This is a genomic window from Nocardioides cynanchi (assembly GCF_008761635.1).
GTDB lineage: Bacteria > Actinomycetota > Actinomycetes > Propionibacteriales > Nocardioidaceae > Nocardioides > Nocardioides cynanchi.
Genome location: NZ_CP044344.1, coordinates 3214371 through 3268520 on the forward strand (window position 1 = coordinate 3214371; position 54150 = coordinate 3268520).

62 protein-coding genes and 1 pseudogene (2 of these 63 running past the window's edge) are annotated in these 54150 nt (G+C 71.7%); 31 read left to right on the forward strand and 32 right to left on the reverse strand.

Translation table 11 applies throughout. The features are described 5' to 3' along the window. Positions 1-139: the beginning of a molybdopterin-dependent oxidoreductase gene (locus tag E3N83_RS15500; RefSeq protein WP_151084078.1), read on the reverse strand. The gene continues 590 nt to the left of window position 1, outside the view; the window shows 139 of its 729 coding nt (coding positions 1-139); its start codon is at positions 137-139; its stop codon lies beyond the left edge, outside the window. A 44-nt stretch (positions 140-183) separates the two neighbouring features. Between E3N83_RS15500 and E3N83_RS15505 the strand changes: the two genes are divergently transcribed. From E3N83_RS15505 to E3N83_RS15520, 4 genes are all read left to right on the forward strand, one after another. After that, positions 184-387 carry a hypothetical protein gene (locus E3N83_RS15505; RefSeq protein WP_151084079.1) on the forward strand — a complete coding sequence of 68 codons (204 nt, stop codon included), beginning with the start codon at positions 184-186 and terminating at the stop codon, positions 385-387. Between the two features lie 2 nt (positions 388-389). Beyond that, positions 390-1778, forward strand: coding sequence for a serine hydrolase domain-containing protein (locus tag E3N83_RS15510; protein ID WP_151084080.1), 1389 nt, complete (start codon positions 390-392; stop codon positions 1776-1778). Between the two features lie 160 nt (positions 1779-1938). Continuing rightward, on the forward strand, positions 1939-2604 hold the full coding sequence (locus E3N83_RS15515) for an ABC transporter substrate-binding protein (protein ID WP_151084081.1): 666 nt from the start codon (positions 1939-1941) through the stop codon (positions 2602-2604). A 153-nt stretch (positions 2605-2757) separates the two neighbouring features. Further along, positions 2758-3240 (forward strand): SRPBCC family protein, encoded by a 483-nt coding sequence (locus tag E3N83_RS15520; RefSeq protein ID WP_151084082.1) that lies wholly within the window; start codon positions 2758-2760, stop codon positions 3238-3240. Here the strand turns inward: E3N83_RS15520 and E3N83_RS15525 are convergent. Further along, positions 3222-4610 (reverse strand): NAD(P)-binding protein, encoded by a 1389-nt coding sequence (locus E3N83_RS15525; protein WP_151084083.1) that lies wholly within the window; start codon positions 4608-4610, stop codon positions 3222-3224. The two genes, E3N83_RS15520 and E3N83_RS15525, sit on opposite strands and share 19 nt — an antisense overlap. Before the next feature lie 176 nt (positions 4611-4786). On the opposite strand from E3N83_RS15525, the gene E3N83_RS15530 reads away from it, so the two are divergent. Beyond that, positions 4787-5062, forward strand: coding sequence for a hypothetical protein (locus E3N83_RS15530; RefSeq protein WP_151084084.1), 276 nt, complete (start codon positions 4787-4789; stop codon positions 5060-5062). A 12-nt stretch (positions 5063-5074) separates the two neighbouring features. Next, positions 5075-5545 (forward strand): hypothetical protein, encoded by a 471-nt coding sequence (locus E3N83_RS15535; protein WP_151084085.1) that lies wholly within the window; start codon positions 5075-5077, stop codon positions 5543-5545. On the opposite strand, the gene E3N83_RS15540 is transcribed toward E3N83_RS15535, so the two are convergent. Continuing rightward, the gene (locus E3N83_RS15540) at positions 5542-6585 is read right to left on the reverse strand and encodes a hypothetical protein (protein WP_202879241.1); all 1044 of its coding nucleotides are present in this window, start codon (positions 6583-6585) and stop codon (positions 5542-5544) included. The genes E3N83_RS15535 and E3N83_RS15540 overlap by 4 nt on opposite strands. A 39-nt stretch (positions 6586-6624) precedes the next feature. Here E3N83_RS15540 and E3N83_RS20365 point away from each other — a divergent pair. From E3N83_RS20365 to E3N83_RS15555, 3 genes and pseudogenes are all read left to right on the forward strand, one after another. Beyond that, positions 6625-6948 (forward strand): annotated as a pseudogene (locus E3N83_RS20365) (Gfo/Idh/MocA family protein); the annotation flags it as partial. A gap of 634 nt (positions 6949-7582) precedes the next feature. Then, positions 7583-8599 carry a YihY/virulence factor BrkB family protein gene (locus E3N83_RS15550; protein WP_151084086.1) on the forward strand — a complete coding sequence of 339 codons (1017 nt, stop codon included), beginning with the start codon at positions 7583-7585 and terminating at the stop codon, positions 8597-8599. Between the two features lie 132 nt (positions 8600-8731). Next, positions 8732-9859: a TIGR04053 family radical SAM/SPASM domain-containing protein gene (locus E3N83_RS15555; protein WP_151084087.1), complete on the forward strand. Its 1128-nt coding sequence runs from the start codon at positions 8732-8734 to the stop codon at positions 9857-9859. Positions 9860-9869: 10 nt separating this feature from the next. On the opposite strand, the gene E3N83_RS15560 is transcribed toward E3N83_RS15555, so the two are convergent. Further along, positions 9870-10337, reverse strand: coding sequence for a group II truncated hemoglobin (locus E3N83_RS15560; protein WP_151084088.1), 468 nt, complete (start codon positions 10335-10337; stop codon positions 9870-9872). Between the two features lie 47 nt (positions 10338-10384). On the opposite strand from E3N83_RS15560, the gene E3N83_RS15565 reads away from it, so the two are divergent. Beyond that, on the forward strand, positions 10385-10789 hold the full coding sequence (locus E3N83_RS15565; protein WP_151084089.1) for a DUF1003 domain-containing protein: 405 nt from the start codon (positions 10385-10387) through the stop codon (positions 10787-10789). Between the two features lie 19 nt (positions 10790-10808). On the opposite strand, the gene E3N83_RS15570 is transcribed toward E3N83_RS15565, so the two are convergent. Both E3N83_RS15570 and E3N83_RS15575 read right to left on the reverse strand, forming a co-directional pair. Beyond that, positions 10809-11405, reverse strand: a complete 597-nt coding sequence (locus tag E3N83_RS15570) for a GNAT family N-acetyltransferase (RefSeq protein ID WP_151084090.1) — start codon at positions 11403-11405, stop codon at positions 10809-10811. Positions 11406-11946: 541 nt separating this feature from the next. Next, entirely contained in the window at positions 11947-12762 is an 816-nt protein-coding gene (locus E3N83_RS15575; RefSeq protein WP_151084091.1) for an alpha/beta fold hydrolase, read from the reverse strand. On the opposite strand from E3N83_RS15575, the gene E3N83_RS20370 reads away from it, so the two are divergent. From E3N83_RS20370 to E3N83_RS15590, 3 genes are read left to right on the forward strand one after another with little or no spacing between them, the layout of a single operon-like run. Next, a complete protein-coding gene (locus tag E3N83_RS20370; protein WP_420371830.1) occupies positions 12661-13182 on the forward strand; it encodes a 2-dehydropantoate 2-reductase N-terminal domain-containing protein in 522 nt (173 codons plus the stop codon). The genes E3N83_RS15575 and E3N83_RS20370 overlap by 102 nt on opposite strands. A gap of 10 nt (positions 13183-13192) precedes the next feature. Then, positions 13193-13396, forward strand: coding sequence for a hypothetical protein (locus E3N83_RS15585; RefSeq protein WP_151084092.1), 204 nt, complete (start codon positions 13193-13195; stop codon positions 13394-13396). 41 nt (positions 13397-13437) lie between these two features. Then, a complete protein-coding gene (locus tag E3N83_RS15590; protein ID WP_151084093.1) occupies positions 13438-14739 on the forward strand; it encodes an FUSC family protein in 1302 nt (433 codons plus the stop codon). A gap of 64 nt (positions 14740-14803) precedes the next feature. Here E3N83_RS15590 and E3N83_RS15595 read toward each other — a convergent pair whose 3' ends face one another. The 3 genes from E3N83_RS15595 to E3N83_RS15605 all read right to left on the reverse strand — a co-directional run bounded on the left by E3N83_RS15595 (position 14804) and on the right by E3N83_RS15605 (position 16494). Continuing rightward, complete coding sequence (locus E3N83_RS15595; RefSeq protein ID WP_151084094.1) at positions 14804-15007, reverse strand: cold-shock protein; 204 nt, start codon at positions 15005-15007, stop codon at positions 14804-14806. Between the two features lie 232 nt (positions 15008-15239). Next, positions 15240-15587, reverse strand: coding sequence for a YciI family protein (locus E3N83_RS15600; protein WP_238342937.1), 348 nt, complete (start codon positions 15585-15587; stop codon positions 15240-15242). 151 nt (positions 15588-15738) lie between these two features. Next, positions 15739-16494: a YqjF family protein gene (locus tag E3N83_RS15605; protein ID WP_238342938.1), complete on the reverse strand. Its 756-nt coding sequence runs from the start codon at positions 16492-16494 to the stop codon at positions 15739-15741. Positions 16495-16573: 79 nt separating this feature from the next. Between E3N83_RS15605 and E3N83_RS15610 the strand changes: the two genes are divergently transcribed. Then, the gene (locus tag E3N83_RS15610) at positions 16574-17104 is read left to right on the forward strand and encodes a mismatch-specific DNA-glycosylase (RefSeq protein ID WP_191907827.1); all 531 of its coding nucleotides are present in this window, start codon (positions 16574-16576) and stop codon (positions 17102-17104) included. On the opposite strand, the gene E3N83_RS15615 is transcribed toward E3N83_RS15610, so the two are convergent. The 6 genes from E3N83_RS15615 to E3N83_RS15640 all read right to left on the reverse strand — a co-directional run bounded on the left by E3N83_RS15615 (position 17071) and on the right by E3N83_RS15640 (position 24297). Beyond that, positions 17071-18585 carry a serine/threonine-protein kinase gene (locus E3N83_RS15615; RefSeq protein WP_151084097.1) on the reverse strand — a complete coding sequence of 505 codons (1515 nt, stop codon included), beginning with the start codon at positions 18583-18585 and terminating at the stop codon, positions 17071-17073. The two genes, E3N83_RS15610 and E3N83_RS15615, sit on opposite strands and share 34 nt — an antisense overlap. 64 nt (positions 18586-18649) lie before the next feature. After that, positions 18650-19750 carry a DNA glycosylase AlkZ-like family protein gene (locus tag E3N83_RS15620; RefSeq protein WP_151084098.1) on the reverse strand — a complete coding sequence of 367 codons (1101 nt, stop codon included), beginning with the start codon at positions 19748-19750 and terminating at the stop codon, positions 18650-18652. Then, a complete protein-coding gene (locus E3N83_RS15625; protein WP_151084099.1) occupies positions 19747-20724 on the reverse strand; it encodes a hypothetical protein in 978 nt (325 codons plus the stop codon). The genes E3N83_RS15620 and E3N83_RS15625 overlap by 4 nt, the downstream gene beginning before the upstream one ends. 68 nt (positions 20725-20792) lie before the next feature. Continuing rightward, positions 20793-21638 (reverse strand): nuclease-related domain-containing protein, encoded by an 846-nt coding sequence (locus tag E3N83_RS15630; protein ID WP_202879242.1) that lies wholly within the window; start codon positions 21636-21638, stop codon positions 20793-20795. A 71-nt stretch (positions 21639-21709) separates the two neighbouring features. Continuing rightward, entirely contained in the window at positions 21710-23227 is a 1518-nt protein-coding gene (locus tag E3N83_RS15635) for an endonuclease/exonuclease/phosphatase family protein (RefSeq protein WP_151084100.1), read from the reverse strand. A 98-nt stretch (positions 23228-23325) separates the two neighbouring features. Next, positions 23326-24297, reverse strand: coding sequence for a magnesium transporter CorA family protein (locus tag E3N83_RS15640; protein WP_151084101.1), 972 nt, complete (start codon positions 24295-24297; stop codon positions 23326-23328). Positions 24298-24459: 162 nt separating this feature from the next. Here E3N83_RS15640 and E3N83_RS15645 point away from each other — a divergent pair, with 162 nt between their 5' ends. Further along, positions 24460-26010 (forward strand): APC family permease, encoded by a 1551-nt coding sequence (locus E3N83_RS15645; RefSeq protein WP_151084102.1) that lies wholly within the window; start codon positions 24460-24462, stop codon positions 26008-26010. Between the two features lie 9 nt (positions 26011-26019). Here E3N83_RS15645 and E3N83_RS15650 read toward each other — a convergent pair whose 3' ends face one another. Both E3N83_RS15650 and E3N83_RS15655 read right to left on the reverse strand, forming a co-directional pair. Further along, positions 26020-26835, reverse strand: a complete 816-nt coding sequence (locus tag E3N83_RS15650) for an IclR family transcriptional regulator domain-containing protein (RefSeq protein ID WP_151084103.1) — start codon at positions 26833-26835, stop codon at positions 26020-26022. A gap of 11 nt (positions 26836-26846) precedes the next feature. Next, positions 26847-28310 carry an amidohydrolase family protein gene (locus E3N83_RS15655; protein WP_151084104.1) on the reverse strand — a complete coding sequence of 488 codons (1464 nt, stop codon included), beginning with the start codon at positions 28308-28310 and terminating at the stop codon, positions 26847-26849. Between the two features lie 223 nt (positions 28311-28533). On the opposite strand from E3N83_RS15655, the gene E3N83_RS15660 reads away from it, so the two are divergent. Genes E3N83_RS15660 through E3N83_RS15695 form a run of 8 tightly spaced genes read left to right on the forward strand, consistent with a single transcriptional unit; the run spans position 28534 to position 35374 of the window. Beyond that, positions 28534-29748, forward strand: coding sequence for a CaiB/BaiF CoA transferase family protein (locus tag E3N83_RS15660; RefSeq protein WP_151084105.1), 1215 nt, complete (start codon positions 28534-28536; stop codon positions 29746-29748). Then, complete coding sequence (locus E3N83_RS15665) at positions 29741-30535, forward strand: citryl-CoA lyase (RefSeq protein WP_151084106.1); 795 nt, start codon at positions 29741-29743, stop codon at positions 30533-30535. Before E3N83_RS15660 ends, E3N83_RS15665 begins: the two co-directional genes overlap by 8 nt. A gap of 17 nt (positions 30536-30552) precedes the next feature. Continuing rightward, positions 30553-31446: a DODA-type extradiol aromatic ring-opening family dioxygenase gene (locus tag E3N83_RS15670; RefSeq protein ID WP_151084107.1), complete on the forward strand. Its 894-nt coding sequence runs from the start codon at positions 30553-30555 to the stop codon at positions 31444-31446. Beyond that, positions 31446-31805: a hypothetical protein gene (locus E3N83_RS15675; RefSeq protein ID WP_151084108.1), complete on the forward strand. Its 360-nt coding sequence runs from the start codon at positions 31446-31448 to the stop codon at positions 31803-31805. Before E3N83_RS15670 ends, E3N83_RS15675 begins: the two co-directional genes overlap by 1 nt. Before the next feature lie 7 nt (positions 31806-31812). Next, the gene (locus E3N83_RS15680; RefSeq protein WP_151084109.1) at positions 31813-32778 is read left to right on the forward strand and encodes a quinone oxidoreductase family protein; all 966 of its coding nucleotides are present in this window, start codon (positions 31813-31815) and stop codon (positions 32776-32778) included. A 43-nt stretch (positions 32779-32821) separates the two neighbouring features. Then, positions 32822-33724, forward strand: coding sequence for an ATP-binding protein (locus E3N83_RS15685; protein WP_151084110.1), 903 nt, complete (start codon positions 32822-32824; stop codon positions 33722-33724). A 26-nt stretch (positions 33725-33750) separates the two neighbouring features. Then, on the forward strand, positions 33751-34152 hold the full coding sequence (locus E3N83_RS15690) for a nuclear transport factor 2 family protein (RefSeq protein ID WP_151084111.1): 402 nt from the start codon (positions 33751-33753) through the stop codon (positions 34150-34152). Continuing rightward, entirely contained in the window at positions 34145-35374 is a 1230-nt protein-coding gene (locus E3N83_RS15695; protein WP_151084112.1) for an aminopeptidase, read from the forward strand. The genes E3N83_RS15690 and E3N83_RS15695 overlap by 8 nt, the downstream gene beginning before the upstream one ends. Here the strand turns inward: E3N83_RS15695 and E3N83_RS15700 are convergent. From E3N83_RS15700 to E3N83_RS15725, 6 genes are all read right to left on the reverse strand, one after another. After that, the gene (locus tag E3N83_RS15700; protein ID WP_151084113.1) at positions 35371-35673 is read right to left on the reverse strand and encodes a lipopolysaccharide assembly protein LapA domain-containing protein; all 303 of its coding nucleotides are present in this window, start codon (positions 35671-35673) and stop codon (positions 35371-35373) included. The two genes, E3N83_RS15695 and E3N83_RS15700, sit on opposite strands and share 4 nt — an antisense overlap. A gap of 91 nt (positions 35674-35764) precedes the next feature. Beyond that, positions 35765-36556 (reverse strand): DinB family protein, encoded by a 792-nt coding sequence (locus tag E3N83_RS15705; protein ID WP_151084114.1) that lies wholly within the window; start codon positions 36554-36556, stop codon positions 35765-35767. Between the two features lie 10 nt (positions 36557-36566). Further along, positions 36567-38216, reverse strand: a complete 1650-nt coding sequence (locus E3N83_RS15710) for a phytoene desaturase family protein (RefSeq protein ID WP_151084115.1) — start codon at positions 38214-38216, stop codon at positions 36567-36569. A 1-nt stretch (position 38217) separates the two neighbouring features. Next, complete coding sequence (locus tag E3N83_RS15715; protein ID WP_191907828.1) at positions 38218-39171, reverse strand: SDR family NAD(P)-dependent oxidoreductase; 954 nt, start codon at positions 39169-39171, stop codon at positions 38218-38220. After that, complete coding sequence (locus tag E3N83_RS15720) at positions 39168-40349, reverse strand: zinc-dependent alcohol dehydrogenase (RefSeq protein ID WP_151084117.1); 1182 nt, start codon at positions 40347-40349, stop codon at positions 39168-39170. The genes E3N83_RS15715 and E3N83_RS15720 overlap by 4 nt, the downstream gene beginning before the upstream one ends. A 31-nt stretch (positions 40350-40380) precedes the next feature. After that, entirely contained in the window at positions 40381-40833 is a 453-nt protein-coding gene (locus E3N83_RS15725; RefSeq protein ID WP_151084118.1) for an SRPBCC family protein, read from the reverse strand. Positions 40834-40921: 88 nt separating this feature from the next. Here E3N83_RS15725 and E3N83_RS15730 point away from each other — a divergent pair, with 88 nt between their 5' ends. Then, the gene (locus tag E3N83_RS15730; RefSeq protein WP_151084119.1) at positions 40922-41209 is read left to right on the forward strand and encodes a DUF1905 domain-containing protein; all 288 of its coding nucleotides are present in this window, start codon (positions 40922-40924) and stop codon (positions 41207-41209) included. Positions 41210-41231: 22 nt separating this feature from the next. Here E3N83_RS15730 and E3N83_RS15735 read toward each other — a convergent pair whose 3' ends face one another. After that, the gene (locus tag E3N83_RS15735) at positions 41232-42536 is read right to left on the reverse strand and encodes a TolB family protein (RefSeq protein ID WP_151084120.1); all 1305 of its coding nucleotides are present in this window, start codon (positions 42534-42536) and stop codon (positions 41232-41234) included. A gap of 103 nt (positions 42537-42639) precedes the next feature. Here E3N83_RS15735 and E3N83_RS15740 point away from each other — a divergent pair, with 103 nt between their 5' ends. The 3 genes from E3N83_RS15740 to E3N83_RS15750 are packed head-to-tail and all read left to right on the forward strand — an operon-like array spanning position 42640 to position 44140. Continuing rightward, positions 42640-43020: a hypothetical protein gene (locus E3N83_RS15740; protein WP_151084121.1), complete on the forward strand. Its 381-nt coding sequence runs from the start codon at positions 42640-42642 to the stop codon at positions 43018-43020. A 12-nt stretch (positions 43021-43032) separates the two neighbouring features. Beyond that, positions 43033-43494, forward strand: coding sequence for a GNAT family N-acetyltransferase (locus E3N83_RS15745; RefSeq protein ID WP_202879243.1), 462 nt, complete (start codon positions 43033-43035; stop codon positions 43492-43494). A gap of 19 nt (positions 43495-43513) precedes the next feature. Beyond that, positions 43514-44140: a CG0192-related protein gene (locus tag E3N83_RS15750; protein WP_151084122.1), complete on the forward strand. Its 627-nt coding sequence runs from the start codon at positions 43514-43516 to the stop codon at positions 44138-44140. A 9-nt stretch (positions 44141-44149) separates the two neighbouring features. Here the strand turns inward: E3N83_RS15750 and pgm are convergent, their stop codons facing one another. Continuing rightward, positions 44150-45790: a phosphoglucomutase (alpha-D-glucose-1,6-bisphosphate-dependent) gene (gene pgm / locus E3N83_RS15755; protein WP_151084123.1), complete on the reverse strand. Its 1641-nt coding sequence runs from the start codon at positions 45788-45790 to the stop codon at positions 44150-44152. A 145-nt stretch (positions 45791-45935) separates the two neighbouring features. On the opposite strand from pgm, the gene E3N83_RS15760 reads away from it, so the two are divergent. Together E3N83_RS15760 and E3N83_RS15765 are read left to right on the forward strand one after the other, a co-directional pair. Beyond that, a complete protein-coding gene (locus tag E3N83_RS15760) occupies positions 45936-46964 on the forward strand; it encodes an alpha/beta hydrolase (RefSeq protein ID WP_151084124.1) in 1029 nt (342 codons plus the stop codon). Then, positions 46964-47710: an esterase family protein gene (locus E3N83_RS15765; RefSeq protein WP_151084125.1), complete on the forward strand. Its 747-nt coding sequence runs from the start codon at positions 46964-46966 to the stop codon at positions 47708-47710. Before E3N83_RS15760 ends, E3N83_RS15765 begins: the two co-directional genes overlap by 1 nt. Before the next feature lies 1 nt (position 47711). Here E3N83_RS15765 and E3N83_RS15770 read toward each other — a convergent pair whose 3' ends face one another. Beyond that, on the reverse strand, positions 47712-48155 hold the full coding sequence (locus tag E3N83_RS15770) for a MarR family winged helix-turn-helix transcriptional regulator (protein ID WP_151084126.1): 444 nt from the start codon (positions 48153-48155) through the stop codon (positions 47712-47714). An 85-nt stretch (positions 48156-48240) separates the two neighbouring features. On the opposite strand from E3N83_RS15770, the gene E3N83_RS15775 reads away from it, so the two are divergent. Continuing rightward, complete coding sequence (locus E3N83_RS15775; protein WP_151084127.1) at positions 48241-48582, forward strand: rhodanese-like domain-containing protein; 342 nt, start codon at positions 48241-48243, stop codon at positions 48580-48582. A gap of 33 nt (positions 48583-48615) precedes the next feature. Beyond that, entirely contained in the window at positions 48616-49842 is a 1227-nt protein-coding gene (locus E3N83_RS15780; RefSeq protein ID WP_151084128.1) for an ATP-grasp domain-containing protein, read from the forward strand. Here E3N83_RS15780 and E3N83_RS15785 read toward each other — a convergent pair. The 6 genes in view from E3N83_RS15785 to E3N83_RS19855 are tightly spaced (at most 46 nt apart) and all read right to left on the reverse strand, a layout consistent with a single transcriptional unit that may run on beyond the window. Beyond that, positions 49833-50750, reverse strand: a complete 918-nt coding sequence (locus E3N83_RS15785) for an oxidoreductase (protein WP_151084129.1) — start codon at positions 50748-50750, stop codon at positions 49833-49835. The genes E3N83_RS15780 and E3N83_RS15785 overlap by 10 nt on opposite strands. Continuing rightward, positions 50747-51562: a maleylpyruvate isomerase family mycothiol-dependent enzyme gene (locus E3N83_RS15790; protein WP_151084130.1), complete on the reverse strand. Its 816-nt coding sequence runs from the start codon at positions 51560-51562 to the stop codon at positions 50747-50749. The genes E3N83_RS15785 and E3N83_RS15790 overlap by 4 nt, the downstream gene beginning before the upstream one ends. 46 nt (positions 51563-51608) lie before the next feature. Next, positions 51609-52832, reverse strand: a complete 1224-nt coding sequence (locus E3N83_RS15795; RefSeq protein WP_151084131.1) for a hypothetical protein — start codon at positions 52830-52832, stop codon at positions 51609-51611. A gap of 40 nt (positions 52833-52872) precedes the next feature. Further along, entirely contained in the window at positions 52873-53328 is a 456-nt protein-coding gene (locus tag E3N83_RS15800) for an MOSC domain-containing protein (RefSeq protein WP_202879244.1), read from the reverse strand. A 30-nt stretch (positions 53329-53358) separates the two neighbouring features. Beyond that, the gene (locus E3N83_RS15805; RefSeq protein WP_151084132.1) at positions 53359-53862 is read right to left on the reverse strand and encodes a 2'-5' RNA ligase family protein; all 504 of its coding nucleotides are present in this window, start codon (positions 53860-53862) and stop codon (positions 53359-53361) included. After that, positions 53862-54150, reverse strand: partial view of an FAD-binding domain-containing protein gene (locus E3N83_RS19855; RefSeq protein ID WP_202879245.1) — the 3' portion only. The gene runs 392 nt beyond the window's last position; only the last 289 of its 681 coding nucleotides appear in the window; its start codon lies beyond the right edge, outside the window; its stop codon occupies positions 53862-53864. Before E3N83_RS19855 ends, E3N83_RS15805 begins: the two co-directional genes overlap by 1 nt.

The window sequence follows — 54150 nt, forward strand, 5'->3', positions numbered from 1 at the left end:
CCGGAGCCAGGGCCGAGGAGAGCGCGCTCTGGGCGCGGGTGCCGGTGACGATGCCGAGAGCGCCGAGGCCGAGCAGCCCCAGGGCGAGCCGCCGGCCGACCGGGGCCCCACCGTCCGCACCGTCTGCTGGCCGGCTCATGCAGCCACGGTAGCCGTCGGTCTCAACCGGGTAGGTTGGCGCGCATGAGCCGCACCATGAAGCTGGTCGTCGGAGTCCTGCTGATCCTGGTGGGCGTGGTCTGGACCCTCCAGGGCCTCGACGTGATGGGCGGGTCCGGGATGAGCGGACACGCGGTCTGGGCTGTGATCGGCCCGGTCGTCGCGCTGGTCGGCGTCGTCCTGGTCGCGCGCAGCCGGCGCACTCCTCCGGCAGGCGCGGAGCGCTGAGCGTGAGCCGGCTCGACGACGCCATCGGCTGGGTGGAGCAGCAGCTGCCCGCCCTGCTCGAGGAGTACGACGTACCGGCCGCGGCCGTGGCGATCCTGGCCGAGGGCGAGGTCGCGGACTTCGCCGCCGGAGTGCTGAGCCGGTCCACCGGGGTCGAGGCGACGGCCGACTCGGTCTTCCAGATCGGCTCGATCACCAAGCTGTGGACCAGCACCCTGGTGATGCAGCTGGTCGACGAGGGCCTGGTCGACCTGGACGCTCCGGTCCGCGACTACCTGCCCGACTTCCGGATCGCCGACGAGAGTGCGGCGGCCACGATCACGGTGCGTCAGCTGCTCACCCACACCTCCGGCTTCGAGGGCGACATCTTCACCGACACCGGCCGCGGCGACGACGCGGTCGAGAAGTACCTCGCCACCCTGCACGACGTGCCCCAGCTCTTCCCGCCCGGCGACCTCTGGTCCTACAACAACGCCGGCTTCGTGGTGCTGGGCCGACTGGTCGAGGTGCTCCGCGGCACGACGTACGACGCTTGCCTGCGCGAGCGGATCGTGGCCCCGCTGGGCCTCACCCAGGTCGCGCCGAGCCCCTACGAGGCGATCCTGCACCGGGCCGCCGTGGGTCACCTCGAGGCCGAGCCCGGCACCGGTTACGTGGCCGCGCCGGTCTGGGCGCTGGTGCGCTCCAACGCCCCGGCGGGCTCGATGCTGGCGATGACCGCGCGCGACCTGGTCGGCTTCGCGCGGATGCACCTCGCCGACGGCCAGTCTCCGGACGGTGCCCGCGTGCTCGCCGCAGGCACGGCTGCCCGGATGCGCGAGCAGCAGGTCGAGCTGCCCGACCTCGGCAACCTGGCCGCCTCGTGGGGTCTCGGGTTCGAGCGGTGGGAGACCTCCGACGGCCTGGTGGTCGGCCACGACGGCGGCACCATCGGTCAGGTCGCCTTCCTGCGGATCGTGCCGGAGGCCGATGTCGCGGTCGCGCTGCTCACCAACGGAGGGAACTCGGTCTCGCTCTACCGCGACGTGATGGGGCATCTGCTGGCCGAGCTGGCCGGCGTCCGCCTGCCGGCCCTCCCCGCCCCTCCCGCTGAGCCCGAGCCCGTGGACGCCGGTCGTTGGCTGGGCACCTACTCCTGCGACGTCGGCGACATCGTGGTCACCCAGGACGACGACGGCCGGGTCTGGGCGACCGAGACCCCGAAGGGGGTTGCCCTGGAGATGGGCGACGTCGAACGACGGTACGAGCTGGTCCTGCTCCGCGACGACACCCTGATCCGGCGTGAGCCGGAGCTCGGCATGTACCGCGTCTACGCCTTCCTCGGCGACGACGGCTCAGACCATGCGCTCTACGCCCACGTGGGCAGGGCGATCCGCCGCGCCACGGACTGATCCGCTCGGCCCAGGCGACCTGACGGCAAAGGCCAGGTGACGTACGGCACCTGCGCGTGACCCAACCGGTTCGGGCCCTGGACCGAATGACCAGTGTTCAGGCGCCGTTCCGGCGCCCCACCCCAGTCTCGCCAATCGCCAGAGGATGAGTGACTTCGTCATGCCCACCACCACCTTCACCAGTTCCAGTGCCAAGCGCCGCATCGCCGGGCTCGCCGGCATCGTCATGCTCGCGGTACCGCTCGCTGCCTGCGGCAGCAGCAGCCCGTCGGGTGCGCCGCAGCCGATCGCCCGCGTCGACTCGCTGACCGGCAACACCACCGCGATCGCCCTGGACAAGGGCTTCACCGACGCCCTGACCTCGCTCAGCGTGGCTCCCGGCGTGGTCGGCACGGCCAAGCTCGAGAGCGGTTCGGTGGTCTTCCCGATCACCGGCGGCAGCGTCCGCGTCTTCAAGAAGGGCGAGGTCGTCCCCTACGTGATCGGCGAGATCCAGCACGAGGGATCCGGGCTGTCGCTGACCGCTGACGGCACCGTCGTGAAGCTGACCAACTTCAACGTCGACCCGGGCGCGCAGCGGGTGTACGGCGACGTGACCGTGAACGGGAAGGTTGCAGCGACCAGCGCCTACCTCTTCACCCTGGACGGAGCGACCCTGAAGCCGCTCACGACCTCGGGCAACACGGCCACCCTGACCGGCACCAAGGTGGAGATCTCTCCGGTCGCCGCCCCGCTGCTGGACACGACGTTCGGCACGACCGCGGTCAAGCCCGGCCTGCTCGTCGGCATCGCGACCATCACGGTCAACACCACGCCCGGCAAGTAGCGCTCGCAGCCAACGCATCGTCACGAGGCCCGCCGGCAACCCGCCGGCGGGCCTCGTTGTGCGCCCATCTGCAACTCGAAAGTTGCAATAGGTGGAGAGGTTGTGCAACTCTTGAGTTGCAGGTATTCCTCACCACCGAAAGCAGGCACGACCATGGACGAGCACAGCTTCACCACCACCCTCTCCGTCGCGGCGAGCCCCGCCGAGACCTTCGCCGCGATCAACGACGTCCGCGGATGGTGGTCGCGCGACGTCGACGGGATCACCGACGAGGTGGGCGCGGAGTTCGACTACCGCGGCAACCAGGACGGCGTGAACCTCCATCGCGCCCTGATCCGGGTCACCGACCTGGTGCCGGGCGAGCGGGTGGTCTGGCACGTCGTGGACAACTGGATGGCCTTCATCGACGACCAGCGCGAGTGGACCGACACCCGGATCGTCTTCGAGATCACGCCGACGGCGGAGGGGTCGGAGATCCGGTTCAGCCACCTCGGGCTGGTGCCGTCGTACGAGTGCCACGACGTGTGCGTGGACGCGTGGACATTCTTCGTCCAGGTCAGTCTGCGTGACCTGATCGGCACCGGCCGCGGCGAGCCGATGGAGCGGCTGGCGTCGGCTCAGCCAACGGCGTCCTGACCGTCGATCCCGGTCAGCGCGGCGAGCCGGGCGACTCCGGCCGGGGCGTGGGTCCGCAGCCGCGTCAGCGCGGCGACCACCTCGGGAGAGTCGCTGAGTGCCGGCGGGACGCGTGCCGGGTTGATCGCGACGCTGTCGGCCCAGGCCTTGATGTCCGGCTCCGCTCCGAACGAGGAGGTGGCTCGGGTGCCCCTGACGTTCATCTTCGCCCAGTCCGCGAGGGTGTTGCCGAAGCGGGACGGCGGGCACAGCCGGTTCTTCTCCGCGTCGTCGGTGCGCGTCGCCTCGACGTACCCGGTCACGGCCGCGCCGAAGCAGGGGAAGCCTGCGCGGACCGGTTGCACAGTGATCGACTCGGGGGTCCAGACCGGGAGCAGCGGCGGGTTGCGGAGCCCGGAGGCAGCGCAGTGGACGACGACCGCGTCGGCGGCGAGGTCGACCGTGCCCCGGTCGAGGGTGAGCCGGCCCGGATCGACACGACGCACGTGTCCGAGGCGGACGACGCGCTCGATGCTCCGGAGCCTCTCCAGCTCCCACTGGCCGAGCGTGGGCGCTCTGGCCATCGTCGGGGTCACGGTCGGGTCGATCCGGATCATGACCCCGGCGCCCTCGAGGCGGAGGAAAACGTCGTCGAGGGTCGACCCCTCCGCCGCGGCCTGCATCATGTCCGCGGCCATGCCGAGGAACACCGCAGGGTCGGGCTGCACCACCGCTCGGTTGAGCATCCACGGGTCGCGCGGCCGCACCCAGCAGATCCGGTCGGGGTCGACGCCGCGCGTCAGCAGCCAGACGTTGGCGTCGGTCGCGGTCTTGCCCGAGCCGACGACGACGTACTCCTGGGGCGCCTCCTCGAGCCTCGGCAGCTCGTTGACGGGGATCACCCGGGCACCGCCGCCCACGTCGAACGGCGGCGGGGTGTGCGCCGGGATGTCGGGGGAGAGATAGCGGGCATCGACGATCCGGCAGTGCTCCGGCACCTCGAAGCGCTGCCCCGAGATCCTCGAGACGACCTGGCGGTCACCGGCGTACTCGGTGCCGGGGAAGAACTCGACCCGGCCGGTCCCGACCATCCGGTCGGTCAGCACCTGCCCGTAGTACGCACAGATCTCCGAGACGGTCGCCCGTTCGGACAGGCCCGCCTCCGGACCGCGCTGCTGGATCCGCCCACCACCCAGGACCGTCGACGCGACCCCGTAGAAGGACGACGCCTGGTGCAGCTGGACGAACGGATAGGCGTCGAGCCAGTGCCCCCCGACGCTGTGCCTCCGGTCGACCAGGGCGACGTGCACGTCGGCGTGGTCGATCAGGGCGTCGGTGAAGGCCATCCCTGCTGCGCCGGCTCCCACCACGAGGTAGTCGGCTTCGATCATGCGGGTCACCTCGACAGCCAACCATGCCCGGGTACGACGCGCACGAGATGACCTCGGCCGGGACGGGTCGGGACCATGAGCCCTGTCCGGCTCCCGCGTGCGGAGCGACGATGGAGACGAACCCGGGCAGTCGGCCTGGTGCCTGCCTGCCCGGTCGAACCCGAGGAGGTCGCACGATGAGCACGATGCTGGACAAGCCCGAGGTCACCGAGGCACGGATCGTCGGCCGCCAGGGCCTGATGATGCGGCCGCAGCTGTGGGGTGCCGTCGCGATCGCAGTCATGTGGGTCGCGGTGCTTTTCGTGAGCGTGTACGGCGGGGACGTCACCAGCGTGAGCACCGGCGCACAGTCGACGACCATCCCGTCGGCCGTCTTCGTCTCCTTCTTCGCCTTCCTCGCCACGGTGTCGGTCGCCAAACGCGCCTTCCGCGCCGGGGACCAGGCGAGCTGAGCGGACATCCCGATGTCTGCGCCCTCGCGGCGGCGCACCGTGACCCACCGCCCCGGTGGTGCCGGGCCTCGGGGCCACACCGCGATCCTGGTCGTGGCGGTGCTGAACGCCGTGGCGGCCGCCGGTGGGGCGTGGGGCCTGGCATCCGGTGCGATCGGCATCGGCCCGCGGCTGGAGGCCCGGCTGCCGTGGCACAGCCCGACGCTCGGCGGCATCGCGCTGCTGCTGCTGGTGGCGGTCCCGAACGCGGTGCTGGCCGGGCTCGCCTGGGGCGGCGACCGTCGTACCGGGCCGGTTTCCGTGGCGACCGGAGCCCTGCTGGTCGGGTGGATCGTCGTGGAGCTGGCGTTCCTGCGCGAGCTCAGCTTCTTCCACCCGCTCTACGTCTCGGTCGGGCTGCTGCTGGTCTGGCTGGGGCGGCGCGCATCTCCTCCCGCACGACTGTCGGGGTGGGACAGCGAGCAGACGGGTCCGGCTGGCTAGAGCTCCGCGCGCAGGAGGGCGGCGGCGCCGGCCATCGCCCGCATCTTGCCCTCGGCGCTGGCGCGGGGGAGATACTTCATCCCGCAGTCGGTGGCGATGGTGATCCGCTCCGGCGTGGTGAACGGAAAGGCGCGGCGGACCCGGGCGGCGACGGTCTCCACGGTCTCGACCTCGTCGTCGGAGAGGTCGATCACGCCCAGGATGACGGTCTTGTCCGCCAGGTCGGCGAGCACTCCCAGGTCGAGGTTGGACTGGGCGGTCTCGATCGAGATCTGGTCGGCCGAGCAGCCGGCCAGCTCGGGCAGGAACGAGTAGCCCTCGGGGCGCTCGTGGATGATCGCGGCGTAGCCGAAGCAGAGGTGCACGGCGGTGGTGCCGGTGACACCGTCGAGGGCCGCCTGGAGCGCGGCCAGGCCGTAGTCGCGCGCGGCGTCGGGCCGTGCCTGCAGGTAGGGCTCGTCGATCTGCACGATGTCCGCGCCGGCGGCGTGCAGGTCCTTGATCTCGGCGTTGACCGCGGCGGCGTAGGCCATCGCGGCCGACTCGAGGTCGGGGTAGTGGTCGTTCTGCGCCTGCTGCGACATCGTGAACGGCCCGGGCACGGTCATCTTGATCGGGTGGTCGGTGTGGGCCCGCAGGAACCTCACGTCGTCGACCTCGATCGGTCGTGGGCGCACGATCGGGCCGGCGATCCGCGGCACCGGGTTGGGGTGGCCGCTGCGGTCCAGCGCCTCCCCGGGGTTGTCGATGTCGACCCCCTCGAGCGCGGTGGCGAAGTGGTTGGAGTAGGACTCGCGCCGCATCTCGCCGTCGGTGATGATGTCGATCCCTGCCTCCTCCTGGGCGCGGATCGCCAGCAGGGTGGCGTCGTCCTGTGCCTGCTGGAGGTGCTCGGGAGCCACTCGCCACAGCTCGCGTGCCCGGACCCGCGGCGGGAAGCGTCCGGCCAGCTTGGCGCGGTCGATCAGCCAGTCCGGCTGGGCGTAGCTGCCCACCAGCGAGGTCGGCAGCAGGGGCGGGCGGGACGTCGTCGTGGTCACCCGTCGGACCCTACTTCCCCGGGCGCGGGACACTGAGGCATGACCGGAACGACGCGGGTGCTGGTGGTGGGGCTGGGCACGATCGCCCGCACCCACCTCGGCGCGTTGTCGCGACGGCCGGACGTCCGGGTCGTGGCCGGCGTGGACCCGGCCCTGCCGACGCTGGACCTCCCGGTGTACGCGAGCCTCGACGCAGGTCTGGAGGCCGAGCCGGATCCCGACCTGGTGGTGATCGCGACGCCGACCGAGACCCACGTCCGGCTGGTCCGCGAGGTGGCGGACCGGACCGACGCGCTGGTGCTCTCCGAGAAGCCCTTGGCCACCGGCCCGGCCGAGCTCGACACCCTCGCCGACATCGCCGACCGGGTCCGCGTCGCCCACCACTTCGCGTTCTCCCCGGAGGTGGAGTGGGCCCTGCGGCACGTCCGCGCCGCCGGCTGGCGGGACCCGGTCGGCGTCGTCAGCACCTTCCACGACGCCTACGCCGGCCTGCCTGCCGTCCGGCTGGCGAGCCACGTCTCGTCGTGGGTCGACTCGGGCCCCAACCAGCTCAGCCTTCTCGCGCCGTTCCTCGGACCGTGCCAGGTGGTGACGCACGACGACCGGACCGACCGCGCCGTGACCGTCCTCGACCACGGCTCCGGCCACACCCTGCTGACCTCGAACTGGCTGGCCGCGGACACCTCCAAGCAGACCGTGATCGAGTACGCCGACGGCCAGGTGCGGATGGACCACACCTCGATGACCGCCAGCGTGCTGCGCGACGGGATGGTGGTCGAGCACGTCGGGTACGCCGGCTCGGACGCTCGCAAGGAGGCGCACTACCGCGGGCTGTACGACGTGCTCCTCACCGCCCCGGGCGACGAGCGTCTCGGCGTCCCGCTGGCCGCCGACATCGCCCGGCTGCTGGAGGCGGCGGCCTCCGCGCCGCCGGGCGCGACCCGCTGGTCCTCGATCCCTGACGCAACAGGGTGCCGGGGTGTGCGACCGTGTGCCGGTGCCCACGCCGATCGGTCCCGTCGACCGGTTCCAGCGCCGCCACCGGATCCTGGGCCTCCCGATCGCCGTGGTCTACAAGTTCTTCGACGACCAGGGCGGCTATCTGGCGGTGGTGCTGACGCACTACGCACTGGTCGCGATCCTGCCGCTGCTGCTGATCGCGTCGTCGGTGCTCGGCTTCGTGCTCGAGGGCCATCCCGACCTGCAGCAGCAGATCCTGACCTCGGCACTCGCCCAGTTCCCGATCGTCGGCGACCAGCTGGGACGCCCGGGCGGGCTGCGGGGCAGCACGTCGGCGATCGTGATCGGCAGCCTGGCCGCGACGTACGGCGCCGTGGGGCTCGGCCAGGCCGCGCACAACGCGGTCAGCACGGTCTGGGCGATCCCCCGCAACAGCCGGCTGAACCCGATCATCAGCCGGCTCCGGAGCCTGGTCTGGCTGGTCCTGGCCGGGCTCGCCCTGGTCTTCATCGCGGTGGTGAGCAGCCTGTCGGGCCAGGTGCAGCTCTTCGGCGTCGACCTCGGAGGCGACCTGCGCTGGGTCATCCTGGGCGCGACGGTCCTGGTCACAGCAGCAGTGCTGGCGCTGATGATGCGGCTGTCGACACCCGAGCGGGAGCGGCTGCGCGACGTGGTCCCCGGCGCGCTGGTGATCGCGCTGCTCTGGCAGGGTCTCCAGGTGCTCGGGGGTGCCTACGTCTCGCACGTCATCGCCAACGCCAGTCAGATGAACAAGGTGTTCGCGGTCGTGCTCGGTCTGGTCGCCCTGCTCTACATCGCCAGCGTGATGGCGATGCTGGGCCTCGAGGTGAACGTCGTGATCGCCAAGCGCCTCTACCCCCGGGCCCTGCTCACGCCGTTCACCGACGCGGTCGAGCTCACCGACGCGGACCGCAGGGTCTACCGCGAGTACGCCCAGGCCCAGCGCCACAAGGGCTTCGAGCGGGTCCAGGTCACCTTCGACGACCCGCCCCAGCAGACCTCCGAGGATCCGAGCACCGACCCGGTCGACTGAGGCTCAGCGCGCGTAGCGCCGGCAGCACCTCGCAGGCACAACGGCCGGGTGAGGGGGGTCTTTCGGTCATGGCCCGGGCGGAGGCGCGCCCCTTCACTGGAGGTACGACGTGTGAGAGGAGGGGCGCGGTCGATGACCACGACGCCCGCTGGACCGACCCTGCCCCGCTCGGTGGACTACACCCAGCGGCCGATGCTGGTGTTCTGGGAGGTGACCCGCGCCTGCCTGCTGGCATGCCGGCACTGTCGGGCGTCGGCCGCCCGGGACCCGCTGCCGGGCGAGCTGACCGGCGCCGAGGGTCGGGCCCTGATCGAGCAGGTCGCCGCGTTCGGCCGACCGCACCCGATCCTCGTGCTCACCGGTGGCGACTGCCTGCTGCGGGAGGACGTCTTCGACATGGTGGCCTACGCCGACCGGCTCGGCATCCCGGTCGCGATGTCGCCGTCGGTGACCCCGATGCTGACCCCGGAGGCGATCACCCGGATGGTCGACGCCGGCGTGAAGGCCGTCTCGCTCAGCCTGGACGGTGCGACCGCGGCCACGCACGACGGGGTGCGCGGCATCCCCGGCCACTTCGACCAGACGGTCCCGGCGATCCAGGCGCTGGTCGCGGCCGGGCTCAAGGTGCAGATCAACACCACCGTGATGCAGGCCAACCTCGACGAGCTAGCCGACATCGCTGCCCTGATGGCCGAGACCGGCGTGGCGATCTGGGAGGTCTTCTTCCTGGTGCACGTCGGCCGTGGCACGGCCACAGGAGCGATCACCGCCACCGAGCACGAGTACGTGTGCCACTTCCTGTTCGACGCCTCGCACTACGGCTTCACCGTGCGCACGGTCGAGGCGCCGTTCTTCCGACGGGTGGTGGTGCAGCGCCGCGCGGGCGAGCCGGCGCCGGGCACCACGTCGTACCTCCGGATGCGCGGGCGGCTGGTCGAGCGTCTCGGCCCGCCGCAGGGCCGGTCGTCGGCGCACACGGTGTCCACGCGCGACGGCAAGGGGATCGTGTTCGTCAGCCACGACGGCGAGGTCTACCCGGCCGGCTTCCTGCCGCTGCCGCTGGGCTCGGTCCGCGACCGGCCCCTGGCCGAGATCTACCGCGAGAGCCCGGTGCTGCGCAGCATCCGGGCGGCGGAGTTCGGCGGCCGCTGCGGGCGGTGCGAGTACGCCGACCTGTGCGGCGGCTCACGAGCGAGGGCGTACGCCGACACCGGCGACCCGCTCGCCGAGGACTCCGCCTGCGTCTACCAGCCCGTCTGACCGGCCCCGGTCACGACCACTCGTCGGGTCCCGGGACGAGCCCGTCCCACGACCAGCGCCGCAGCGTCAGCCCGTCGGGGACGTCGTCGGGTGAGACCGGGTAGCGAGACATGACGGTGCGGGTCGCCCACGCGAAGTAGTCGTGCAACGCCCGGCCGAGCGCCTGGTCGGCATCGAGCCCGAGGTCGCCGAGCGCCTCGTCCCAGCACCGGATGGCGCGGTTGTCCATGTCGGTGTGCTCCCCGTCGCCCGAGTGCAGGCGGACGACGTCGCTCTCGGCGCCGTAGGTGTCGGTGTAGGTCGGTGGGCCGCCGAGCGCCTCCCCGAGGTAGGCCGCCAGCCGGGGCGTGTGGTCGTCCTTGAACCCGTGGCTGAACGCGTGCGAGACCACCTCGTCGGCCAGCACCCGACGGTGCCACGCCTCGGCCAACCGGAGCATTCCCTCGTGGCCGCCGGCTGCGTCGTACAAGCTCTGCATGGCAACAGACTGGCAGGCAGGGGTCGTGGATGCCCCATATTGGGCCCATGTCCACCACCACCGACTCCACCCCGCGCGTCCACCCGGTGACCGCGCGGATGCTCTCCCAACGCGCCGGGAGCGTCCAGCTCAAGATCGCCGACGCGATCACGTCCTTTGCGGGCTCGATGGTCTTCGTGTACCTCCACGCGGCCGTCTTCGCGCTCTGGATGCTCGCGTTCGAGCACAGCCCGTGGCCGACGCTCACCCTGATCGTGTCGCTGGAGGCGATCTTCCTGTCGACGTTCGTGCTGATCGGGCAGAACCGTCAGGCCGCCTTCCAGCAGGCCAAGGCCGACCACGACTTCGTGGAGTCCGAGCTCGAGCTGAAGACCAACACCGAGCTGACCCGGCAGATCCACACGTTGACCACCGAGCTGCACCGCCGGGTGGTCACGGAGGGCCGGGCCTGAGCCGGCGTCGTCGGTGGGCTCAGCCGCCGACGGGTCGCCACATCAGGGTGACCACCGATTGGTCGAGGACAGCCTCGAACCGGCCGATCGCGGCGTAACCGTGCCGGGCGTAGCGGGCGTCGTTGCGGGGGTTGGTCGACTCGAGGTACGTCGGGACGCCGGCGTCGTCCCACCGCGTCAGGTCGGCGGCGAGGTGGGCCATGCCGTACCCGTGGCCGGCGCGGTCCGGCCGGGTCGCGAGCAGGCTCAGGTAGGCGTGCGGTCGGTCGACGGGGCGGGCGCGGCCGAAGCGCTCCCACAGCTCGAGCATCGCCCCGGCCTTGTCCGGCGGCAGGAGCTGCTCGACCAGGTGTCCGGCCTCGGCCTCCTGCTCCTCCGACAGCTCGCTCTCGCCGGGCGGGATCCACACCGAGACCGTCCCGGCGCCCTCGCCGGCGTACACCGTGTCGAAGCGCAGGGCGCCCTCGACGTAGATCCGCCAGAACGGTCGGGTGTCGACCTCGGGTGTCTCCGCGACCCCGAGCGCGACGCTCCACACCGGGTCGCCGCGGAACGCCTGCGCGATCGTGTCCGTGGCGGCCGCGACCTCGGCGGCCGTGACCGGGTGCGGGTCCATGCCGAGATGCTAACCGGCTTCCTCGGTGGTCCAGCGGAGTCGAGACCGCACCCGTCTCGGTGGGTCGAGCCGAGTCGAGACCGCACCCGTCTCGGTGGGTCGAGCGGAGTCGAGACCGCACCCGTCTCGGTGGTCGAGCGGAGTCGAGACCGCACCCGTCTCGGTGGTCGAGCGGAGTCGAGACCGCACCCGTCTCGGTGGGTCGAGCGGAGTCGAGACCGCACCCGTCTCGGTGGTCGAGCGGAGTCGAGACCGCACCCGTCTCGGTGGGTCGAGCGGAGTCGAGACCGCACCCGTCTCGGTGGTCGAGCGGAGTCGAGACCACGTCCCTCTCGCCCTCGATGCCGCGGTCTTCGACTCCCGGCTCTTCGCGCGTCGTGGCCCGGTCGACACCGCCCGGTCCGCCTCCCTGGATCTGGCCGCCTCGACTTGTTCGCGGACTGGGGCAAGGCTGCCAACGCGTCACACCGCCGGGTGTCGGCGCGGTCTCGCCCGGGTCTCTCCGCCTCGAGCCGGCACGGGCACCTGGTCACGTCATGCCTCAGCTGTCGATGGCGGCGGTGCCCGACAAGATCGCAGCGATGGCTTCAGCCAGGCCGTGGGGATTCTGCAGGCCCATCGCGTGCCCGGTGTCGGGGACGCGGAGGTAGGTCACCCCGAGCTCGCGCAGCCCAGCCTCGAACTCCGGGTCGGGCTCGCTGAGCTCGCCCTCGAGGTACCACAGCCGGGCTGAGAGGCCAGCAAGCAGCGACCGAGCCGACGGGTCGTGCCCGTCTCGCATGGACACGTCCGAGCGGTAGACCGCCCTCGGCTCGAGAAGCTGCGTGAGGCCGAGGTGTACGGCAGGGACTCCCGCGGGGTCGCTCTCCGCGCTGCTCCGCTGCGCTGCGACCAGCTCCATGAAACCGCTGGCGACGAACTCCTCCTCGCTCTGCCCCTCGAACACCTCCTCACCGTGCGGGTCGACCGTTCCCTCGACCATCACCAGTGTCTCCACGACATCCGGTCGCGCAGCCGCTACCCGGATCGCTATCTCGCCGCCCATGCTGTGCCCGACCAGGGTGCATCGCTCGATCCCGAGTCCGTCGATGAGCTCCACCACAGTTCTGGCGTGGTCGACCAGCGTGTAGGAGAAGCCATCGGGTTTGTCGCTGTAGCCGTGCCCGAGCAGGTCGACGAGCAGAGACCGTCGCTCACGCAGGGGTGGCTGCACGGCAGCCGGCAGCAGCTCTCCCGTCGACGAGCACTGCCAGCCATGGATCCACACCACTGGTGGTCCGCTGCCGGGCAGGTCGAGGAGCCGAAGGAACCACCCGTCCGAGACCCGAAAGGCCTTCAGCCCACCGTGATCAGGCATGCGTCTCTCCGATCGCTACCCGAGAGCCCATCCCAGGTCCACGACGCTACCCCCGTGCAACCCCTCCCGGAACAGACAGCTGTCCTCGTGGTCGGGGTCGTCCGCGGCCGGCTGGGCGTAGCATCGTCGCGGTCGGATCCGAGCGGCCCGGGAGGTCGCCTGCGTCATGCCGTTCTGGGGGCGGGGGGCGTCGGCGGGCTGCTCGCCGCGGCGCTGTCTCGCTCTGGGTGCGAGGTCGTCGCGCTGATGCGCGAGTCGAGCCCGTCGGGTTATCCAGGCGCCGCCCGGACATCTCTACCTCGGTCGTCGACCGCCGGGAGAGGCCGGCCGTCCGCACCGTGGACGACGCACCCGAGGATCTCGGTACCGATGGGTGACAAGGGGTCGCCCCGCGGCGCTGGTCGCGGCAGACGTGGTTAGCCTTGCGGTGATGAACGCACCGGTCCCAGGGAACCGCTACGGCAGCCCGAACGTCGCCATGAAGATCCTGTGGTCGCTCGTGGCGCTGGCCATGATCGTCCTCGGTGCGATCTGGACCTTCGCAGCCTCGGGCGCCGCCCAGTCGTTCGGCCCCGTCGTGGCGGGGCTCGGTGTTGCCCTCGGCTACGTCGTACTGATCCAGAAACGGCACTGACCGAGCGCGACGTACACAGGTCGCGCGTTGGACAATGAGGCGTGGTCCAGTGGCGCGGCTCGGTCTCCCGGGAGCTGGCGCGCCTGCGTCGAGACGGGCGGGCCTCGCTGCTGTGGTCGTTGCGGATCACCGTCGCCGCCACGGCCAGCTACCTCGTGGCCTCGCTGGTCTTCCCCAGCAGCCAGCCGCTGCTCGCACCGCTGACTGCGATGCTGGTGGTGCAGGTGACCCCGATCTCGCTGCTCGCCAGTGGCCTCGACCGCGTGATCGCGGTGGTGGCGGGGGTGGCGCTGGCGATCGGGTTCGCGGCCGTCGTGGCGCTGGAGTGGTGGAGTCTCGGCCTCCTCATCCTGATCTCGATCACCGTCGGCCAGTTCCTTCGGCTGCGGTCCAACCTCGTCGAGGTGGCGATCAGCGCGATGCTCGTGCTGGGGGTGGGAGCGATCGGCGCGGAGGCGGCGGCGTGGCAGCGGATCGCCGAGACCTTGGTGGGGGCGGCGGTGGGCATCATCGCCACGCTCGTCTTTCCGCCCAAGGTCGCCAGCTCCGATGCCGGCCGGGCGATCGACGGACTGGCCGACTCCGTCAGCGAGCTCCTGCTCCGGGCTGCCGCGGAGCTCGACGCCATGACCGAGCACGACCCGCATCGCCTCTCCGGCCTGTCCCGTGAATGGCTCGGTGACGCCCGACGCATCACCCACGACATCCCCGTCGTGGGTGCGGCCCTGCTCCGAGCGGAGGAAGGGCGGCGCCTCAACGTGCGTGCGGTGGGGACGCCGCATGTCGAGCCCGGTCTGCGGCAGGGCCTGGAGGCCCTCGAGCACACGGCGGTGGCGATCCGCGGTCTGATGCGGTCGGTGTCGGAGGCCTCCGACGGTGACTGGCTGGACCAGGACGTCGCGAGCACCGTGCTGGGCGACCTGGCCGAGACCTTCCGCAGGCTCGCGGCCGGCGCCGACGCCTTCGGCGAGCTGGTCCGCCACGAGGGCGACGTCCAGATCAGCCTGAGCCGGGGTGACATCGAGCGGCTCCGGGCCGCCCAGGACGGCATGCTGGCATCGCGAGTCCGCCTCGACGCCCCACTCGAAGAGTCCTGGCCCGCCGACGTGGTCGAGCTCTACGCCGCGACGCGCGCCACCGTACGACGTCTGCAGCACGAGCTGGGACTCGAGGAGCGGGTACGGCGCCAGCTCCGGCTCCTACCCGAACGGCGACCGCCCACCCGTCCCGGCGGTGGTCGACGCTCCGCCAGCGCAGCACCCGAGCCGACGAACGCCGACGACGAGACCCAGGTGCTGCCGTCGCTCGCTGAGGAGCCGCCCGAGACGCCACGGCGCCGCTGATCGGACCACCCGACGCACGAGGGGCCCCGACCGCGGTTGCGGTCGGGGCCCCTCGTGAGCGAAATCAGGAGACGCGGACGTTCTCGGCCTGCGGGCCCTTGGGGCCGGCGGTGACGTCGAACTCGACCTTCTGGTTCTCGTCGAGCGACTTGTAGCCGCCGGACTGGATGGCGGAGTAGTGGACGAACACGTCCTCACCGCCGCCGTCCTGCGCGATGAAACCGAAGCCCTTTTCGGCGTTGAACCACTTGACCGTGCCTGAAGCCATGATCTTGTCCCTTGTTCGTGCCGAGGGCGGTGTGCCCCCTGGCGGCTGAAGACACCCATCTGTGCTGATGTCCAGCGAACCGAAAACCAGGGTAGGAGTTACAGGCCGCAACATCGGTGCGCGGCCAGGACGGCTTACAGAGCCATCCCTTCAACTCCACCCACGATAGGGCATGGGGCGCGAACTCATGGTGTCGGCGAGCTCGCCCCCTCGGTCGGCTTCGTGCGAACGGCTACTCGCCGGGTGCGTCCGGACCCGTGGAGATCTGGCGCATGGTCGAGATCACGGTGACCTCGGGCCAGTGGTCGGCGTGGAGCTGGGCGAAGGTCTCTTGGTCGGCGACGGCGTCCTCGACGGTGGGGTACTCCATGATCGCCCAGCCGCCGACGACCTCCTTGGCCTCGGCGTACGGGCCGTCGACGCGGGTGACGCTGCCGTCGCGGACCACGAAGTTCACGGCGTCCTCGGTCCCGTAGAGACCGCCGCCGTCGAGGAACGTGCCCTTGGCGGCGCGCTCACCGATGTAGGCGTCCATCGCGTCGAACAGTGCCTGCGGCGGCGTTCCGACGCCCTCTTCCATCCTGACGAATCCCATGAAACGCGGCATCTCGATCACTCCTGGTGGTTGTCCGGTTGGTGCTTCTCGCTCGTACGTCGAACGGCGGGCGCGTCTTTCGACACGACCGGGCAGATTCTTCTACGACGCCCTGCCACGCAGGCTGCCAGCCCTCTCATCGCTGCCTGGGTCGGGCCGCGTCGCCGGGGAAACCGAAGTCGGTGCGTACGCCGGGGCTGAAGGCCACGTGATCGGGCGGGCGTCGGGCGAGGTCGGGCAACCCGACCGAGGCCAGCAGGCCGTCGTCGAGCGCCAGCACCTCCGCGTCGTGCACCGGCCAGGCCTCGTGCCGGTTGGGGACGTAGAGGGTCCGGCCCCACCAGCGCACGTGCAGTCCCCACCGGGCACTGACGAAGGTGTCGAGCTCCGAGGGTGGACGACCGGCACCGGCGCGGATGACGACGTGGCTCCGCGGGCGTGTCCCGGGACGGCGCAGGCGCGCGTCGTAGGTGTGCACGTCGTCGTTCGACCGGTAGCGCATGCGGGCCCAGCGGTAGGGCAGACCGAACGCCGCGCGGGCACCGGCCACCACCGCCGCCCGGTCGGCGTCGAGGCTGAGGAAGACGATGCCGCGCCGCCCGGTGTCATCGACCGAGTACAGCCGCACGTTCGTCTCGAGGAACGTGCCCAGCCAGGGGACGCCTCCGCCGCGGCCGATCCCGGCGCCGACCATCCGGAACGGGATCAGGCCGACATAGGTGACACCGTCCAGGGTGTCCGGCCGGACACCGGGTGGCATCCGATGCGCCACCTCGCGCGGGTCCACCGCCCAGTGCAGGAACGTCAGGTCGCGCCAGCTCTGGTTCATCATCACCCGGCCGCTCAGGGCGGGCGCGTCCGCGGAGACGGGCTCGACGCCGGGGCTGCTCACCCGTCCACCCTAGGCAGAGCCCGGTGCCGGCTCGCTCCGGAAGCGCGCCGTGCTTGGGCGGGTTGAGAGGGTGGCCGGTGTGGAGGTGCTCCCCGACATCGTGGCGCCGGACCCGGCCGTCGTCTTCTGCGGCCTGGCCGGGGCCGAGAGCACCCGGCTGCGAGACCACTACTACGAGACGCCCGGCAACAGCTTCTGGGAGTCGCTGCACCTCAGCGGCCTGTCGCCGCGACGCCTGCGGCCGGAGGAGGACGCGACCCTCGCCGACCTCGGTCTGGGACTGACCGACCTGGTCGGTCACTGGGACCCGCGCTGGGTCGAGGTCGACGGGCTGGTCTCCAAGCTGGAGCGTTGGCGCCCGGACTGGCTGGCGTTCACCAGCAAGACCGTCGCCCACGAGGCGGCCCGCGCGCTCGGCGTACGACGTCCCGGGCTCGGCCCGGCGGACTGGCACCTCGGACCGGCCCAGGTCTTCGTGCTGCCTGGGGTGAGCGGTGCCAACCGGCGCCGGGACTACGACGGCCGTCCGGACCGGCTCTCCTGGTGGCGCGACCTGGCGGCGCTGGCCCGACCGGGTCAGGACACGACGGCGTCGCCGCTGATCAGGTAGCTGCTGCCACTGCGGGTCAGAAAGAGTCGCCTGGTCTCGCTCTCGCGACCTCCGTCGTTGCGTACGTAGGTCAGCGAGACGTCCACGGCCCGGTTGCCGGCGGCGCGGGTGGCGTCGACCGAGAGCTGCGTGATCGTCGACCAGAAGCCCTGGTAGTTGCCGTAGCCGCCGATCCGCGCCTGGAACGCCGACGACAGCGATGCCCAGGCGTCGCGGGTGTCGGTGGGCAGGGCGGCGTAGTAGCTCCGCGCGAACTGCTGGGCGCTCGCTCCGGACACCGGAGCCGGCGGTGGCGTGGCCGGACCCGAGGGTGTGGTGCTCGGTGTCGGGCCCGAGGTGCTCGAGGAGTGCTTCGACTGATCGTGGACCTTCGGTGAGGACGAGTGGCGGTGGTCCACGGCGGACGGACTGCCCCCGGACTGGTGGCCGAGCAGCAGGAAGCCGCCGACGGCGGCCAGGACGAGGAGCGCAGCGAGCACCGCAGCAAGGACGCCCGGGCCACGGCGACGCCGGCTCTCCTCGCGGACCGCTGGCGGGAGCGAGTGCTGGTCGTCGGCCTCGGCGAGCGCCTCCTCGGCCGCCGGAATCGGCGCCGCAGCGACCGGAGCGCTGCTGCGCGGCGCCATCAGCTCGGTCGTGGGGTCGCCGACGGGCGTGCCGGCGTAGCGCTCCTGCAGTCGGCGCAGCACGTTGGCGGCGTGGGACATCGACCAGCGGTGCGCTGGATCGAGGGCGAGCATCCGCTCGATCGGCTCGGTGAGGAACCCCGCGTGCTCCGACGGGGTGGGCGGTGACGAGGCGATCGTCGCCAGCAGGGCCAGGTTGTTCGGCTGCTCGTCGTACGGCGGGCGGCCCTCGACCGCGGCGTACAGAGTCGCGCCGAGTGCCCACACGTCGGCGGCCGGTGTCGGGTCCCCACCTCGGGCGAGCTCGGGCGAGAGGTAGGCCGGCGTCCCGCTGAGCACCCCGCTGGTGGTCAGCTGGTCGTGGTCGCGGGCACGGGCGATGCCGAAGTCGCTGATCTTGGCCACCTGGTCGCGCGTGACCAGGATGTTGCCCGGCTTCACGTCGCGGTGCACGGTGCCGGCCGCATGGGTCGTGGCGAGGGCCTCGGCGATCTGCGCGCCGATCACCACCGCCGCCTCCGGGACGAGGGGGCCGTCCTCGGCGATCACCTGCGCGAGCGTGCGCGAGGGGACGTACTCCATCACCAGCCAGATCTGGTCGTCCTCCTCCACCACGTCGTACACCGAGACCACGTGCGGGTGGTTGAGCGCCGCCGACGAGCGGGCCTCGCGCATCGCGCGGGCCAGGTCCGGCGCGGTCTCGCCGGGCAGGACGCCGACCTGCTTGACGGCGACGTCGCGACTGAGCCGTTCGTCGCGGCAGAGCCAGACCGTGCCCATGCCGCCGCGTCCGATCGGGCGCTCGACGTGGTAGCGGCCGGCGATGGTCTCAGGCGCTTTCGGTGCATCCCCCATCAGGGGGCCGTACCCGTTCGGATGCCCCGCACACGTCGAGGCGCGGTCGGGCGACCGCGGCAGGTCAGCCGACCGCGAGCTCGAGGGGCCGGTCCAGGAACGTCGACAGCCGGGCGGCCTCGCCGTCGAGGGCGGCGCGCGGCACCCGGCCGGACTCGGTGAACCAGTCCACCTCCAGCCGGGTCCGGCGGACCGCCCAGGTGCCCGCCAGCACGCCGCGCGAGACGACGAGGTTGGCCGACCGGCTCACCACCTCGCGATGCGCCGGGGGTACGACGTGGGGGTCCGACGTGCCGGGTGCCATCACCCACGGGTCGCGGCCGGGCAGCAGCCGGACGGCGGTGGAGGCCGACGCCGTCCGGAGGTCCTCGACGTCCTCGCGCAGGGCCAGCAGCGCATCGCCCTCGACGGTCACGGTCTCGAGCCGGTCGTCGAGGAGGCCCAGCCATCGGGTCACCGCCGCCCGCCCGGCGCCGAGGCCCTTGCCGACCCAGTCGTGGATCCGGGCCGGCGAGGCTGGGCCGAAGACATGGAGGTACGCCGCCACCACCGCCGGCCCCGCCTCGTCGAGGTCGGGGAGTCCGGCCCACCCCGGCACGTCGTCGAGGCGCTGGAAGGTCGCCTCGCCGTCCCGGGGCGGCCCCAGGCCGAGGTCGCCCTGCCAGGTCAGCGGCTTGATCAGCGTCTCGTTGCCCTCGTCGATGATCGCCTGCAGGTGCCGGTAGCGGCTGCTCCGCCCGAACGCCGTGGTCAGCTCCGAGAGCGTGAGCGACCGGTCGGCCACGGCCTCCCGCACGAACTCCCGGAACCGCGGCCAGTCCTCCGGCGCCAGCCGGTAGAAGCTCACCCAGCTCGGCAGCTCCCACATCCGGCTCGATGCGCGCACCGCCAGGTAGGCCCCCGCGTCCTGAGGCGTCATCAGGTGCGTCGCGCCGCGGAACGCGTAGACCTTGACCACCTCGTTCGCCGCGAGGGCTCGGGCGGCGTCACCCGTCCGGCCCCCGGCACGGCGTACGCCGACGGTCAGCTCCATGGCCGGGTCCGGCCACGCCGGCACGGCTCCGAGCCGGGCCACCACGTCGGCGACGGAGCCGTCGGACGCGGGGTCCAGCAGCTGTCGGCGCACGCGCCAGCCGAGGACTCGCGGCCAGGTCGGTGCGGTCACGCGCCCCACCAGTCGAGCACCCGCCGCGCCCGCAGGGTGTTCCAGCGGCTCGGGCGGCCGTCGCCGTCGTCGTACCGGAGGTGCGCGGGCCCGCGATGGGTGTTCTCGAGCAGCCAGGTGCCGTCGCCCTGTCGCTTGCTGCGCACCAGCTCGACGGCCTCCTCGAGCCGGGGGTCCCGCGAGTCCGCGCTGCGGAAGTGCTCGAGCCCGCGCAGGACGTCGTAGTGCCATCGGGTCGGGAACGAGAACGACAGCCACGCGTCGTCCGGCACCTCGCCGGTGCGCTTGCTCCGGAACAGCGAGCGCTCCAGCAGGTACTCCTCTCCGCGACGGCGGGCGGCCAGCGTCTCCGGAGTGCCGTGCCCGGCGCGCTCGTGCTCGAGCAGGCCCTCGAGCACGCAGATCGTGGAGTTGAACGACGACACGGTGGCGCCGCGCTCGGCCTCGCAGTTCCAGCCGCCGTCGTCGAGCTGACCGGCCAGGAGGCGACCGACGATCCCGTCCACGTCGGCACCGAAGTAGGCCCCGAGGCTCACCGTGTGGCCGTTGATGCACTCCTCGACCTCGCCGTCGAAGAAGCGCGACCCGTCGTACTCCCACCGGCAGTTCTCAGCCACCAGTGCCGTCGTCTCGCGCGCGACATCGGACGTCGGGTCGAGCCCGAGCGCGCGGAGCTCGAGGAGCACCGGCAGCGTCGACGTCCAGGGCTGCTCGCCGTCGGCCGGCCGGTCTCCCCGGCCGGGGAAGCAGGCCCCGCCCATCCACTGCCCGTCCGGGTCGCGGGCGGCGAGCAGCGCCGCGCCCCACCCCTCGGTGGCCACCCGGCTGCGCTCGGCGGCGACCTCGTCGGCCGGTGCGTCGGTCAGGTCAGCCAGCACCTGCCACCGGATTGCCGGGTCGGAGTCGAGCAGCCACGGCGTCACGGCGTCCGGGGTGTCGGTCTGAAGGGTCGTCTCATGCGTCCTCTCGGTCATGCCAGCGAGGGTAGAACGCATTCCGGACGTTGTGCGTCCGCAAAAGGGCCGGTCGCCGAACGCTCGGGTCACGCGGGCGGCAGGGCGACGGCCAGCCGGCGGTGGAGGTCCGCCAGCGTGTCACCGTGCAGAGGGCCGGGAGCGGTCAGCTTCGGGTACAGCCGCTGGGGCCACAACGCCTCCACCCCGCGGCTGGTGAACCCGCCACCGAACAGTGGCCAGTCGGCCTCGACGAAACAGAGCACGCCGTGGAGCGGCACGTCCTCGGTGAGGAAGCGGCGTACGACGTCCACCTGGTGGAGCACACCGTCGACGAGCTCGGTGCAGTCGCGCGACCCGACGAGGACCCGTTCGGTTCGAGGACGCAGGATCCCGCCCTCGACCCGGAGCTGGGGACGGCCACGGTACTTCTTCGCGTCGATCACGTAGACACCCGTCCCGGTCACGGCGAGGTGGTCGATGTTGGCACGGGTGCCCGGGATGCGCCGGTCGTGCAGCACCAGGAAGGTGTCGCCGGCGAGCTCGCTGAGGCGGCGGCCCAGTCGCTCCTCGCCGAGAGCTCCGGTGTCCCAGGCGGTGGTCGACTGCGGCTCGTCGCTCAGAGCATGGATGAGGCCTCCCAGCCTGGGGTGGCTGCTTCGGATCCGCTTCTCCCTGTTGGCCTTCCGACGTTCGAACTCCCTGCGGGCAGAAGCGCCGGGCGTGCCCGCGTCGACGACCTCGGCGACGTCGACGGCGTCGGCAACGTCGACCGTGGTCTCGTCCGGGTCGTCGTGGGCCAGGCAGCTGACCGTTTTGGTCGAACGTTCGTACAACGCCTCGACCTTGGCCGGCAGCGCGGCTCCACACACGCTGCAGGTGCCGGCGTACCGGAGGCGCATCTTCCGCTGGTCGATCCCCGAGATCTCGTCCACCGGCAGACCGTAGACGCCCGGCTCCGTGTGCGTCCGCGTTGTTGCCGAACTGCGGTGGGGACGCCGCGGCCTCAGCGCACGGTGAAGGCCGCCGAGCCGATGCTGTGGTACTGGTCGGTCAGCAGGTAGTGCACGGTGTAGCGACCCGGCGGCAGGGGCCACGGCTTTCCCTGCTGGTCGCGGCCGAACGTGAGGGTCCCGTGGGTGCGGGGCGGGAGGGCGCCGGCGTCGTGGCCGCCGGTGTAGTCCCAGACCAGGTAGTCGTCCCGACGGGGGTTGTCGGCGCCGGCCCGATAGACCGCGACCCAGTCCCAGCGGTTGGCCGGCCCGTCGGCCCAGTGCACGGTGATCTGTTGCCCGACGGCGTACGACCTGGCGTCGGTGGTCAGGTGGATCCGCCCGGCGCGCGGCCGCACGGTCAGCCGGTTGGTGGCGACCACGGTGCCGTCCGGGCCGAGCAGGCGGACCCGGTAGGCCCCGGCGGCGAGCGTGCTCGTGGGGATCTGCACGGTGCCCGACGTCCCGGTTGCCGGGAAGGTGTCAGACGAGGGGCCCTCCAGCTGCAGCCGCCCGCCCGCCAGGCCGTCAGGCATCCGGTAGGACGCCGTGACCTCGTCGCCGCGGGAGACCATCCGGGCCGACAGGGCGAGGGTGGTCGGGACGGGTGCGGGGGTGACGGTGAGCTTCGACAGCACGGCCCGGTGGTCCGACGTCCAGTGGGGATAGCCGAGATCCACTCCCGGCCCGCCCCTCTCGCCGACGACCTGGCTGTCGACCACCTCGACCGGACCACCGACGTACGCGTAGTCGATCCGGCGAGGCGAGCCGTGGCTTCCGGCGACACCGCCCCACGTGTTGCCGGGATCGGCGACGGGGTCGGGGTGGGCCTGGCGGTAGGAGTCGCGGAGCCCGGCCGACGTCAGGGCCTCGCTGACCGGCCAGGCGACGGGTCCGATGCCGTCGTGCTGGGAGGCGGTCCGCGCAGTCCAGTCCAAGTGCGAGGGCTCGTTGAGGTCGCCGGTCAGGAGCAGTGGCCAGCCGTCGAGGAGCAGGTGCTCCGCCGAAGGGAGCAGGGTGCGGATCGTCGAGAGCCGGACCTGCCTCTCGGTGGCCAGCACGTCGGAGACCGTCGCGCCCCGCTCGAGGCGGTTCGGTCCGTCGTGCACGTAGTCGAGGTGGGTGTTGATCATCGCGATCGCCTCGCCCGGCCGGACCTCGAGGTAGGCGTAGAGGCCATGCGCGCCGGACGGTTCGAGGATCGGGTACTTCGACAGGATCTGCAGCCCGACGTCGTAGTAGGGGTAGCCGGCAGCAGCCGCGATCTTCGGCAGCCGGTTGTAGGACTCGAGGACCCCGACCACATCCGCCCCGATGCTGCCGATCACCGCGTCGGTGGCCGAAGTGCCGCCGTACTCCACGTTGAAGACGAGGACCGACAGGGACAGCGGCCCCGGCGACGTGGCGGTTCCGCCGGTGGGGATGCCCGGTGTCGGCGCACCTGCGGAGTCCGTCGAGCCGCTGCAGGCGGCGAGCGCCGCGACGCCGATCAGGCAGAGCGTGCTCAGGACGGCCGAGCCGGAACGTCGCATGAGCGCCTCGCAGAGAGGACTGAATGACCAGTCAATCCACGATAGGAGGAAGCGCGCGCCCTGTCGAGGTCAGGACGTCCGGAGCCGGGCCGGGCAGCTCACAGCCAGCCCTTGCGCCTGAACACGAGGTACAACGACAGTGACAGCGCCACGATCAGGAGGCACGAGGTGAGGAAGCCGGCCTGGTGGGCGAAACCGGGGAACGGCACGTTCTGCCCGTAGAAGCCGGTGATCGCGGTGGGTACGGCGATGATCGCGGCCCAGCTGGTGACCTGCTTGGTGATGACGTTGAGCCGGTTGCCCTGGATGGTCAGGTTGGTCTCGAGGATGGTGTTGACCAGGTCGCGCAGGCTCTCGGTCCACTCGGTGGCGCGCATGACGTGGTCGTAGACGTCCTGGTAGTAGGGCATCAGCTCGTCGTGGACGACTCCGAGGTCGCCCCGCATCAGGGTGTTGACGACCTCCCGCATCGGCAGCACCACGCGGCGCAGCTGGACGAGGCTCTTGCGCAGCTCGAAGCTGCGGCGTTGCACGTCCTTGTCGTGCGGCTGGTCGTCGAAGAGCAGGTCCTCCAGCTGCTCGATCTGGTCGTCGAGCGACTCGACGGTGGCGAAGTGGCCGTCGACCAGGAAGTCGAGCAGGCCGTGCAGCAGCGCCCCCACGCCGTACCTGGTGAGGTCGACCCTGTCGTCCCACCGCTTCACCAGCAGGTCCATGGGGAACGACTCGTCGCGGCGTACGGTGACGAGCGCGGAGGCTGTGATGAAGGCGGCGATCTCGTCGGTCTCGAGCCGCCCCGTCTCCACGTCGAGGCGCACGGAGTAGGCGCTGAGGAAGTCGTGCCCGTCGTAGCGGTCGAGCTTGGGCCGCTGGTGCCCCTTCGTCGCGTCCTCGACCGCGAGCTCGTGCAGCCCCAGCTCGTCGGCCACCAGCTGCAGGTCGTGCAGGTCCGGGGCGCAGAGGTCGATCCAGACGATGGAGGACGGCTCGGCCAGGTGCTCGGAGACATCGTTGAGCGGGAAGTCCTCATCGGTGAGGATGCCGTTGCAATAGCAGCGGGTACGGGGCACGCGGCCAGTATCCGGCACGCGACCGGCACCCTCGCGGACACAGCACCGGCACGACGCGCCGAGACAGGTCTTGACGCGGGGACCGTACTGATCGAACCTACGCGGGAGGGACCGGGCGGGGCCGGGACGTAGCTTCTCGGGTCACGCACGGAAGGCACTCAGATGACGACCCAGGTCCCCTATGTCGAGGGCGAGCCCATCACCGCGATGGCCGTCGAGGAGCGCACCAAGCTCGTCAAGAGCCTGCGCCGCTTCGACATGCTGTTCTTCACGATCTGCGCGCTGGTCGGTCTCGACACGCTGGGCCAGGTGTCCGGGTACGGCGCCCAGACCTTCACCTGGCTCGTCGTGCTCGCGGTCTTCTTCGTACTGCCCTACGCGCTCCTGATGTCGGAGCTCGGCAGCACCTTCACCGAGGAGGGCGGTCCCTACGAGTGGATGAAGCTGTCGTGGGGCCGGCTCCCTGCGGGCCTCGGCGCGCTCCTCTACTGGGTGACCAACCCCCTGTGGGTCGGCGGCTCGCTGGCCTTCATCTCGACGGCGGCGTGGAGCGACAACATCCATCACATCGGCACGGGGACCTTCGCCGACTACGCCTTCAAGCTGCTGTTCATCTGGATCAGCATCGGGGTCGCCGTGGCGTCGCTGAAGCGCGGCAAGTGGATCCCCAACGCCGGCGCGATCATGCGGGTCGTCGTGCTCGGCCTCTTCTCGGTGACCATCGTCATCTATGCGGCCCAGCACGGTGTCCACGGCTACTCGCTGCACGAGTTCGGCCCCAGCACGTCGGTGTTCCTCGGGCTGGTGCCCCTCCTGCTCTTCAACTACGTCGGGTTCGAGCTCCAGAACGGCGCGGCCGAGGAGATGGTCGACCCGCAGAAGGACGTCCCGCGGTCCGTCGCCATCGGCGGCGTCGTCGCCGTCCTCTGCTACGCCGTCCCGATCTTCGGCATCCTGGAGGTCCTGCCACGCAGCCAGGTCAGCGGCATCGCCGGCTTCCTCGACGCCGTCAAGACCACCTTCGGCGTGTACGGCGGTGCCCAGAACGTGATGGTCGACCTGATGGCGCTGGGGTTCATCTTCGCCCTGGTGACCTCGGGCAGCGTCTGGATGATGGGCTCGGACCGCGTGCAGGCCGTCGCGGCGTACGACGGCGCCTTCATCGGGTGGTTCGGCCGCTTCAACAAGACGTTCGGTACGCCGGTGCGGGTCAACGTCATGTCGGGCGTCGTCGCGACGCTCTTCATGATCGCGGCCCAGCGCTTCACCACCGGGTCCGCGGCGGACACGTTCACCGTGGTCCTCTACCTGGCCACGTCCACGACGCTGCTGTCCTACCTCTTGATCTTCCCGACGGTGATCAAGCTCCGCTACAGCCACCCCGAGGTGCACCGTCCCTACCGCCTGCCGTTCGGCATGGTCGGCGTCTGGACCACCGGCATCGTCTGCACGGCGTGGATGGTGCTCGGCTCGTGGGTGGCGCTGTTCCCCGGCACCATCGACGAGAAGGTGTTCGGGCTGTCCTACAGCGTCGAGGACTCGTACGGCGTCTCGCGGATGCGCTTCGAGGCCTTCACCCTGGGCACCCTCGCGGTGATCCTGGTGATCGGCGTGATCGGCTACGTCCTCGGTGCTCCGGTCCGCAACCAGAGCGCGCCGCCGGCCGTGGAGCCGTCGCCGACACCGTCGGGCCCGACGCCCGTCGGCACCTAGGCCGGCCGGTCAGTCCGGCAGCCGGGCCACCTCGGCGTGGGGCCGGGCCTGCCACCGGGCCCAGTCGGCACTGACGTCGCCGGCGGTGCGGAGCAGCTTCGGCAGGTGCTGGTCGAGCAGGGTCTCCGTGGAGGTCTCGGCGGCGTGAACGGTCACGTTCATCGCGGACCGGACGGCGCCGGTGCCGTCGCGGACCGGTACGGCGACCGAGCGGACGCCGGGGGCCAGCTCCTCGTCGGCCAGGGCCCAGCCCCGCGCCCGCACCTGGGTGAGCTCGGCCAGAAGGCCTGGCTCGGTCTCGACCGGCGGCCGGGGAGGGAGGCCCGAGCGCGAGGGGATCGCGAGGGTCGCGTCGAGCTCGTCGGCCGACAGCGCGGCGAGCAGCACCTTGCCCTGGGAGGTCTGCGGGGCCGGGAAGAGGGTGCCGATGTCGACCCGCAGCGCGATGATCTTCGGCACCGAGACCCGGGCCACGTAGACGATGTCCGAGCCGTCGAGCTGGGCCATCGACGACGACTCACCGGTCTGGCGGACCAGCGTCTCGAGGTGCGGTCGGGCGAGGTCCCAGAGGCCGAGCGACGCGACGTACGCCGTGCCCAGCGAGAGGCAGCGGGGAGTCAGCGAGAAGGTGCCGTCGGCCGACCGGACGTAGCCGAGCTCGGCCAGGGTGAGCAGCAGCCGCCGCGCGGTCGGCCGGGCCAGCCCTGTGGCGGTGGCCACCTCGGCCAGTGACATCGTCCGGTGGTGCTGGTCGAAGCAGCGCAGCACGTCGAGCCCGCGCGCCAGCGCCTCGACGAAGTCCGGCCCCGCGCCACGTCCTGCCACGAGCGGAGACCCTAGTGGCCGGGGTCGGTGTCGCCGAACATGCTGCCGCGGGCGCCGTGCGTGCTCTCGGACTGGTAGTCGGTGTACTGGTAGGGGTTGTCGAGCACCTTGTTGCCCTCGGGCAGGGCCGGGTTCATCCCGGCCCGCCAGGTCTCCTCGCCCATCGTCGAGCGGAGGTGGTCGACGGTGGCGTCGACGGCACGTCGTACGCCGGCAGGGTCGAAGCCGACCAGCCGGCCGTCGGTCTTCACGACCCGACCGTCGACGATCACCGTGTGCACGTCGCCGCGCTGGGCCTGGAAGGCGACGTGGCCGTAAGGGTTGAGCAACGGGAAGGAGACCGGCGAGTCGTCGTTCTTGATCAGTACGACGTCGGCCTTCTTGCCGGCCTCGAGGCTGCCGAGGTCGTCGCGGCCGAGGGCGTGCGCGCCGCCGCGGGTGGCCCAGTCGACGACGTGCTCGGCGCGCAACGACAGGGCGGTCACGGTGTCGCCCTGCACGTGCGCCTCGAGGTGCTCGCGCGACCGGTCGGCGCCGAGCGTGGTCCGCATCGCGGAGAACAGGTCCCCGCTCCACCAGACGCTGGTGTCCATCGAGAGCGACACCGGGATGTCGTGCTGCCGCACCTGCCAGGTCGGCGGGTAGCCCTGTCCTGCGCTCTGCTCGGACTCCGTCGAGACCGACACCGAGCCGCCACTGGCTGCGATCCGCTGGTAGGAGTCCGTGCTCAGCGTGGCCGCGTGCACGTAGATCGTGTCGGTGCCCGCGAAGCCGTTCTCGTGGATCAGCCGGATGCCGTCGTCGTTGGTCGCGCCCCAGACCCCGGCGTGGGTGGTCACCGGCAGGCCGAGGTCGCGGGCCACCTCGAAGGCCGCCCGCTCGGGGAACGCCGGGTCGCCGGTGACGTCGAAGGCCAGCTGGAAGCCGAGCAGGTCGCCGGCACCGGTACGACGTCGCTCGAAGAAGTCGCGGACGGCCGGGTCCGCGGTCCACTCCCACGGGCCGGCCTGGATGTTGCCGTAGGCCAGCACGAACCGGCCCGGCACCGACTGGAGCGCGTCGACCGCGGCGTCGGCGTGGTCGACGGTCTGGAGGCCGTGCGACCAGTCGACGGTGGTGGTGACGCCGGCCTCGAGCGACTCCCACGCGGAGAGCACGTTGCCGGCATGGATGTCCTCGGGGCGGAAGGTCTTGCCGTGCTCGAGGTAGTACCAGACGAAGTACTGCGTCAGGGTCCAGTCGGCGCCGTACCCGCGCATCGCGGTCTGCCACATGTGTCGATGCGTGTCGATCATCCCCGGCATCACGATGCCGCCGGAGGCGTCGATCTCGCGGGTCCCGTCGGGCACGGCGAGGGCCTCGCCGACCGCCTCGACCCGGTCGCCGACGATCAGCACGTCGGCGGTCTCGTGGACGGTGTGGCTGTCGTCCATCGTCAGCACGGTGCCGCCGCGCAGCACGATCGAGTCGGTCATGGTCCCTCCGCTTCCAGGTGGTCTCGGCTCCGCTCGACCACCGATTGCTGCCGGCCGACCCGAGGTGCGTACGAGTGTCCGGTGGGTGGTCAGTGAGGTTCCCGGCCACTGTCGACCCGGGACCGCGAGCCTGTCAAGAGTTGCTTGACAGGCCTATCCCTGCACTCTGAGACTGGCCAGACAACGAAGCGGACGAGTGTCCGCAGATCCGTGGAGGACGCCCGTGACCGACCGACCGACCGGACCGCTCAGCGGGTTGCTGGTCGCCGACTTCTCGCGGATCCTGGCCGGCCCCTACGCCTCGATGCTGCTCGCGGACCTCGGCGCCGAGGTGGTCAAGGTCGAGTCGCCGGCCGGCGACGACACCCGCTCGTGGATGCCACCGCTGCGCGAGGGCGTGTCGACGTACTACCTCGGTGTCAACCGCAACAAGCGCTCGGTCGCCCTCGACCTGAAGGACCCCGGTGACCTCGCGCTGGCCCAGGAGCTGGCCGGGCGCGCCGACATCATGATGGAGAACTTCCGGCCCGGGGGGCTGACCCGCTACGGCCTCGACTACGACACCGTCGCCGCTGCCAACCCGAAGGTCGTCTACGCCTCCATCAGCGGCTTCGGTACGACGGAGCGCGGCCGCGTGCTGCCTGGCTACGACATCATCGTTCAGGCGATGTCGGGGCTGATGAGCCTGACCGGCGGCCCCGACACCGGGCCGTTCCGCTCCGGTATCTCGGTCTTCGACGTCATGGCCGGGCTGCACGCCACCATCGGCATCCTGGCCGCGCTGCACTCCCGTGACGAGGACGGCCGGGGTCAGCACGTGGAGGTGAACCTGCTCGCCACCGCCATGTCGGGGATGGTCAACCAGACCAGTGCCTACGCGGCGGGGGGCGTCGTACCGGTGCGGATGGGCAACAGCCACCCGAGTCTCTTCCCCTATGAGCCGCTGATGTGCGCCGACGGCGAGCTGGTCGTCACGGCCGGCAACAACGGCCAGTTCCGCAAGCTGGTCGAGGTCCTCGGCGTCCCCGAGCTCGCCGACGATCCCCGCTTCTCCCGCAACGAGGACCGCACCGCCAACCGCGACCTGCTCCGGCCGCTGCTCGTCGAGCGGCTGATGACCCGGCCGAAGATGGAGTGGTTCCGCGAGATCATCGGCGCGGGCGTGCCGTGCGGGCCGATCAACGACGTCGGCGGCGGCGTCGCGTTCGCCCAGGAGATCGGGCAGGAGCCCGTGGTCGAGGTCGGTGAGGGCGAGGCCATGGTGCCGTCGATCCGCAACCCGATCACGTTCTCCGAGACACCGGTCGACTACCGGCTTCCCCCGCCGGGGCTCGACGAGCACGGCGACGAGATCCGGGCCTGGCTGAGGGAGCCCGTGGTCTCGACTCCGCTCGACCACGGAGAGAGCCGCGACCACGCGGAGGGCGGCGATGAGTGAGCTGGAGTTCCCCACGTCGTTGGGGACGTCGACGGCCGAGACCATCTCGCTGATGGGCGAGGACCTCACCGACCTGATGGGCAACGTCGGCTTCGGGGAGCTCGCCTTCTGGCTGGTCGCGCTGCGGCGCCCGACCTCGGGTGAGACCAGGGTGTTCGAGGCGGTGCTGGTGGCCCTGGCCGACCACGGGTTCACCCCGACCGCGATCGCGGCCCGGCTCACCTACCTGTCCGCACCCGACTCGCTCCAGGGTGCCCTGGCCGCCGGCCTGCTCGGTGGCGGCTCGCGGTTCCTGGGCGTGACCGAGGACTGCGGCGGCTACCTCCATGCCGTCCTCGAGGCGCACACCGGTGACCTGCCGACCACCGACGAGGGCTGGGACGCCGTCGCCCTCTCCGCGGTACGACGTACCCGCGAGCAGGGCGCGTTCGTCCCCGGCCTCGGGCACCCGGTACACAAGCAGGGCGACCCACGCACCCCGCGGCTGATCCGGATCGCCGACGAGGAAGGTCTGCGCGGCCCGCACCTGCGGCTGTTCGAGGCGATCGGGCGGGTGCACGAGCAGGTGCTCGGCCGGCACCTGCCACTCAACGGCGCCGGCGTCTGCGGGGCCGCCCTGGCCGACCTCGGGCTGCCGGTCGAGATGCTGCGCGGCTTCGCGCTGCTGGCCCGGGCGGCCGGCCTGCTCGGTCAGCTCGCCGAGGAGCGCCGGCGGCCGATCGGGATGGACGCCTACCTCACGATCGACCGCAACGCGGTCTACGTGGACCCGACTCCGCAGGACTGAGTGAGAGAGGAGCGAGCATGGCCACCGTCGCTGCGGTCATCGCCTCGACGCACCATCCCTTCTACCTGAAGGCGAGCACCGCCACCGGCGCCGACCGGCCTCCGTTCGCCGACGAGTGGCAGGCCAAGATCGAGGCCTTCCGCGAGACCCTGACCCGGGCCGAGCCCGACGTGCTGGTGATGGTCGGCAGCGACCACTTCCACCAGCTCTGGCTGGACAACATGCCGCAGTTCCTGGTCGGCAAGGCGCCGTACTTCGACGCCAACTGGTACAACGAGGAACGCGAGTTCGGCCTCCCTCGGATGACCCTGGCCGGGCAAGAGGACCTCTCCTCCCACATCCTGCGCAACGGGCTCGACATGGACTTCGACCTGGCCTTCAGCAACGAGCTGCGGATCGACCACAGCATCACCTGCCCGATCATCACGCTGCGGCCGCAGGCGGACCTGCCGATCGTGCCGATCTACACCAACATCTTCGCGCCGCCGCTGCCGCAGCCGAAGCGGTTCGTCCAGCTGGGCAAGGCGATTCGCGAGCTGGTCGAGTCGTGGCCGAGCGACCAGCGGGTCGCGATCATCGGCACCGGGCACCTCTCGCTGGAGCTCGGCGGGCCGCGCCAGTTCGGCGAGCACGGCCCCGACCCGGACTTCGACCGCAAGGCCGTCGAGTGGATCGCGAACGGCGATGTCGAGGGCTGCCTCGGCGAGGTGTCGCTCGACAGCCTGCACCTGCCGGGCAACGCCACCCACGGCTTCATGGACTTCATGCTGATGATGGGCGTCGCCGGTGACGGGGTGAAGGCCGACTACACCGACTCGCTCGACCTCTTCCACACCATGGAGGCGTACTTCACGTGGTACCCGGAGGGATCCGGGCTCGACCGCCGGTCCGAGCCGGAGGGAGCACTCTGATGAGCAAGTACCTCCTCGACAAGTTCCTCTACACCGTCGACCGCGACCCGGCTCTCGTCGAGCGCTACCGTGAGGACCCGGCCGGGACGGTCGCCTGGTGGGAGGCCGAGATGGCCAACCTGATCCTCAACAGTCACAGTGACGAGAAGTCCACCTGGCTCGCCTTCGAGGACGACGAGCGGCGAGCACTGGTCGAGCAGGACCACGTCACGCTGTTCGGGATGGGCGCCCATCCCTTCCTCACGCTGACCCTGTTCATCGCGATGTTCGAGCGCGACCACGGACCGCTGGAGTACCAGATCGCCTACGGCAGAGCGTTGGAGCACCTCACGCTGCCCTACCCCGACATCTCCACGTGACCCGCTGATGCGCGCCGCCGTCCTGCACACGCCCGGCTCGCCTCCGTCGTACGGCGAACACCCCGCCCCCGAGCCGGCGGCCGGCTCGACGCTGGTCCGGGTGAGGGCCGCACCGGTGGTGCCACTGGACCTGCTCTGCGCGTCGGGCACGGCGTACCTCGGCGTGCCCGCGACGCCGTACGTGCCGGGCGGTCAGGGAGTCGGTGTCGTCGAGGTCTCCGAGACCCACGAGCCGGGGACGCGGGTGTGGTTCTTCACGCCGGCCGGGATGGCCCCCGGCGACGGCAGCCTGGCCGAGCTGTGCCTGGTGCCGGACGGTGACGTCGTACCTCTCGAGGTGACGGTGCCGGACGACCTGGCGGCGGCGCTCGGGCTCTCCGGAGTCGCTGCCTGGATGGCGCTCTCGTGGCGGGCCGGCCTGGTGGCCGGCGAGCGGGTGCTAGTGCTCGGTGGCGGCGGCGCCGTGGGGCAGGCCGGGATCGGTGCGGCGCACGCGCTCGGTGCGGCGCAGGTCGTCGCGGTTGCCCGACCCGGCTCGGCCGACCGGGCCCGGGCCGCCGGCGCCGAGGTCGTCGTACCCCTCGACACCCATGACGTCGATGAGCTGACCGCATCGCTCGCGCAGCACGGGCCCTTCGACGTCGTCCTGGACCCGGTCTTCGGCGTCTCCGCGTCCGCCGCCGCCGGCACGCTCGCGCCGGGAGGCCGCCTGGTCAACCTGGGTGGGGCCTCGGGTGACGCCGCGGTCTTCTCCTCGGCCGGGCTGCGCAGCAGGTCGGCGGCGGTCCTCGGCTACACCAACAACGCGCTGACCCCCGAGCAGCGCACGTCGGCCGTCACTGCCGTCCTCGAGCACGCCGCCGCCGGGCGGATCCGGATGGCGTACGACGTGGTGCCGCTCGCCGACGTCGAGGCGGCCTGGCTGCGGCAGGCGGCCGGTACCGGGTCCCGCGGCGTGGTGCGCCCGAGCTGAAACCGCGCTTCGGTCACGCCGCCCGGACGCCTAGGCTGGGGCGGTGCACCGGGAGGGAGACCGGGCGCCGTCAGCGGTGCCCGGAGTGGCAGGGTGGGCGAAGGCTGCGCTCGCCGAGCTCGCCACGCTGCCCGATGTCCACCGCGTCGGACTGGCCCTCGACGAGGGCGGCGGGCGGCGCCTGCTCTTCACGGCCAGCGACCGCGACGGCGGAGCCGAGTCGCCCTGGTGCCACATCGACGCCTACGACGACCTGCCGATCAACACCGCGGCCCGGACCGGAGAGCTCGTCGCGGGCTCGCTCGACGAGCTGCGCGGACGCTACGCCGAGTTCGTGGACCGGCAGGCCGACGGCCCGACGGCGGCGGTGGCGGCCGTGCCGCTGCTCGTCGCCGGGCGAGGGCTGGGAGGGTTCGTCCTCTTCTTCGACGCCCCGCAGTCCTTCGGGCTCGAGCACCGGCTCGCGTTGGCGCGTCGGGGCGCGGAGCTCGGCGCCGCGCTGCACCTGGCCCAGCTCGGCGAACGACGTGCCGTGGCGGAGACGGCCGACGAGGGCGCACCGCCGGGCGCCGTGGTCGCGGTTCACGACGTCGCTCCGACGCCGGAGGCCGTGGGCGAGGCCCGGCACGTCGTCCGTGACGTCCTCGTGGACTGGGGTGTCGGGCCGGACCTCACCGACACCGCCGTGCTGTGCGTCTCCGAGCTGGTGACCAATGCGGTCATCCACGCCCACAACTCCTGCACGCTGCGCCTGCTGCTGGAGGGGGACGTGCTCACCGCGACCGTGCGCGACGGGGGCAGCCGGGGCGTGACCACCGTGGGGCAGATCGACGACCACCTCCAGGTGCACGGGCGCGGGCTGGAGGTGGTGGAGCGCCTGGCCTCACGCTGGGGCTACGACCTCGACGCCCACGGCACCAGGGTCTGGTTCGTCCTGGACCTCTGACCGGGTCGGCGAACTAGGGTCGGCCCATGGACCGCGACTCCGCCCAGGCCTGGCTCGACCGCTACGTCGCCGCGTGGCGGAGCTACGACCCGACCGCGATCGGCGACCTGTTCAGCGCGGACGTCACCTACCGCTACCACCCCGACGACGAGCCGACGGTCGGCCGCGAGGCGGTGGTGGCCTCGTGGCTCGGCGAGGGAGACGACTCCGGAGCGTCGACCCGCGACGCACCGGGCACGTACGACGCGTCGTACACGCCGTTCGCGGTCGACGGCGACCGGGTCGTGGCGACCGGCACGTCGACCTACCGTGACGCGCCGGGCGGTCCGGTGACCAAGGTGTTCCACAACTGCTTCCTGATGTCCTTCGACGACGAGGGGCGATGCCGGGAGTTCACGGAGTTCTACACACAGGAGCGACATGACTGAGCCTTACGACCACCTGCTGGAGAAGTACGCGCGGCTGGTCGTGCGCGTCGGCGTCAACGTCCAACCCGGCCAGGAGGTCGAGATCAGCTGCCTGCCCGAGCAGGCGGAGGTGGCGCGAGTGCTGGCCGAGGAGGCCTACCGCGTCGGCGCGAGCCGGGTCACCATCGACTACAACGACCGGCACCTCCAGCGGGCTGCGGTGCTGCACGCACCCGAGGAGACGCTGGGTACGACGCCGGAGCACGTGCTGGACGGGGTGCGCGCCTGGAAGAACATCAAGCCGGCGCTGATCAGCCTGACCGGCAACCCGTTCCCGACGCTGATGGACGGCCTCGACCCGGTCCGCCTCGCGAAGTCGCAGCCGGTCGACCTGATCTCCGAGGCCATGCCGCTGATCACCAGCGGACAGCTCGCCTGGACCGTGGTGGGTGCACCGACCCGTGGTTGGGCCGAGAGCGTCGGGGTCGCCGACACGGCGGCCCTCTGGGAGGCGGTCGCGGTCTCGATGCGGCTCGACGAGGCAGACCCCGAGCAGGCCTGGCGCCGTCACATCAGCAAGCTCCAGGCCCGGGCCGCGATCCTCAACGGCCACGGGTTCGACAAGGTCCGCTACCAGGGCCCCGGCACCGACATCACCATCGGGCTGGCGCCGGAGTCGGTGTGGGTGGGCGGGTCGCTGGAGACCGACGACGGCGTCGAGTTCGTGCCGAACATGCCGACCGAGGAGGTCTTCATGTCACCGGACTGGCGGCGCGCCGAGGGAAAGCTGCGCACTGCCGCGCCGTTCTTCCTCTCCTCGATGGGCGCCATGGTCGAGGACCTCCAGCTCGAGCTGCGCGACGGCACCATCACCGGGGTCAAGGCGGCTCGCGGCGAGCAGGAGGTGCAGCAGCAGTTCGAGCTGATCCCCCGCTCGCGGCACCTCGGCGAGGTCGCCATCGTCGACTCGGACTCCCGGGTCGCGACGACCGGTCTGGTCTTCAAGGACATGCTGTACGACGAGAACGTCGGCTCCCACGTCGCCTGGGGGATGGGCTATCCCAGCGCCTTCCGGGGCGGCCTCGAGCTCGACGCCGAGCAGCGGATCGCGGCCGGGCTCAACCAGGCCAACACCCACGTCGACATCGTGATCGGCAGCCCCGAGGTGCAGATCGACGGCTACCACGCCGATGGGTCCGTGGTACCCGTGACTCGAGGCGACGAGTTCGTGCTGGACGGTTAGCGGGTCCGTCGCACCCGCCGGTGCACCTGCATCAGGCGCAGCGTGCCGACGGTCGCGGAGATCGCCAGGCCGCCGACCACGGCGACGAGCAGCGCCACGGCCAGGGGCGGGTGCCAGTCCCAGCCGAGGAACGACAGCTGCACCGCGCGGGTGTTCTGGGCGACGAAGACCACCAGGAGGATCAGGATCACGATCAGTGCGATCAGCGCGACCCAGAACCTGCTGGTCCGCGATCCCCGCAGCGGGTTGGCACCGTCGCGCGTCGCCGGGCGTTCGGTGGGCTCGTCGGCCTCGCTCATCGCGGAGTCCTCTCAGGCGTCAGCGCGAACCCGGATGCGGGCGCCACGATGCCGTACCCCACAACGCGGGGCGTGATGCCTCGCGCACGGGTCAGTCGGCCGGGCTCGACTCCGCCACGTGGGACTCGAGCGCGTCCAGGTCGCGTTCGGCGTACAGCCGGTGGTGCCACTCCTCGTTGAGCACGATCGAGAGGCACTCGCGCACCGGATAGCTGCGCGACTGCGGCCAGCCGGGCCCTTCGACCGGGTCGGTGCTCGACGCGAGCTCCTCCTCGGTGAGGTCGTCGACCAGCTGGCGCATGATGCCCATCCGGTCGCGCCGCAGGATCACCACCTCGTCGAGGCTGGGGCGCACCTCGCGGTCACGGGGGACGCCAGGGGTGTCGGGCATCTGGTCCCACGGCAGGTCGAGGGCGCTCCACGGCGCGGGCTCGCCCATGATCGCCCGGCGGATCCAGGCGTCGGTGGCGAAGACCAGGTGCCGCAGGGTCTCGATGAACGACCACTCGTCGTCGACGCTGGCGTGGAGGAGCTCGGGGTCGAAGCCCCGGGCCCGCTCGACGGTCTGGTCCCAGAGCCGCTCGACGATGTCCCACGCCTCGCGGAAGCCGTCCGGGTCGGTGGGCCGCATCTTGACCCGGTCGGGGTCGCGCCGGTCGAGCTCGGCGTTGATCAGGGGTACGACGTCGACGTCGTTGATCCGCAGGTTCCACACCTCGCCGGTGATCTCGACGTCGACCAGCTCGACCCCGCGCATCCGGACGCCGCCGAGATCCACGTGGTCGAACCTCGCGCCACGCAGGTCGACGTGGCTGAACGCCGCACCTCGCAGCTGCTGGTTCTCGAAGCGGGCCGGCGAGGTCGGTTCGGGACCAGCAGTCATGCCCAGAGGCTCACACGTCGGCCGGGGGCTCGTCCAGCACCCGCACCGGGCGAGCGAGGTTTCCCGCGGTACGACGTGGCAGGAGACCGCCGGCGGTGCGCAGGCGGTCGTGGGCCCGGGCCGCCCGGGCCGCGTTCATCCCGGCCGCGCCGTGCACCCCGCCGCCCGGGTGCGCGGACGCAGAGGCGAGGTACAGCCCGCGCACCGGCGTCTCGGCCCGGCCCAGACCGGGCACCGGACGGAAGATCAGCTCCTGATGGAGCTGGGAGGTGCCGCCGTTGATGGCGCCGCCCACCAGGTTGGCGTTGCGGGCCTCGAGCTCGTGCGGCCCGAGCACCCGGCGGGCCATGATCCGGGAGCCGAAGCCCGGTGCCAGCTGCTCGATCCGCTCCTGCATCCGGTCCGCGAAGCGCTCGCAGTCCGACTCGTCCCACGTCCCCGTGATGCCGCCGTCGCCGGCGTCGCGGGTGGCCTGCTGAGGCACGTGGGTGTAGGCCCACAGCGACTCGGTGCCGGCCGGTGAGCGGGTCGGGTCGGTGGTGGTCATCTGCCCGGCCAGCATGAAGGGATGCGCGGGGATCGACCGGGAGTTCACCTGGCCGAGCGCCTCGCTCATGTCCTCGACGGAGTCGGCGACGTGGAAGGTCCCGGGGGTGTGCGGCGGCGGCGAGGCCCACGGGATCGCTCCGTCCAGCGCCCAGTCGACTTTCACCGTGCCCGGGTCGAGCTGGAAGGAGCGCATCGAGCGGATCGTGCGCGCCGGCAGGTCGTCGGCCGCCACCAGCCCGCCGTACAGCCGGCTGGCGATGACGTCGGCGAGCACCGCGCGGCCGGCCGCGAACCGTTCGCCGTCGGCGGTGCGGACCGCCACCGCCCGGCCGGCGGACACCTCGATGCCGACGACCTCGGCGCCGCACCGGATCTCGCCGCCACCGGCGCGCAGCCGGGCCGCGAGGGCCTGGCTCAGCATCCCGGCGCCGCCCTGCGGCACCGGGAAGCCGACGGTCTGCCCCAGCATCGACATCAGGATCCCCATCAGCCCGGACCCGGGGGCGTTGAGCGGGATGTCGGCGTGCCCGGCGTTGCCGGCGATCAGGGTGCGCGGGGACGCGCCTCCGAAGCGCGACCAGCCGACCTCGGTGGCCGGCGTGAGCATGGTCTTCACGAAGTCCAGGCCGCCGACCGACCGGAGCCGGGCCAGCATCCCCACGCCGTGCCGGACCGGTGGGAACGGCGTGAGCAGGGCGCCGACGAGGTCGTCGCCGATCCGGTCCCACTGGTCGCAGAGCCGGTGCCAGGCCTCGCCGTCGCCGGGGTGCTGCTGCTCCATCAGGCCGGCGGTGACGTCGCGGTCACGGTGCAGGATCGCCCACTGCCCGTCGGGGAACGGGTGACCCAGCACGGCCGGGGCGTGCACCCAGGTCAGGCCGAAGCGCTCGAGCCCGAGCGTGTGGATGTGCCCGGCCGCGGCCAGCGGGTAGAAGGCACTGAAGGTGTCGTGCACGAAGTCGGGGTGCACCTCCCGGTCGCTGCGGACCGCCCCGCCCACGTCGGGCTGGGCCTCCAGCACGAGCACCGACCAGCCGGCGTCGACCAGGTGGTTGGCTGCGACGAGGCCGTTGGGCCCCGCTCCGACCACCACTGCGTCGTACGTCGTCATGTCATCGCTTCCGTCTCGAGCGGGCCACGGTCAGCAGGTTGCGACCGATTCCCACGAGGGGGTTGCCCTGGTCGCCGTGCAGGTGGTTGCCCGTGGGTACCGACTCCAGCACATTGCCCGATCCGGCGGCCACGGGGGTCGTCTGGTCCTTGGCGGCCACGGTGAACAGGGGACCGACCAGGACGTCGAAGAGCCAGGGCAGGCCGCTGAACCCGACCCGCATCAGGTTGTTGGTGATCCCCAGCTGGGCCCTGGGCCGGGGGTGGTCGACCAGGCGCAGGATCCGCCTCGCGACCTTCTCCGGGGAGGCGACCGGCGGCGGCGGCCGGCCGACCACTCCGGAGTAGTTGCCCGCCTGCGCGTAGATCGGCGTGTCCACACCGCCCGGCGCGGCGTAGATCACGTGGACGTCGTCGCGGTCGCGGTTCTCCACCTGGAGCTGTCGCGCCAGCGCACGCACGGCCCACTTGCTGACGACGTACGGCGTCATCTCGGGCACCGCGATGTGGCCGATGACCGAGCCGACCAGCACCAGGGTGCCGCGCTCCTGCCGGCGCAGTACCGGTACGACGTGCCGGGCCAGGTTGACCGAGCCCGTGACGTTGGTCCGCAGCACTCCGTCGAAGACGTCGGCGGGGACGTCCTCGGTGCGGCCGTAGGCGACGACCCCGCCGGCGTTGACGACGACGTCCAGCGACCCGGTGACGCCCAGTGCCTCGCGGACGCACCTCGCGACGTCGGTGTCGTCGCCCAGGTCGGCGGGCACGACGAGGGTGGAGGCGGCGCCGGCCGCGAGGCACTCCTTCTCCACGTCGACCAGGGTCGACTCCTCACGGGCGACCAGGACGAGGTGGTCGTGCGCGGCGGCGGCTGCGTGGGCGGTGGCGCGGCCGATCCCGCTGGAGGCTCCTGTCACCAGGACCACCCGGGGCCGCGCCGCGGCACCGGAGGTCACGGCTTCAGCACCACCTTGACGCAGCCGTCCTGCTTCTTCTGGAACATCTCGTACGCCGCGGGAGCCTCCTCGAGCGAGAGGCGGTGCGTGGCCAGCCCCTCGACGTCGAGCACGTCGTCACCCTGCTCGAGCACCTTCGTGATCTCGTCGGTCCAGCGCTTCACATGGCACTGCCCGAAGCGCATGGTCAGTCCGCGGTCGAAGATCTCCATCATCGGCATCGGGTCGATCTCGCCGCCGTAGACGCCCGAGACGGAGACCGTCCCGCCGCGCCGCGCCGACTTGATCGCCGCCTGCAGCGCCGCGAGCCGGTCGATCGCGAACTTGTCGGTGAGGGGGCGCGCCACCCTGTCCGGCAGCACGCCGACGGCGGAGATCGCGGCCTTGGCCAGCGGGGACCCGTGCGCCTCCATGCCGACGGCGTCGACGGTGCCGTCGGCACCCCGGCCGTCGGTGAGGTCGAGGATCGCCTGCGTGACGTCGTCGACCGCGTCGAGGTCGACCACCTCGGCACCGTGGGCAGCGGCGAGGGCAAGCCGCTCGGGCACCCGGTCGATGCCGATCACCCGGCGTCCCGCGTGCCGGGCGATCCGTGCCGTCAGCTGACCGACGGGGCCGAGCCCGAAGACCGCGACCGTGCCCTCCTCGGGAACGTCGGCGTACTCGAAGGCCTGCCAGGCGGTGGGCAGGATGTCGGAGAGGTAGAGGTAGCGCTCGTCGCTGACGCCCTCGGGCACCTTGATCGGGCCGAAGTCGGCGTGCGGGACACGCAGGTACTCGGCCTGGCCCCCGGGCACCGCGCCGTACAAGGAGGTGTAGCCGAACAGGCTCGCGCCCTTGCCGAACTCACGCACCTGCGTGGTCTCGCACTGGGCGTACAGACCCCGCGAGCACATCCAGCACGAGCCGCAGGAGATGTTGAAGGGTACGACGACCCGGTCTCCGACCTGCAGGTCACCGGCCTCGGCGCCGACCTCCTCCACGATGCCCATCGTCTCGTGGCCGAGGACGTCACCGGGGGTGAGGAAGGGTCCGAGGACCTCGTAGAGGTGGAGGTCCGAGCCGCAGATCGCCGTGGACGTGACCCGGATGACGGCATCGGTGGGCTGCTGGATCACGGGGTCGGGGACGGTCTCGACCGAGACCGATCGCTTGCCCTGCCAGGTCAGTGCTCTCATGATCTGCTCCCTCGAAGCGGAGGTGGATGGCTCAGGACTCGGTGGGTGCGGTGACGCGCCGCTCGGCGATGTAGGCGAGGCGGCGCAGCGTCTCGACGTTGCGCCACTGGAAGGTCAGGCCGCGCAGCGGCTTGGGGATCAGGAGCCCGGGCCCGGCCGCGGCGTCCTCGTCGATCGCGACCTCGGTGTCGCTGCCGACCGGGCGGAGGCGGATCTCGATGTCGACCTCACCGGCCGGCCAACCCCGGCCGCGCAGCCCGAGCACCTGCTCGTGGCGCGACTCGGTGACCTCGGTGTTGTCGTTGATCAGCAGTGGCCAGGCGCCCACCGAGTGGTGGAGCTGGCTGCCGACCTCGGGCCAGGTGAGGTCCACCTCGCGCATCCGGGAGGCGCCGACCACCCAGACGGGGTAGAGCCAGCCGTCGGACAGCACCTCCCACACGGTGGCGGGAGAGGCCTTGATGACACGGGTCGTGGTGCTCATGCTGCTGCGTACCCGTGGGCCGTAGCGCGAAACTGTCGGGTTGAGGCGTGAGACGAAGGCCACGGCCGCCGCTACGTAGGCTGCCGCCATGGACCTGGAGTTCACCGGCGAGGTCTGGCACTGGAAGGGCCCGTCGCCGCATCACTTCGTGACCGTGCCCGAGGACGAGTGCGAGGACCTCGCGGAGACGGCGGCGATGGTCAGCTACGGCTGGGGGATGATCCCGGTGACCGTTCGGATCGGTGGGACCGAGTGGACCACGTCGCTGTGGCCGAAGGACGGGCGCTACATCGTGCCGTTGCGGCTCGACGTACGCCGACGGGAGGGCATCGACGTCGGCGACACGGTCGCGGTGCGACTCGTCGTCGGCGTCTGATGCCCTCCCGCGGAGCGGTCGGTCACGCCCGCCAGGCGAAGACCTCCTCCCAGTCGAACTGGTCGCCGGGCACGAGGTTCTGCGCGTAGGACTCGTAGACCAGGGTGTGGCCGTCCCCGCTGATCGCGGCGCCGGTGCTGGCGCTCCAGGTGTTGCCCTCGGTGCCGTCCGGTGCCTGCGAGGCACGGACGATGGTGCCGCGCTTCACGTCGCCGACGAACGCGTCGGTGCTGGTGCCGGAGTCGACGCCGGCGAGGTTGGAGGCGTCGCTGCCGAAGCCGACGTACCGACCGCTGCGCGACAGGCTGGGCAGGAACGAGTCGGCGTTGCCGGCCTTGCCCCCGGACGCGGGCCTGGTCACCAGGGCGGTCGCGCCGGTGGCGAGGTTCATCCGGTAGACCTGCCCGTGCCGGTCCGGCCCCGGGAGCTTGCTGGCGCACGACGAGAACGCGACGTACCTCCCGTTGCCGGAGATCACCGGCCGACCGGCGCTCCCGGTCGGGAAGCCCTGGCACGGCGGGGCGTCCGGCTCGTGCCAGAAGCGCCGGGTGGTGCCCTTGTTCACGTTGCGCACCCAGAGGTCGTTGGCGTCGCCGAAGGTGACCAGGTTGCCGTTGTCGGAGATGTCGCCGTTGAGGATCGACGGCTTCACGTCGGTGCCCCGCGGGGTGAGCGAGGCCTGGCGGGTCCAGCGGTGTGCGACGTCGCGGACGTAGACGTCCTCGCGCTTGTCCCGGTCTCGGGTGCCGAACGGCGCGAAGGACTGGAAGGAGACCCGACTGCCGTCGCCGGAGATCACCGGCGCGAAGCTGTTCTTCCGGTACTGCTTCCCGCTCGTGCTCGTCGAGACCAGCCGGGTCTTGTCGGTGAAGAGGTCCTTGACCGCGACGTCGAGCGTGGCGCCGTTCCGGTCCGGGAACAGGTTGGTCGCCCAGGTGGTGAAGGCGACGAACTCGCCGTCGTCGGAGATCGTCGGCTCGAAGCTGGCGTCGTTGCCGACGTGGCCGCCCTTCTGGCTGACCAGGATGGTGATGCCGTCGACGGTGTCGCGCAGGTAGACGTCGTCGGTGGCGTTGGTGTCGCCGGCCACCAGCGGCGCCGCGGTCGAGAAGACCACGAAGCGGCCGTCGTACGACGCCACCTGGCCGGTGCCGCTGATCGCGCTCTTGGCGTCTGCCTGCGCGTTGGTCCCGTTGGCCAGGACGACCTGCTCGTTGTGGGCCGGGATGCCGGCGTATGACGGTCCGGTGACGGCGAGGGCTGCAAGTGCGGTGAGCACCGAGCCGGCGACGGCGACCGGGCGCCGGGGTCGGACGGGGGTGGACATGATCTGCTCCTTGGGTTGAGTGGTGCGACCAAGACGCGGACCGGGCTCCGGAGGTTGCAGTCGGTGCGGGACAAATGTCGGGGGCTCGGGTTAGCGTGCCGGGATGAGGCGCCCGCACGAGAACGTCGCGACCGTCCTGATCGAGCCGCGGGCACTCGAGGAGCTCGAGCTGGTGCTGATGACCCTCGACCTGCGGGTCTGGCCGGTGCAGACCGCTCCGATCTGTGTCGACGGCCCGCGCGAGGCGTTCCAGATCCGGCGCCGGCTGATGATGCGGCACGGAGCCTCGTGGGACGTCGCCGCCGACTGGGTGCCGATCTGGGTCGGCTTCGGGGCGTCGTGGCAGCACGGCGACGACCCGCTGCCGTGGGCCGCCCACCAGGCGTTGTGGGACACCCTCGACGCGTGGTCGGTGCACGTGCGCTTCCAGCGGCGGCTCGGTGGGGTGCGCAGAATCCCGGTGCCGGAGGACATCACTCCGTGAGACCGTGAACGCGTGTCCATCGACCTGCGTGAGCTGACCGACGAGGTGCGGGCCGACCTCGTGTCGGTCCGGCTCGGCCCGGGGCAGGACCAGTTCGTCAGCACCGTCGACGGCTCGCTCCGCGAGGCAGCCGCCTGTCCCGAGGCCAAGCCGTGGTTCCGCGCGGTCTACGCCGACGGCGAGGTCGTGGGCTTCGTGATGATCAGCTGGGACCTGCGGCCGGTGCCGGAGGGCTACCGCGGCCCGTGGTTCCTCTGGAAGCTGATCATCGACCACGAGCACCAGCACCGAGGGCTCGGCCGCGAGGTGGTGACCACCATCGCCGACCTGGTGCGCTCCGAGGGCGGCACCGAGCTGATCACCAGCTTCGTCGATGCACCGGGCGGACCCCGCGACTTCTACCTCGGACTCGGCTTCGTGCCCACCGGCGAGGTGGACGACGAAGGCGAGATCCTGCTCGCGCTGCCCGTCTGAGGAGCCCTAGGCTCCCGGCATGGCACTCGTCCACGACGCGACCATCGACCCGTCCAAGCAGGACCTCGTGGACGCCTGGCTTCCCTCCCGCCCGTGGGCGGCCGGCATCGAGGTGACCGCGAAGGTCGGGGAGTACCGCTTCGACGATCCCGACGGCGAGGTGGGGGTCGAGACCATCCTGTTCTCGGCGGCCGACGGCCGGCTGGTGCAGGTGCCGCTCACCTATCGTGGTGCGCCGCTGGCCGGTGCCGAGGAGTTCCTGGTCGGCACCACCGAGCACTCGGTGCTCGGGCCACGCTGGGTGTACGACGGCTGCGGTGACCCGGTCTGGGCGGCCACACTGGCAACCGCCATCCTCACCGGTGGAAGCCAGGCGCAGATGTACTTCGAGCGCGACGGGGCGCGGGTCGACATCCCGCCGAGGGTGCAGGTGCGCGGCAGCGGCGACCCGCGCTCCGAGGTGCCGGCGATCACCACTGTCGACGCCGGCTCGGACCAGGGCGCGGTCACGCTGGCCCGGTGCGGCGACCTCGAGCTGGTGCTGCCGCGGGTCGTGGGCACGCCGATCGAGGTGGAGCAGACCCTCACCGGCACCTGGGCCGGTGGTGAGGCGGTCCTGGCCGGCCTGCGGCGTACCACCGGCTGAGCCGACGGCTCAGCCGAGCGCTGCCGACACCACGTCGCGCGCGGCCTCCTGCACCTCGGCCAGGTGCTCGGGGCCCCGGAAGGACTCGGCGTAGATCTTGTAGACGTCCTCGGTGCCGCTGGGGCGGGCCGCGAACCAGGCGCTCTCGGTGGTCACCTTGAGCCCGCCGATCTTCGCGCCGTTCCCCGGCGCCTCGGTGAGCTTGTCGACGATCGGCTCCCCGGCCAGCTCGGTGGCCGACACGTCGGAGGGGGAGAGTGCCGCGAGCTTGGCCTTCTGCGCCCGGTCGGCGGGTGCGTCGACCCGCGCGTAGGCGGGGTTCCCGTGTGCGGCCACGAGGTCGGCGTAGTGCTCGCTCGGAGTCCTCCCCGTCGTCGCCAGGATCTCGGAGGCCAGCAGGCACAGCAGGAGGCCGTCCTTGTCCGTGGTCCAGGTCGAGCCGTCGCGGCGCAGGAACGACGCCCCGGCCGACTCCTCGCCCCCGAACCCGAACGACCCGTCGATCAGCCCCGGGACGAACCACTTGAAGCCGACCGGCACCTCGACCATCTCGGTGCCGAGGTCGGCGGCCACCCGGTCGATCATCGAGCTCGACACCAAGGTCTTGCCGATCCGTGCCGTGGTCGGCCAGTCGGCGCGCGCGCCACCGAACAGGTAGCCGATCGCCACCGACAGGAAGTGGTTGGGGTTCATCAGCCCCGCGTCGGGCGTGACGACGCCGTGCCGGTCGGCGTCGGCGTCGTTCCCGGTCGCGATCTGGTAGTCGTCCTTGCGCCCGATCAGCGACGCCATCGCGTCCGGCGAGGAGCAGTCCATCCGGATCTTGCCGTCCCAGTCGAGGGTCATGAAGCGCCAGGTCGGGTCCACCAGCGGGTTCACGACGGTCAGGTCGAGCCCGTGTCGCTCTCCGATCGCACCCCAGTAGTCGACGCTCGCGCCACCGAGCGGGTCGGCTCCGATCCGGACCCCCGCCCGCTTGATCGCGTCGATGTCGACGACGCTGGGGAGGTCGTCGACGTAGGTCCCCATGAAGTCGTACGGCGAGCACGCGGCGCGGGCGCGGACGAACGCGACCCGCCGGACGCCCTCGAGGTTGGCCCGGATCAGCTCGTTGGCCCGCGCGGCGATCACGCTGGTCGCGTCGGTGTCGGCCGGGCCACCGTGCGGCGGGTTGTACTTGAACCCGCCGTCGGTTGGCGGGTTGTGCGACGGGGTCACCACGATGCCGTCGGCGAGACCGGTGCCCGTCGTACGCCCACCGTTGGCGCGGATGATCGCGTGCGAGACCGCGGGCGTCGGCGTGTAGCCGTCCGCCGAGTCGACCAGCACCGTCACGTCGTTGGCGACCAGCACCTCGATCGCGGTCACCCACGCGGGCTCCGAGAGCGCGTGGGTGTCGCGGCCCAGGAACAGCGGACCGTCGTACCCCTGCTCCGTGCGGTAGTCGCAGATCGCCTGCGTCGTGGCCGCGATGTGCACCTCGTTGAAGGACGTCTTCAGGCTCGTCCCGCGGTGCCCGCTGGTGCCGAACGCGACCTGCTGGTCGACGTCGTCGGGGTCGGGCTCCTCGCTGAAGTACGCCGTCACGAGGTGCGCGACGTCGACGAGGTCGGAGGGCTGGGCGAGGGTTCCTGCGCGCGGGTCGGCCATCCCCCCATCATGTCGCGGACCTCAGCCGAGGTCGACGGTGAGCAGCGTGACCGCCGGACATACGTTGGTCGTCAGTTGGGTCGATCCGGGCCACCGTGAACCGACCAATGCACGTCCGCAGGTCCCGCCCCGATAGCGTCGCCGGGTGCCTCAGCTCGTGACGACCGTGGACGGCGACGCCGTCGTCGTGCGGTACGCCGACCCGGAGCATCGGGTGGAGCGGGTGGGGGTGTGGTCCGACCTGGAGCTCGGCGACACCACGATGACGCGGGTCGAGGGCGGCTGGGAGGTGCGACTGACCCCACCGGTGGACCGCTTCGAGTACCTCCTCGACGTGGCCGGCGACCTGCTCCCCGACCCCGGCAATCCGCAGGTCGTGCCGGGGCCGTTCGGCGACCACTCGTGGCTGGGACTGTCGGGCTACCGCCCGCCCGACTGGCTGGCCCTCGAGCCGGTCGAGTCGGTGCGGGTGCCGGTCTGGGTCTCGCGCACCTCGGCCGGTCGGATCGACGTCGAGCTCTGGTCACCGGCCGATGCCGGCTCGTCGGAGCGGCTGCCCCTGCTGATCAGCCACGACGGCCCGGAGATGGACGCCTACGGTGACCTCACGACGTACGTCGGCGCGATGGTCGGTGCCGGCCGTCTCCCGCGGATGCGGGTGGCGCTGGTGGCGCCCGGCGCCCGCAACAAGCGGTACGCCGCGAACCCGAGGTGGGCGCGGGCCCTCGGCGGGCGGCTCGTGCCGGCCCTGCGCGACACCGTGCAGGTCGAGGGCCGGCCGGTGCTGATGGGGCAGAGCCTCGGCGGGCTCGCGGCGCTGCACGCCGCGTGGACCGACCCCGGGACGTTCGCCGGGCTGTTCCTGCAGAGCGGGTCCTACTTCACCCCGGAGCTCGACGGGCAGGAGTCGGGCTTCGAGTTCTGGCCCGAGGTCACCGGGTTCGTGGCGACCGTGCACGCCGCCGAGCAGGCCGCGCCGGATGCCCCGGTCACGACCCTGGTCTGCGGCACGGCGGAGGAGAACTACGCGAACAACCTCGTGATGCGCGACCAGCTGACCCGGGTCGGGGTCCGGACCGGCTGGGGCGAGGTCCGCGACGGGCACACCTGGACCTGCTGGCGCGACACCCTCGACCCCCACCTGACCGAGCTGCTCCACAGGGTGTGGAGCTGATGCACCGCGACCAGCTCGAGCTCGACGCTCCCGGCCTCGACCGGCCCGGGACGGTGATCCGCTACGGACACTTCGGGAGGCCGGTCATCGTCTTCCCCAGCGAGCAGGGACGGGCATGGGACTACGAGAACAACGGGATGGTCGACGCCGTCCGGCACCTGGTCGACGCCGGCCGGGCCAAGCTCTACTGCGTCGACTCCTTCGACCATGCCAGCTGGTCCGACCGCAGCCGACCGATCGAGGAGCGCGCCCGACGACACCAGGCCTACCAGGACTGGGTGACCGACCAGGTGGCGGCGTACGTCGGTGACGACAGCCCTGGCGCCGGCGACGTGATCGTGACCGGCTGCTCGATGGGCGCCTACCACGCGCTGCAGATCGCCTTGCAGCGCGCGGACCTGTTCCCGGTCGCGATCTGCCAGTCGGGCAACTACGACCCGGCGGCCTGGCACGGCTGGGGTGAGCGGGGGGACGCGGCGTACTTCACCAACCCCAGCGACTACGTGCCGCACCTGCACGGCCACCACCTCGACTGGCTGCGCTCCCGGCTGCACGTGGTGCTCACGGTCGGGCAGGGCGCGTGGGAGACGCATCCGACCGGGTCGCTGCCGAGCGCGCACCGGATGGCCCGGCTGTTGGCCGAGAAGCAGATCTCCCACGAGCTCGACGTCTGGGGGCACGACGTCTCCCACGACTGGCCGTGGTGGCGCAGGCAGATCGCCCACCACCTGGCCCGCTTCTGCTGAGTCAGAGGCGCTCGCGCACCCGGTGCAGGGCGGAGGTGATCGTGCGGAGCTCGGCCTCGGAGAGCCCGGCCGCGAAGCTCCGCTCGATGCCGCGGACGTAGACGGGCGCCGCCTCCAGGAAGCGCTGCTCGCCGACCGCACTGAGCACGGCGTACGCCGACCGCGCGTCGGCCGGGTTGGCCACGCGGGCCACCAGGCCCTCGCGGGCCAGCTCGTCGACCACCCGGCTGACCCGGCTCCGGCTGAGCACGACGCGGTCGCCGAGCTCGCTCATGGTGAGCCGGTGGTCCGGGGCGCTGTGCAGCTCGAGCAGCACGTCGTACCACGCGAGGGGGAGGCCGGCCTGTCGGCGCAGCTCCCTGTCGAGCTCGGGCACGAGCGCGGCGTGCACCTGGAGCAGGGCACCCCAGGCCTCGGCGGCGAGCTTCTTGCGGGAGGCGGCCATGCCTGCACCCTAGCACTTGCGTGCGCGCGCACATAGTAGTAGCGTGCGCACGCACGCAAATATCCCAACCCGAGAGGAACCTGTCATGAGCACACTCATCACCCGCACGGAGCTGCAGGCCGCGATCGAGAACGGCTCGGTGACCGTGGTGGACGCCCTGCCCGCGGCGTACTACGAGCAGGAGCACCTGCCCGGTGCCGTCAACCTGTTCGTCGACGAGGCCGCGGACCGCGCCGCCGAGGTGCTGCCCGACCGCGGCGCCGCGATCGTCACCTACTGCTCCAACGAGTCCTGCCAGAACAGCGAGGGCGTCGCCAAGACCCTGACCCGGCTGGGCTACACCGACGTGCGCCGGTACGTCGAGGGCATCCAGGACTGGGTCGAGGCCGGTCTGCCGACCGAGTCCGGCACCCGCGCCGTCGCCTGATCAGGGCGGCCCGGTCCGGCTAGGGTCGGGGGCATGGCCACGCGTGACCACCTGATCGGACTCCTGCTCGGCGCCGAGGAGGACTGGCCGCAGGCGTTCGAGCAGATCCTGCGCTTCGTGGGGCCGCTCGACGTCGACGGTACGACTCACCAGATCGCCAGCGAGCGGCTGACGATCGAGCCGTTCGACCTCACCGACCCGGTCCGGACCGGGTTGGTGATCGACCGGCTCGCGCACTGGTACTTCCACCCGCGCGAGTGGCTCAAGAAGGCGTCCCTGGTCGACGGCACCTACCTGCTGAACAGCCCGTTCACCTTCCAGTCCTACGAGAAGCACGCGGCGTACTGCGCCATGCTCCGGCTCGGCCTCAAGGTGCCGAAGACGATCCTCGTGCCCTACAAGAACCCCGTCGACAACCATCGCTGGACCTACACGAGCGCGAGGTACAACCGGCCCTTCGACCTCGACCTGCTCGCCGCCGAGCTCGGCTACCCGCTCTACATGAAGCCGTTCGACGGCGGCGGGTGGCGAGGGGTCTCCCGGATCGAGGGCCCCGACGACCTGCACCGGGCCTACGACGAGTCCGGCGAGATGCTCATGCACCTCCAGGCGACCGTCGACTACGAGCACTTCGCCCGGGCCCTGTCGATCGGTCCCGAGACGATGGTGATGGACTTCCGCCCCGAGCAGCCGATGCACCACCGGTACGCCGTCAGCCACGACTTCCTGAGCCCGTCGGCCGGGCACCAGGCGGCCGCGATCTCGCGGATCGTGAACGCGTTCTTCGGCTGGGAGTTCAACTCCGCCGAGATGCTCGTCGCCGGCGACGAGGTCTACCCGATCGACTACGCCAACGCCTGCCCGGACGTCTCGGTCACCTCACTGCACTACTACTTCCCGTGGGCGATCACCGCCCTGGTGCGGTGGTCGGCGTACTGCCTGGTCAGCGGTCGTCCCTCGAACGTCGACCTCGAGACCGGCCGCTACTTCGAGATCGCCGACTCCGACCGCTCGTACGACGAGAAGCTCGACGCCTACCTCGCCCTGGCCGACGCGCGCTTCGAGACCGAGCGGTACGCCGAGTGGTGCGACACGCATCTCGGTCACCTGCCCGAGCTGGTCGCGCAGTGGGTGGCCGGCGCCGACTTCGACCGGCTGCTCGTCGAGACCGTCCGGGCGACCTACCCGGTCCAGGAGCACGAGCAGTTCCTCGCGCACTTCCGCGGCCTGATCGGGCTCTGGGTCTCCGATCAGGGGTAGCTGATCCCGGTGGCCTCCTCGGAGACCTCCCACAACCGCCGCTGGGACTCCCGGTCGCCGGCCTGCCGGCTCCAGCCGACCAGCTGGGGCGGTCCGCCGGCCTCGCCGAGGCCGCTCGGTCCGCAGTACGTCGATCCCTGCAGGTCGGCGGTGGCAGCCATCAGCGTCGGCCAGGCCCCGATCGCCGGAGACTGCCCGATCGCCTGGTTGGCCCGGTCGAGGACCGACGCGATGCCACCGCTCGACCGCCCGAAGCGCCCGTTGGCCACGAGATGGGTCCCGGCGTAGCCGGGGTGCGCAGCCATCGCCCGCACGGGTGAGCCGGAGGCACGGAGCCGCCGGTCGAGCTCGAAGGTGAACAGCAGGTTGGCCAGCTTGGTCTGGGAGTAGGCGATCCAGCGCAGGTAGGGGCGCGGCTTCGCCCGCGGGTCGCCGAGCGGTGGTCGGTGCGCGACGCGGTGCATCTGGCTCGAGACCGTCACGACGCGGGCGTCGTCGGCCAGCTGCGGGAGCAGCAAGCCGGTCAGGAGGAAGGGCCCGAAGTGGTTGGTGGCCAGCTGGCTCTCGAAGCCGTCGACCGTGCGCCGGTACGGCGTTGCCATGATGCCGGCGTTGTTGACCAGCAGGTCGATCGGCCCGAAGCCCGCCGCGACGCCGGCCGCGGTCCCCACCGAGGTGAGGTCCGCCAGATCGACGACCAGCCGCTCGAGCGGCGCGTCCGGCAGATCGTCGCGGATCGCCCGCTCGGTCTCGGTCAGCTTGTCGGGACTCCGGCCGGCCAGCACGACGCGGGCACCGGCCCGGGCCAGCTCGAGGGCCGTGAAGTAGCCGAGGCCGCCCCGGCTGACGCCGGTGACCAGGGCGGTGCGGCCGGACAGGTCGGGGATGTCCGCGGGTGACCAGCTCATGGGGTGAGCGCCATCCCGGACAGGATCCGCGCGGCCAGGTCGGCGTCGCCCTCGACCGTCGGCGACAACCCGTCCGGTGGTCGCCGACCACCGGCGAGCACCACGAAGGTCTCGCGGTCCAGGGACAGGCCGACGGTGGGGGCGTCCGGGGGCGCGGGCAGCGGGACCCCCCGGCCGGTCTCCGTGACGCCGAACGCCGCCGGGCGGCTGCCCTCGACGCTGACCACCAGGGTCGATCCCGGTGCGGCACCGGCTCGCTTGCCCAGCACCATCCCCATGCCCTCGAGCAGGTAGTCGACGGTGTGCCGAGCCGGCGCCCCGTCGAGCCCACCCGGGCGCCCCACGGCCCGGCGTACGTCCTGCTCGTGCATCCACACGTCGAGCGGCCGGTTGCGCAGCAGCGTCTCCCAGGTCCAGCCGATGCCGCCCGGCGTGCGGGGAGGCGCCGCGGCGCCGTCGTCGGGCGGGTCGTGCAGCAAGGAGGTGCGGCGAGCGGTCGCGCTGTCGCGGATCTCGGAGATCAGCTCCTCGGGCGTGGCATCCTGGCGCGCGACCACCCCGTGCTCGGTGTAGGCCTGGGCGAGAGTGGCCACGTGCGGCCCGGGGTCGAAGCGCACGGTCTCCTCGGGCGCGCCGGACAGGACGGCTTCGAGGTGGGCCGTGTGCGCGGCGCACGCGTGGACGTCCCAACCCACGAGGTCGGTGGGCCGTCGCCAGTCCTCGGGCGCCAGGCTCTCGAGGAGCCCGGTGAAGTCGGTGATCGCCTCCCACCAGACGTCGACGTAGCCCGTCAGTCGTTCCCGGTCGCTCATGCCGCGAGCCTAGGTGCCGGGCGTGGGTCCGAGGCGTCCGGTCGGCTCAGCCGCCGGTGCGGGGTGTGCTCCAGGGCCCCCAGCCGCGCTTGTTGTGGGCCCGCAGCTCGCAGGTCAGCCTCCCGGTCGGCACCGGGCCGACCGTGAGCGGGGAACGGCCGCCGGTGGCGCTGTGCCAGCTGCCGGTGCCGCGGCGGCACCGGACGGCGTACACCTTGACCGGCAGCCCGCCGTCGGCACGTGGGGCGCGGAACGTCGCCCGGACCTGGTGCCGGCCGACCCGCCTGAGCGAGCCCCAGCGGGGCGCTCCGGGCGGGGTGGGCCTGGGGTGGATGGAATACTCGGGCGTCGAGAAGGTGACGCCCTTGACCCGGATGTCGACGGCCCCCCGCACGCGGGTCAGCGTGATCGGTACGGCGCCGGAGCCGGTGCGGACGACGCTGAAGGACCTCGCGGTCAGGGCCCGGGGATCCGGCACGTTCAGCTGGTCGATCAGCATCGCGTCGGGGATCCGGGTCTGGAAGGAGCCGGTCGCCCGGACGCCCGGGCTCCGCAGGTGGGGGTTGGCCATCCGCATCACCAGGCTGTTGCGGCCACTGTCGTAGAACCAGTAGGCGTCCTCGGCGTTGTAGACGTTGAGGTAGCCCCTCCGGGCCGCGATCTGGGCGGCGGTCAGGCCGGTCGACGCGTCGTCACTCACGTAGCCGCTGGCGAACCCGGAGTAGACGGTGTCGGCCACCGTCGAGTTGTCGCCGCAGCCTCCGAACACCGAGCAGTCCGACCCCAGCAACCACGCGACCGGCGTGGGCTGGAAGGTGACGGTGAACGTGTGACCCGTGGTCGCGTTGCCGCCGAAGGAGAGATCGACGTTGCGGAGGTTGCCGTAGAGCTCGACCGGCCGGATGCTGCCGACGTTGACCCGGTAGACCCAGGTGCCGGTGGGTGAGACCGCGGGGCTCGACGTCGACGACCCCGGTCCGGTGACCGTGGTCGTCCTCAGCCCGACGCGGACCGTGCCGGCGTCGACCCGCTGGACGAACGGGTCGTCGTAGGTGCCGGCCGGCGTGCTCGCGGTGACGGGGGGCACGGCGACGCCGTCCTTGGTCACCGAGACGATGCAGTACTTCCCGTCGGTGTCGGGAGCGGAGCCGCAGCGCGGCCACGGGTGGCCGGCGGCCGGGACCGGGTCCGCGTGCGCCGACGTCGTACCCGTGACGACGAGCAGGGGGACGAGCAGCGCGAGCGGTAGGAGCCGGAGGACACGAGGCATGACGTCGAGGGTCCCACGCGCAGGTCGCTGACGAGGGGCATCAGGTGATTCCGACCGGTCGACCGGGGATCGTGTCGACCTCGTCGCCGACGGCGATCCGCCCGCCTTCGAGCACCCGGAAGACCGAGCCGCCACGGCGGCGCAGGGCCTCTTGGGCGCCACGGCCGATGGTGTCGTCGAGGAGCTTGCACGGGGCGGCGACCCGGACGACCTCCAGCAGCACGTCGCCGATCCGGATCCGGTCGCCGGGGTCTCGGGGCACGACCCCGTCGCTGAGGGTCAGGTTCCGCCGGGTGAGTCCGGCGGGGACCGCGGCGCCGAACAGCTCGCTCGCCTCCTGCAGCGCGGTCGCGCTCTGCACGGTCACGTGCCGGTGCCGCGTGCCGTGGTAGCGGTCGCCGACGATGCCCTTGCCTGCCTCGACGGTCACCGCCTCCACCTCGCGCATCGGCAGCCGGGTGGCCTTCGCGACGTGGATGCTCGCGACCGTCGGCACCCGCCGAGCCTAGGGTGCCGGCGGCCAGCATCACAGCAGGAGGGACCGCACCTCGCGGCGTTCGGGATCCCAGCGACGAAGGGCCGTCAGGTTCAGCTCGGCGTCGGCATGGCCGAGGACGTCGACCGCGCGCTGCACGTCCGCCCGGGGCAGGCGCCGCGCCAGGGTGACGTGCGGCAGCCATCCGGGATGCCGGTCCTCGGCGACCTCTCCGCGCAGCTCGAGGACGGCTCGGGTGAGTCCCTCGGGGACGTCGAGGAGCCGGACGAGGGTCACCTTCTTCCCGCCGAGGACGGCTAGTCCGGACGCGCGGACGGTGATCGGCAGCAGGGGCCTCACCAGCCTCACGGCCAGCTCCTCGATCGCCGGTGGGAGGTCGGGCGCGGCCACGAGGGTCACGTGCGGGGCGTTGGTGGGGGACGGATGGTCGAGCTGCGAGGCCAGCCCGGCATCGCGCAGGGCCTGCCAGCTCCGGCGTACGGCGTCCTGGCCGGCCTCGTCGGCCAGGAGCTCGAGCGCGTGCAGGCGGGGCATCAGTCGAGCCACCGCCCGGCACGCCGCGTGTGCGCCGCCTTGGTCGACGCGTCCATGCCGTCGTGGAGACGCGCGATCATCCGGGATCGGGGGTTGCCGGCGAACACGTCGTGGTGGTCGCGGACGAACGTCCAGTAGAGGGCGTCCCAGTCGGCGCTCCAGTCGCCGGCGGGAAAGTCGGACATCTTGCGCAGGTAGTTGCTGCCCGACACGTACGGCTTCGTCGTGATCGCCTCGCCGGCCGCGAACTGGCTCATGGCGTAGACGTTGGGCACCATCACCCAGTCG

Bases quoted from the DNA above. Each gene is read 5' to 3' on its own strand.
- E3N83_RS15505 (WP_151084079.1), top strand. From the start codon at position 184: ATGAGCCGCACCATGAAGCTGGTCGTCGGAGTCCTGCTGATCCTGGTG.
- E3N83_RS15515 (WP_151084081.1), top strand. From the start codon at position 1,939: ATGCCCACCACCACCTTCACCAGTTCCAGTGCCAAGCGCCGCATCGCC.
- E3N83_RS15520 (WP_151084082.1), top strand. From the start codon at position 2,758: ATGGACGAGCACAGCTTCACCACCACCCTCTCCGTCGCGGCGAGCCCC.
- E3N83_RS15525 (WP_151084083.1), bottom strand. From the start codon at position 4,610: ATGATCGAAGCCGACTACCTCGTGGTGGGAGCCGGCGCAGCAGGGATG.
- E3N83_RS15530 (WP_151084084.1), top strand. From the start codon at position 4,787: ATGAGCACGATGCTGGACAAGCCCGAGGTCACCGAGGCACGGATCGTC.
- E3N83_RS15535 (WP_151084085.1), top strand. From the start codon at position 5,075: ATGTCTGCGCCCTCGCGGCGGCGCACCGTGACCCACCGCCCCGGTGGT.
- E3N83_RS15555 (WP_151084087.1), top strand. From the start codon at position 8,732: ATGACCACGACGCCCGCTGGACCGACCCTGCCCCGCTCGGTGGACTAC.
- E3N83_RS15560 (WP_151084088.1), bottom strand. From the start codon at position 10,337: ATGCAGAGCTTGTACGACGCAGCCGGCGGCCACGAGGGAATGCTCCGG.
- E3N83_RS15565 (WP_151084089.1), top strand. From the start codon at position 10,385: ATGTCCACCACCACCGACTCCACCCCGCGCGTCCACCCGGTGACCGCG.
- E3N83_RS15570 (WP_151084090.1), bottom strand. From the start codon at position 11,405: ATGGACCCGCACCCGGTCACGGCCGCCGAGGTCGCGGCCGCCACGGAC.
- E3N83_RS20370 (WP_420371830.1), top strand. From the start codon at position 12,661: ATGGATCCACACCACTGGTGGTCCGCTGCCGGGCAGGTCGAGGAGCCG.
- E3N83_RS15575 (WP_151084091.1), bottom strand. From the start codon at position 12,762: ATGCCTGATCACGGTGGGCTGAAGGCCTTTCGGGTCTCGGACGGGTGG.
- E3N83_RS15585 (WP_151084092.1), top strand. From the start codon at position 13,193: ATGAACGCACCGGTCCCAGGGAACCGCTACGGCAGCCCGAACGTCGCC.
- E3N83_RS15595 (WP_151084094.1), bottom strand. From the start codon at position 15,007: ATGGCTTCAGGCACGGTCAAGTGGTTCAACGCCGAAAAGGGCTTCGGT.
- E3N83_RS15600 (WP_238342937.1), bottom strand. From the start codon at position 15,587: ATGGAAGAGGGCGTCGGAACGCCGCCGCAGGCACTGTTCGACGCGATG.
- E3N83_RS15615 (WP_151084097.1), bottom strand. From the start codon at position 18,585: ATGGGGGATGCACCGAAAGCGCCTGAGACCATCGCCGGCCGCTACCAC.
- E3N83_RS15625 (WP_151084099.1), bottom strand. From the start codon at position 20,724: ATGACCGAGAGGACGCATGAGACGACCCTTCAGACCGACACCCCGGAC.
- E3N83_RS15635 (WP_151084100.1), bottom strand. From the start codon at position 23,227: ATGCGACGTTCCGGCTCGGCCGTCCTGAGCACGCTCTGCCTGATCGGC.
- E3N83_RS15645 (WP_151084102.1), top strand. From the start codon at position 24,460: ATGACGACCCAGGTCCCCTATGTCGAGGGCGAGCCCATCACCGCGATG.
- E3N83_RS15655 (WP_151084104.1), bottom strand. From the start codon at position 28,310: ATGACCGACTCGATCGTGCTGCGCGGCGGCACCGTGCTGACGATGGAC.
- E3N83_RS15665 (WP_151084106.1), top strand. From the start codon at position 29,741: ATGAGTGAGCTGGAGTTCCCCACGTCGTTGGGGACGTCGACGGCCGAG.
- E3N83_RS15670 (WP_151084107.1), top strand. From the start codon at position 30,553: ATGGCCACCGTCGCTGCGGTCATCGCCTCGACGCACCATCCCTTCTAC.
- E3N83_RS15675 (WP_151084108.1), top strand. From the start codon at position 31,446: ATGAGCAAGTACCTCCTCGACAAGTTCCTCTACACCGTCGACCGCGAC.
- E3N83_RS15680 (WP_151084109.1), top strand. From the start codon at position 31,813: ATGCGCGCCGCCGTCCTGCACACGCCCGGCTCGCCTCCGTCGTACGGC.
- E3N83_RS15690 (WP_151084111.1), top strand. From the start codon at position 33,751: ATGGACCGCGACTCCGCCCAGGCCTGGCTCGACCGCTACGTCGCCGCG.
- E3N83_RS15695 (WP_151084112.1), top strand. From the start codon at position 34,145: ATGACTGAGCCTTACGACCACCTGCTGGAGAAGTACGCGCGGCTGGTC.
- E3N83_RS15700 (WP_151084113.1), bottom strand. From the start codon at position 35,673: ATGAGCGAGGCCGACGAGCCCACCGAACGCCCGGCGACGCGCGACGGT.
- E3N83_RS15705 (WP_151084114.1), bottom strand. From the start codon at position 36,556: ATGACTGCTGGTCCCGAACCGACCTCGCCGGCCCGCTTCGAGAACCAG.
- E3N83_RS15710 (WP_151084115.1), bottom strand. From the start codon at position 38,216: ATGACGACGTACGACGCAGTGGTGGTCGGAGCGGGGCCCAACGGCCTC.
- E3N83_RS15720 (WP_151084117.1), bottom strand. From the start codon at position 40,349: ATGAGAGCACTGACCTGGCAGGGCAAGCGATCGGTCTCGGTCGAGACC.
- E3N83_RS15725 (WP_151084118.1), bottom strand. From the start codon at position 40,833: ATGAGCACCACGACCCGTGTCATCAAGGCCTCTCCCGCCACCGTGTGG.
- E3N83_RS15730 (WP_151084119.1), top strand. From the start codon at position 40,922: ATGGACCTGGAGTTCACCGGCGAGGTCTGGCACTGGAAGGGCCCGTCG.
- E3N83_RS15735 (WP_151084120.1), bottom strand. From the start codon at position 42,536: ATGTCCACCCCCGTCCGACCCCGGCGCCCGGTCGCCGTCGCCGGCTCG.
- E3N83_RS15740 (WP_151084121.1), top strand. From the start codon at position 42,640: ATGAGGCGCCCGCACGAGAACGTCGCGACCGTCCTGATCGAGCCGCGG.
- E3N83_RS15750 (WP_151084122.1), top strand. From the start codon at position 43,514: ATGGCACTCGTCCACGACGCGACCATCGACCCGTCCAAGCAGGACCTC.
- pgm (WP_151084123.1), bottom strand. From the start codon at position 45,790: ATGGCCGACCCGCGCGCAGGAACCCTCGCCCAGCCCTCCGACCTCGTC.
- E3N83_RS15765 (WP_151084125.1), top strand. From the start codon at position 46,964: ATGCACCGCGACCAGCTCGAGCTCGACGCTCCCGGCCTCGACCGGCCC.
- E3N83_RS15770 (WP_151084126.1), bottom strand. From the start codon at position 48,155: ATGGCCGCCTCCCGCAAGAAGCTCGCCGCCGAGGCCTGGGGTGCCCTG.
- E3N83_RS15775 (WP_151084127.1), top strand. From the start codon at position 48,241: ATGAGCACACTCATCACCCGCACGGAGCTGCAGGCCGCGATCGAGAAC.
- E3N83_RS15780 (WP_151084128.1), top strand. From the start codon at position 48,616: ATGGCCACGCGTGACCACCTGATCGGACTCCTGCTCGGCGCCGAGGAG.
- E3N83_RS15785 (WP_151084129.1), bottom strand. From the start codon at position 50,750: ATGAGCTGGTCACCCGCGGACATCCCCGACCTGTCCGGCCGCACCGCC.
- E3N83_RS15790 (WP_151084130.1), bottom strand. From the start codon at position 51,562: ATGAGCGACCGGGAACGACTGACGGGCTACGTCGACGTCTGGTGGGAG.
- E3N83_RS15795 (WP_151084131.1), bottom strand. From the start codon at position 52,832: ATGCCTCGTGTCCTCCGGCTCCTACCGCTCGCGCTGCTCGTCCCCCTG.
- E3N83_RS15805 (WP_151084132.1), bottom strand. From the start codon at position 53,862: ATGCCCCGCCTGCACGCGCTCGAGCTCCTGGCCGACGAGGCCGGCCAG.